Below are 57,671 nucleotides of genomic sequence, written 5' to 3'. Positions count from 1 at the left end.
TGGTCGCCGTACTCGACCACACCGGCCAGGACGACCCGTACGGCACCGCGCTGACCCTCATGCGCGCCGACATGGCGCGCCCCGTGGACCCGGTCCGGGACTCCCTGTACGTGTTCACGCTGCACAAGGTCGGCCCCGACCGCACCCTCTGGTACCAGCGCGCCCACCACATCGTGCTGGACGCCTTCGGGTTCTCCCTGCTCTCGCGCCGCACGGCCGAGGTCTACACGGCTCTCGCCGGGGGCGAGGAGCCGACGCCCACCCCCTTCGGCGGGCTGGAGGTGATCCTTGCCGAGGAGCACGCCTACCGCGCCTCCCCGCGGTTCGCCGAGGACCGCGCCTACTGGCTGGAGCGGCTCGCGGACCACCCCGAGCCGGAGCCTCTGAGCGGCGCCCGCTTCCCCGCGGCGCACGCGTTCCTGCGCGACGGCGCCACCCTGACCCAGGAGGAGACGGCGGGACTGCTCGCCATCGCCCGGGCAGCCAAGGCCAGTTGGGCCGATGTGCTGACCGCGGCGTTCGCCGCGTACCTGCACCGGGCCACCGGCAGCCGGGACGTGCTGCTGTCGCTGCCCGCCATGGCGCGGCTCGGCTCGGCGGCCCTCAAGGTGCCGTCCATGGTCGTCAACGTGCTGCCGCTGCGCGTGGCCGTGCGCCCGCAGACCCCCCTGGCGGAGCTGGTCGCCGCGGTCGCCGCCGACGTCCGCGACCTGCGCCGCCACCAGCGCTACCGCGCCGAGGACATCCGCCGCGACCTCGGGCTGTCCGGCCGCGAACAGGGCCTGCTGGGTCCCATGGTCAACATCAAGGCCTTCGACAACTCCCTCGACTTCGCCGGATCGGCCGGCTCCGTGCACAACGTGGCCGCCGGCCCGGTCGACGACCTCACCCTCGGCGTCTACCACGACGCCGCCGAGGGCCGGATCCGCTTCGAACTCGACGCCAACCCGCAGGCGTACGACGCCGCGACGCTGGCCGCGCGCCGCGCCGAGTTCGCGCACTTCCTCCGCGAGGCCGCCGCGGCCGGGCCCCAGGCACCCGTCGGGCGCCCGGACCTGCTCGCGCCGGCCGCCCGTGACGCCCTGCTGCTCGACCGGAACGACACCGGACACCCGGTACCGGCCGGCACCGTCGTCGACGCCTTCGAGGAGGCCGCCCGGCTGTACCCCGAGGTGCCCGCCGTGATCGCGGGCGCCGACACCCTGGACTACGCCGCCCTGGAGGAGCGCGCCAACCGGCTCGCCCGGCTGCTCATCGGCCGGGGCGCCGGCCCCGAGAGCGTCGTCGGCCTCGCGCTGCCCCGTACCGCCGATCTCGTGGTGGCCCTGCTCGCGGTGCTGAAGGCGGGCGGCGCCTACCTGCCGCTCGACCTCGACTACCCGGCCGACCGGCTGGAGTTCATGGTCGAGGACGCCCGTCCGCTGTGCGTCCTGACCACCCTGGACCGCGCGGCCGCCGCCCCGGTCGTGGACGGGGTCGAAACCGTGGTCCTCGACGCCCCCGACACCCTCACCGAGCTCGCCGACGGCGCCTGCGACGCGCCCGCGGACACCGACCGGACCGCGCCGCTGACCGGTGACCACCCCGCCTACGTGATCTACACCTCCGGGTCCACGGGCCGCCCGAAGGGGGTCGTCGTCCCGCACTCGGCCCTGGCGAACTTCCTGCGCATGCAGGCCGACGCGCTCGAACTGGCCCCCGGGCAGCGGCTCGTCGCGGTCACCACCATCTCCTTCGACATCGCCGCCCTGGAGATCCACACCCCGCTGATCAGCGGCGCCACGGTGGTCCTGGCCGACCGCGACACCGTACGGGACCCGGCCGCGCTCGCCACGCTCGTCGACGCCCACCGCCCCTCCGTCATGCAGGCCACGCCGTCGTTGTGGCACGCCCTGCTGGAGGACGGCCGCCCGGCCTCGCTCGGCGGCACCCGCGTGCTCGTCGGCGGGGAGGCGCTGCCCGCCGCGCTCGCCGAACGGCTCGCGCGCACCGCCCGCACGGTCACCAACGTGTACGGCCCCACCGAGGTCACCGTCTGGGCGACCTCCCGCCGGCTCGACCCCGGGCACACCGGGGTCCCGGACATCGGGGTGCCGTTCTGGAACACCCGCGCCCATGTCCTCGACGGGGCCCTGCGCCCGGTCGGCGCAGGCCGTCCCGGGGAGCTGTACCTCGCCGGGGACCAGCTGGCCCGCGGTTACCTCGGCCGCCCCGCGCTCTCGGCGGAACGTTTCGTCGCGGATCCGTACGGCCCGGCCGGCAGCCGGATGTACCGCACCGGCGACCTCGTACGCCGCCACGCGGACGGCCGGATCGCCTTCCTCGGCCGCGTCGACGACCAGGTCAAGCTGCGCGGCTTCCGCATCGAACTCGGCGAGATCGAGAGCGCGCTGACCGCCGGTGAGGGCGTGGACCGGGCCGTCGCCCTGGTCCGCGAGGACCTCCCCGGCTTCCCGCACCTCGTCGGCTACGTCACCCCCGCCGCCCAGGGGCCCGCCCCCGACGCGGCGGGTCTGCGCCGGGCGCTGGCCGAGCGGCTGCCCGAGTACATGGTCCCGTCCGCCGTGGTCGTCCTCGACGCCTTCCCGCTGACCGCCAACGGGAAGACCGACCGCCGTTCCCTGCCCGCGCCCGACCTGGCCGCGCTCACGGGCACCGGGGCGCGCGCCCCGCGCGGCGCCCGCGAGGAGATCCTCTGCGGGGTCTTCGCCGATGTGCTCGGCCTGGAAACCGTGGGCCCCGACGACGACTTCTTCACGCTCGGCGGCCACTCGCTGCTCGCCGCGCGGGTGATCGCCCGGGTGCGCACCGCCCTGGGCACCGAGTGCGGGATCCGGGACGTCTTCGAGGCGCGCGCGGTGGCCGCGCTCGCCGCGCTCCTGGCCGGACGCACGACAGCCGCCCGTCCGGCACCCGTCGCGGGTCCGCGCCCCGACCCGCTGCCGCTCTCGTACGCGCAGCAGCGCCTGTGGTTCGTGCACCAGGTGGAGGGCGCGAGCGCCACCTACAACATCCCGTTCGTGGTGCGGTTCGACGCGGCGCTCGACGCGGACGCCCTGGACGCGGCCCTGCGGGACGTGGCGGGCCGCCACGAGACCCTGCGCACCGTGTTCGGCGAGCGGGACGGGGAGCCGTACCAGCGGGTGCTGGACGTGGCGGAGGCCGGGGTGCGGCTGCGCGTCCACGACGTGACCGCGGACGGGTCCGAAGCCGCGGTGCGGGCCGCGCTCGGCCATCTCTTCGACCTGTCCGGGGAGGCCCCGCTGCGGGTGACCCTGGTGCGCGACGAGGCGCGGGGGGAGCACGCCCTGGTGGTCCTGCTGCACCACATCGCGAGCGACGAGTGGTCGATGGGGCCGTTCCTGCGCGACCTGGAGCGGGCGTACGCGGCCCGGTGCGCCGGCGAGGACCCGGAGCTCGGTGTTCCGGCCGTGCAGTACGCCGACTTCGCGCTGTGGCAGCGGGAGCTGCTGGGCGGGACACGGACCGACGGTTCGCTCGCCGCCACGCAGGCGGCGTACTGGCGCGGGGCCCTGGCGGAGCTGCCGCCGGAGGCCGGGCTGCCGGCCGACCGGCCGCGCCCGGCCGTGGCCGACCCGGCCGGCGCCATGGTCTTCAAGGCGGTGCCGCGCGAACTCGCGGCGGCCGTGCGCTCGCTGGCGCGCGAAACCGGCACCAGTGTGTTCATGGTGGTGCACGCGGCGGTGGCCGCGGTGCTGCACCGGCTCGGCGCGGGCGAGGACATCGTGCTCGGCAGCCCGGTCGCCGGGCGGAGCGACAGCGCGCTCGACGAGCTCGTCGGCTTCTTCGTCAACACGGTGGTGCTGCGTACCGACCTGTCCGGCGACCCGTCCTTCACGGACCTGCTGGGCCGCGTGCGCACGGCCGACCTGGCCGCGCTCGACCACGCCGACCTGCCCTTCGACACGGTCGTGGAGGAGGTCAACCCGCAGCGCTCGCCCGCCCGCCACCCGCTGTTCCAGACGATGGTCTCGCACAGCACGGTGACCCAGGACGTGGCGAACCTGTTCGGGCATCCCGCCCGGGTGGACCGGGTGGATCCCGGGGTCACCAAGTTCGACCTCGACATCACCTTCTCGGACGCGGCCCACAGCGAGGACCTCGAACTGGAGGTGTTCTACGCGACCGCGCTGTTCGACCGCGCGACCGTGGAGACCTTCGTACGGCGCCTGCTGCGCGCGCTCGCCGCGGCGGTGGCGGCCCCGGCGGACCCGGTGTCCTGGTGGGAGCTGCGGGACGAGGCCGAGCGGGCCCGGCTGGCCCGCTGGAACGACACGGCCCGGCCGGTGGAGCCGGGTGCGGTGACGGAGGTGTTCGCCGCCCGGGCGGCCGCGGCTCCCGACGCGGTGGCGGTGGTCGCCGGGGAGGAGCGGCTGACCTTCGCCGGACTGGAGGACCGCGCGGGCCGGCTGGCGGCCGTGCTGGCCGAGCGCGGGGTCGGCCCGGACGCGGTGGTGGCCCTGGCCGTCCCGCGCTCCGCCGACACCGTGGTGGCCACGCTCGCCGTCCTGAAGGCGGGCGGTGCCTACCTGCCGCTGGACCTGGACCACCCGGCCGAGCGCATCGCGTTCATGCTCGGCGACGCGGCGCCGGTGTGCGCGGTGACCACCCGGGCGGTCGCGGACCGGCTGCCCGGCGTGGACCTGGTGGTGCTGGACGACCCCGCCACCGTGGATCGGCTGGCGGCGGCCGTGCCCGGGGCCGATGTGGCCGTGGACCCCGAGCACGCCGCGTACGTCATCTACACCTCCGGTTCCACCGGCCGCCCCAAGGGCGTCGTGCTCCGGCACGCCGGTCTGACCCGGCTCTTCCGCGACCACGAGCGGGAGCTGTACCTGCCGGTCGCCGAGCGGCTCGGGCGCCGGGTGCGGGCGCTGCACACCGCCTCCTTCTCCTTCGACTCCTCGTGGGAGCAGCTGCTGTGGCTGGTGGCCGGGCACGAGCTGCACGTCCTGGACGAGTACGGGCGCCGGGACGCGGACGCGGTCGTGGCGTACGTGCGCGCGCAGCGGATCGACACGCTCGACGTCACCCCCTCGTACGGCCGGCAGCTGGTCGACGCCGGGCTGCTGGCGGGCGAGTGGCGGCCGCCGCTGTTCCTGCTGGGCGGCGAGGCGGTGCCGCCCGCGCTGTGGGAGGACCTGCGCGCCGTCCCGGGGGTGGAGGCCGTCAACTACTACGGGCCCACGGAGTTCACGGTGGACGCCCTGGTGGCGCGGGTGGGCGACTGCGTCTCGCCGGTGGTGGGCCGGCCGCTCGACAACAGCCGGGCGCACGTGCTGGACGGCCGGCTGCGGCCGGTGCCCGTGGGCGTGCCGGGCGAGCTGTACCTGGCGGGTGAGCAGAACGCGCGCGGCTACCTGCGCCGGTTCGCCCTCACGGCGGAACGTTTCGTCGCAGATCCGTTCGGTTCCCCGGGCTCCCGGATGTACCGCACGGGCGACCTCGTGCGGTGGCGGGCCGACGGCCTGCTGGAGTTCCTCGGCCGGGTCGACGACCAGGTCAAGATCCGCGGCTTCCGGGTGGAGCCGGCCGAGGTGGAGGCCGAACTCGCGGCCCTGGACGGGGTGGCCTCGGCCGCCGTCGTGGTCCGCGAGGACACCCCGGGCCTGCCGCGTCTCGTCGGCTACGTCACGGGCCCGGCCGATCCGGTCCGGCTGCGGGCCGAGCTGGCCGAGCGACTGCCCGAACACCTGGTCCCGGCCGCCGTGATGGTGCTGCCGGTACTGCCGACGAACGTGAACGGCAAGCTCGACAAGGCGGCCCTGCCGGTTCCGGTCGCGACGGCCGACACCTCCGGGCGGGCTCCGAGCGGGGCCGCGGAGGAGCGGATCGCCGAGGTCTTCGCCCGGGTCCTGGGCATCGGCTCGGTCGGCGCCGACGAGGACTTCTTCCGGCTCGGCGGGCATTCCCTGCTGGCCACCCGTGTGGTGGCCCGGATCCGGACGGCCCTGGGCACCGAGTGCTCGGTGCGGGACGTGTTCGAGCTGCGCACGGTCGCCGCGCTCGCGGAGCGGCTGGCCGGCCGCCGCGCGGCGGTCCGCCCGGCGGTCCGCCCGGCCCTGGTGGCGGGCCCGCGCCCGGAGCGGCTGCCGCTGTCGTACGCCCAGGCACGGCTGTGGTTCCTGCACCGGATGGAGGGGCCGAACGCCACGTACAACATCCCGCTGGCCCTGCGGCTGCGCGGGGAGCTGGACGCGGCCGCGCTGGAGGCGGCCGTGCGGGAGGTGACGGCCCGGCACGAGGCGCTGCGTACGCTGTTCACGGAGGATGCCGAGGGCCCGTACCAGCGGGTGCTGGAGCCTTCGGAGACGGTGGTGCCCTTCGCGGTGGCCGACGTCGAACCGGCCGGTCTGGGCCGGGGCCTCGACGCGGCGGCCGGTCACGCCTTCGACCTGGAGAGCGAGACGCCGCTGCGGGTGACCGTGCTGCGCACCGCCGCCGACGAGCAGGTGCTGCTCCTGCTGCTGCACCACATCGCCGGTGACGAGTGGTCGGCCGGCCCGCTGCTGGCCGACCTGGCCGCCGCCTACGCGGCCCGGTGCGCGGGCGGGGTCCTGGAGGCCGCGCCGCCCTCGGTCCAGTACGCGGACTACGCGCTCTGGCAGCGCGAGCTGCTGGGCGACCCTGCGTGTGCCGGGTCGGTGGCGCACGGTCAGGCGGGGTTCTGGCGGGAGGCCCTGGCAGGGCTGCCGCAGGAGCTGACGCTGCCGGTCGACCGCCCGCGTCCGGCCCGCCCCACGCACGAGGGCCGGACCGTGTCCGTGCCGGTGCCGCGGGAGCTCGTCGCACGGATGGAGGCACTGGCCGGGGAGCGGGGCACCACGATGTACACGGTGGTGACCGCGGCCGTGGCGGCGCTGTTGCACCGGCTGGGCGCCGGCACGGACATCCCGCTGGGCAGTCCGGTGGCGGGCCGCGGTGAGGAGGCCCTGGACGCACTGGTCGGGTTCTTCGTGAACACCCTGGTCATCCGGGCCGATCTGGCGGGCGAGCCGTCCTTCGCCGAACTGCTGCGCCGTACGGCCGCCTTCGGGGCCGCCGCCCTGGCCCACGCGGACCTGCCCTTCGACGCGGTCGTCGAGGCGGTCAACCCGGAGCGCTCGCTGTCACGCCACCCGCTGTTCCAGACGATGGTGGCCTACGAGGACGGCGGCGCCGAGCCGCTGCGCGCCCTCGGCCCCCTGACGGCCGAGGAGTTCCCGGTCATGGCGGGGGACGCCAAGTTCGACCTGGAGATCCTGTTCCGCCGCACGCCGGGCACCGCCGGCTCGCCCGCTTCGATGACCTGCGGGGTGCGGTACGCGACCGATCTGTTCGACGCGGAGACCGTACGGTCCCTGCTGGCCCGGCTGCTGCGGCTGCTCGGCGCGGCCCTCGCGGCCCCCGAGGTCCCGCTGGCCGAGCTGGAGCTGCTGGACCCCGCCGAGCGCGCCCAGGTGCTGGACGGGTGGAACGACACCGTCCGGCCGGTGGCGCCGCAGACCCTGGACTCGCTGGCCGCGGCCGGCTCCCGGCGCGATCCGCTGGCCACGGCCCTCGTCTTCGAGGGGCGCGAGCTGTCGCGGGCCGACTTCGAGGAGCGGGTGAACCGGCTGGCGCGGCTGCTGATCGGCCACGGGGTCGGCCCCGAGTCGGTGGTGGCCGTGGCCCTGCCGCGCTCCTTCGACCTGGTGATCGCCCTGCACGCGGTGGTCCGGGCGGGCGGCGCCTACCTGCCGCTCGACCTCGGCCTGCCCACCGAGCGCCTCGCGTACATGACCCGTACCGCCGAGCCGGTCTGCCTGCTCACGGACCTGCCCTCGCTGGGGCCGCTGCCGGAGCTGCCCGGCACCGAGATCCTCGTCCTGGACGCTCCGGAGCGGGCGGCCGAGCTCGCCGCGCTGCCGGGCGGTCCGGTCGCGGACGCGGAGCGGCGTGCGCCGCTGCTGCCCCGCCACCCCGCCTACGTGATCTTCACCTCCGGCTCCACCGGCAAGCCCAAAGGCGTACTGGTCGAGCACGAGGCGATCGTCAACCGGCTGCGCTGGATGCAGGACGCCTACGGGCTGGACTCCACCGACCGGGTGCTGCAGAAGACCCCGGCGAGCTTCGACGTGTCGGTGTGGGAGTTCTTCTGGCCGCTCGCCGAGGGCGTCCCGCTGGTCATCGCCCGCCCCGACGGACACAAGGACCCGCGCTACCTCGCCGAACTGATCCGCGAACAGCGCGTCTCCGTCCTGCACTTCGTCCCGTCCATGCTCGCCGCCTTCCTGGGTGAGGCCGAGATCGCCGACTGCCCGTCCCTGCGCCTGGTCGTGTGCAGCGGCGAGGCTCTGCCGGGCGAGCTCGTCACCCGTTTCCACGCCGCCGCTCCCGGTGGCCGGGCCCGTCTGGTGAACCTGTACGGCCCCACCGAGGCGGCCGTCGACGTCACCGCGGCGGACTGCCCGGCGGCCGGGGAGGGCTCCGCGGCCAACTCCGCCTCCATCGGCGGCCCCGTGTGGAACACCCGGGTGTACGTCCTGGACGCCCGGCTGCGGCCGGTGCCCGTCGGGGTCCCCGGCGAGCTGTACCTGGCCGGTGTCCAGCTGGCCCGCGGCTACCTCGGCCGCCCGGCCCTGACCGGCGAGCGCTTCGTGGCCGACCCGTACGGCGCCCCGGGCGCCCGGATGTACCGCACCGGCGACCTGGTGCGGTGGAGCCGGGACGGGCGGCTGGAGTACCTCGGCCGCACCGACGACCAGGTCAAGCTGCGCGGCTTCCGCATCGAACTCGGAGAGATCCAGGCAGTGCTCAGCGGCTCCCCGGGCATCGCCCAGGCCGCCGCCGTCGTCCGCGAGGACCAGCCCGGCGTGCAGCGCCTCGTGGCCTACGCCGTCCCCGCGCCCGGCGCCGCCGTCGACCCGGCCGCCCTGCGCGCCCTGGCCGCCGCCCGCCTGCCCGAGTACATGGTCCCGGCCGTGGTGGTGCCGCTCGCGGTGCTCCCGACGACGGCCAACGGCAAGCTGGACCGGCGTGCTCTGCCGGCGCCCGCCGCTCCGGTCGCCGGTGCCTGCCGGGCACCGCGCGACGCCCGCGAGGAGATCCTCGCGGGGATCCTGGCCGACGTCCTGGGCCTGGACTCGGTTTGTGTGGAGGACGACTTCTTCGCCCTCGGCGGCCACTCGCTGCTCGCCGCCCGCGCGGTGGGGCGCTTCCGGGCGGCCCTGGACGTGGACTGCGCCGTCCGCGACCTGTTCGAGACGCGGACGGTCGCCGCGCTGTCCGCCCTTCTCGCGGAGCGCACCGGCGCGGGTCGCCCGCGCCTCGCGGCCGCCCCGCGGCCCGAGCGGCTGCCGCTGTCCTTCGCGCAGCGCAGGCTGTGGCTGCTGGACAGCGTGCGCGGTCCGAGCACCACCTACAACGTGCCGCTCGCGGTGCGGCTGAGCGGGCCGGTGGACACCGGGGCGCTGGAGGCGGCGGTGCGCGATCTCGTCGCCCGCCACGAGAGCCTGCGGACCGTGTTCCGTGAGCACGAGGAGGAGCCGTACCAGGTGGTCCTGCCGACCGGGCGGGCCGGTGTGACGCTGACCGTCCGCGAGGTGGCGGCGGACCGGCTGGAGGAGGAGGCGGTCCGCGTCGGCGGGCACGTCTTCGACCTGGCGGCCGAACCGCCGGTGCGGGTCACGCTGCTGCGGGCCGCGCCCGACGACCACCTGCTGGTGGTGCTGGTGCACCACATCGCCACGGACGAGGGTTCGGCCGGCCCGCTGCTGGCGGACCTGGACCGGGCGTACGCCGCCCGGTCGGCGGGCGCGGCGCCCGGCTTCGCCCCGCTGCCGGTGCAGTACGCCGACTTCGCGCTGTGGCAGCGGGGGCTGCTCGGCGACGTCGGCGACCCGGATTCGGTGGCGGCCGGGCAGGCCGCGTACTGGCGGCAGGCGCTGGCCGGCGCCCCCGCGGAGGCGGCGCTGCCCACCGACCGGCCGCGGCCCGCGGTCCCCTCGTACGAGGGGGACGTGGTGACCTTCGAGGTCCCGGTGCGGACCGGCGCGGGGCTGGCGCGGATCGCCCGGGAGGGCGGGGCGACGCTGTTCATGGTGGCGCACGCGGCCGTCGCGGCGCTGCTGCACCGGCTGGGCGCGGGTGAGGACGTTCCGCTGGGCAGTCCGGTGTCGGCGCGGGAGGGCGAGGAGCTCGACGGGCTCGTCGGCTTCTTCCTCAACACGCTGGTGCTGCGCGCCGATCTGTCCGGGGACCCGAGCTTCGCCGAGCTGGTGGCGCGGGTGCGGGACACCGGGCTGGCGGCCTTCGCCCACGCCGATCTGCCGCTGGAGGCGGTGGTCGAGGCGGTGGATCCGGAGCGGTCCCGTGCGCGCAATCCGCTGTTCCAGACGATGGTGACCTACCACTCCACGGACAGCGCGGTTCCCGAGCTGTTCGGGCTGCCGGCCCGGGAGTTCACGGTGGAGACCGGTGGCGCCAAATTCGACCTGGAGATCGCCTTCGGGGCCTCCCAGGAGCACGGGGCGATCGCGGGCGGCATCCGCTTCGCGACGGATCTCTTCGACCGCGGGACGGTCGAACTGCTGGCCCGGCGGCTGCTGTTGCTGCTGGACGCGGTCGTGGAGGCGCCGGACCGGCCGGTCTCGGCGGTCGAGCTGCTGGATCCGGCGGAGCGGGAGCTCGCGCTGCACGGCTGGAACGACACCGCCCGCACCCTGGGCGGACCGCGGACGCTGGCCGCGCTGGTGTCGGCGGGCGCGAAGGAGGAGACCGGCCCCGCGCTGGTCTTCGAGGGCGATGAGCTGTCGCGGGCCGACTTCGAGGAGCGGGTGAACCGGCTGGCGCGGCTGCTGATCGGCCACGGGGTCGGCCCCGAGTCGGTGGTGGCCGTGGCCCTGCCGCGCTCCTTCGACCTGGTGGTCGCCCTGCACGCGGTGGTCCGGGCGGGCGGTGCCTACCTGCCGCTCGACCTCGGCCTGCCCACCGAGCGCCTCGCGTACATGACCCGTACCGCCGAGCCCGTCCTGATACTTACCGACAGCCTGTCGGGAACCTTGCTCGCGCCCGAAGCCGACGGGGAGCGGGTCCTGTTGGACTCCCCCGGCGTCCGGTCCCGGCTCGCCGATCTGGACGGCTCGGACCTGGCCGAGGCGGAGCGGCGCGCACCCCTGCTGCCCCGCCACCCGGCCTACGTGATCTTCACCTCCGGCTCCACCGGCAAGCCCAAGGGCGTACTGGTCGAGCACGAGGCGATCGTCAACCGGCTGAAGTGGATGCAGGACGCCTACACCCTGCGCCCGGAAGACCGGGTGCTGCAGAAGACCCCGGCGAGTTTCGACGTGTCGGTGTGGGAGTTCTTCTGGCCGCTCGCCGAGGGCGTCCCGCTGGTCATCGCCCGCCCCGACGGGCACAAGGACCCGCGCTACCTCGCCGAACTGATCCGCGAACAGCGCGTCTCCGTCCTGCACTTCGTCCCCTCCATGCTCGCCGCCTTCCTCGGCGAAACCGGGATCGCGCACTACCCCACCCTGCGCCTGGTCGTGTGCAGCGGCGAGGCTCTGCCGAGCGAACTCGTCACCCGCTTCCATGCCTCGGCCGGGGGCGCCCCGGTGGCACTGGAGAACCTCTACGGCCCCACGGAGGCGGCCGTCGACGTCACCTCCGGTGCCTGCACCGCGCGCACCGCCGCCGAGGGACGGGCCTCGGCCTCGATCGGTCTGCCGGTGTGGAACACCCGCGTGTACGTGCTCGACGAGCAGTTGCGGCCGGTGCCCGTGGGGGTTCCCGGCGAGCTGTACCTGGCCGGCGTCCAGCTGGCCCGCGGCTACCTCGGCCGCCCGGCCCTGACCGGCGAGCGCTTCGTGGCCGACCCGTACGGCGCCCCGGGCGCGCGGATGTACCGCACCGGGGACCTCGTCCGGCGCCTCGCCGACGGGCGGATCGACTACCTCGGCCGCGCCGACGACCAGGTCAAGCTGCGCGGCTTCCGCATCGAACTCGGGGAGATCCAGGCCGTACTGACGAGCGCGCCGGAAGTGGCGCAGGCCGCCGTCGTCGTCCGTGAGGACCAGCCCGGCGTACGCCGCCTGGTGGCCTACGCGGTCCCGGCGCCCGGCGCCACCCTCGACCCGGCCGCCCTGCGCACCCTGGCCGCCGCCCGCCTGCCCGAGTACATGGTCCCGGCCGTGTTCACGGTGCTGGAGCGGCTGCCGCTGTCCCCGAACGGCAAGCTGGACCGGCGGGCGCTGCCCGCGCCGGTGATCGCCGTACCGGCCGCACCGCTCCCGCAGGCCGCCCGGGCGCCCGCCGGGACCCCCGAGCAGATCCTGTGCGCCCTGATGGGTGAGGTGCTGGGGCTGCCCGGGGTCGGCCCCGACGCCAACTTCTTCGAGCTCGGCGGCGACAGCATCGTCTCCATCCGGCTCGTGGGGCTGGCCCGCAAGGCCGGGCTGACCGTCTCCGCCCGGCAGATCTTCACGCACCCGACCCCGGCCGCCCTCGCATCGGTCGCCACCGTGCCCGAGGGCCCGGCCGCAGCCGCCGCCCGTACGGCCGACGCGGGGCCCGGCCCGCTGCCGCTGCCCCCGGTGGCGTCCTGGCTGGCCGAACGGGGCGGCCCGTTCGCCTCGTTCGCACAGGCCCGGCTGGTCCGGCTGCCCGCCGGGGCCAGGCGCCCGCAGCTGACCGCCGCGCTGCAGGCCGTACTGGACCACCACGACGCGCTGCGCCAGTTGCTGACCGTGCCCCGTCCCGGGGTGTGGAGCGCGGAGATCCGGCCGGCGGGTGCGGTGGACGCCGCCGCCGTCCTGGAGGGCGTGGACGCGGCGGGCCTGTCGGAGGCCGCCCTGCGCGAGCTGGTCGCCGCCGAGTCGGAGCGGGTGTGGCGCCTGCTGGATCCCGAGTCGGGGGCGCTCGTACGCGCCGTGCACCTCGACCGGGGTCCGGACGAGCCGGGCCGGCTGCTGCTCGTCGTCCACCACCTCGCGGTGGACGAGGTGTCCTGGCAGATCCTGCTGCCCGACCTGCAGGCCGCCCACGAGGCCGCCGCAGCGGGCCGGACACCGGTCCTGGAGCCGGTCGGGACCCCGCTGCGGGCCTGGACCACGCACCTGCTGGCCGAGGCGCAGAGCCCACGCCGCACCGCAGAGCTCGACCGCTGGCTGGCCGCCGCCCCCGGCAGGCCGCTGCTCGCGGGACGTCCGCTGGACCCGGGCACCGACACGGCGGCCACCGCGCGCCGGCTGTCCGTACGCATCTCCGCGGAGCGCACGGCTCCGCTGCTCCAGGCCGTCCCGGCCGCCTTCCACGGCACGGTCGGGGACACCCTGCTGAGCGCGCTGGTCCTGGCGGTCGGCGACTGGGCGGCCCGTTCGGGCCGGCCCCGGCCGGACGGGTTCACGGTGGACCTGGAGGGGCACGGCCGGGAGCAGGAGCTGCTGCCGGGCGCCGACCTCACCCGCACGGTGGGCTGGCTGACCAGCATCCACCCGCTGCGGCTGCCGGTGGGCGCGTACGACCCGGCGGCGGTGGCCGCCGGGCGCACGGACGCCGGGGCGCTGCTCAAGGAGGTCAAGGAGCTGCTGCGGGCGGTGCCCGACGGCGGGCTCGGCGCCGGTCTGCTGCGCTACAACAACCCGGCCACGGCAAGGCTGTTCGACCCGGCGACCCGTGCCGAGATCCTGTGGAACTACCTGGGCCGGCAGACCGGCCGGGCCGGCTCCGCCTGGGGCCCGGCCCCGGAGGCGGACGCCCTGTCCGCCCGCCCCGACCCGGCGATGCCGCTCTCCCACGTACTGGAGATCACCGCGGAGATCACCGACGGGGACGGCGGGCCGGAACTCACCGCCCACTTCATCTGGGCGGGCGAGGCGCTCTCCCAGGACACCGTGGGGCAGCTCGCGGACGGCTGGACGGCCGCCGTGGACTCCCTCGCCGCCTGGGCCGACGGCAGCACGTCCGCGGGGTACACCCCCTCGGACCTCGACCTGGTCGATCTCGACCAGGACCAGATCACCATGCTCGAAGAAATGTGGAGGGCCCAGCAGTGACGCAGGCTCGAATAGAGGACATGCTTCCGCTGTCCCCCTTGCAGCAGGGCATGCTGTTCCACTCCGTCTACGACGCGGGCGCGCCGGACGTGTACACGGTGCAGGTCTCCGTGTCGCTGGCCGGCCCCGTCGACGCGGACCGGATGGAGCGGGCGGGCGCGGCGCTGCTGCGCCGCCACCCCAACCTGCGGGCCGGATTCTGGCACGAGGGGGTGCCGCAGCCGGTGCAGTTCGTGCCGGCCCAGGTGACCTTCGCGCTGGGCCGGGCGGACCTGTCGGCCGATCCCTCGCAGGCCGCGGTGCGCCGGGTGGAACGGGCCGAGCTGGAGCGCCGGTTCGAGCTGCACCGGCCGCCGCTGCTGCGCCTGCTGCTGGTGCGCCGCGGCCCGGACGACCACCTGCTGGTGGTCACCGTGCACCACATCCTGGTCGACGGCTGGTCGATGCCGCTGCTCGTCGGGGACCTCCTCGCGCTGTACGAGAGCGACGGCGGCTCCTCGGCCCAGCAGCCGGTGCGCCCCTACCGCGACTACCTCAAGTGGCTGAAGGCGCAGGACGTCCCGGCCGCCGAGGGCGCCTGGCGCTCGGCGCTGGCCGGGCTGGACGAGGCCGTGCTGGTGGCCCCGGCCGACCCGTCCCGTACCGCGGTGCGGCCCGGGGTGCACCGCGTGGAGCTGTCCGGGGCGGCCACAGCCCGGCTGACGGCCGCGGCGCGGTCGCTGGGCACCACGCCCAGTACGGTGATCCAGGCGGTCTGGGGGCTGCTGCTCGGCAGTCTGACGGGCCGCCGGGACGTGGCCTTCGGGCTGACGGTCGCGGGCCGGCCCGAGGAGATCCCCGGGGTCGAGTCGATGGTCGGTCTGTTCATCACGACGGTGCCGGTGCGGCTCACGGCGCGGCCGTGGGAGAGCGTCGCGGACCTGCTGAGACGGTTCCGGGACGAGCAGAACGCGCTGCTGGCCCACCACCACCTGGGCCTGCGCCTGATCCAGAAGCAGGCGGGCGGCGGCGAGCTGTTCGACACCCTCGTCGTCATCGAGAACTATCCGGTGGACCCGTCCGCCCGCCCGGCGCTGTCCGACGGGGTGCGGGTGACGGGCATCGAGGCCCGGGACGGCACGCACTACCCGCTCACCCTGTCCGTGTCCCTGGACGAGCGGGCCGAACTGGCCCTGGAGTACCGGCCGGACCTGTTCGACGCCCGGACCGCCGCCCGCGTGGCCGAGCGGTTCGCCTCCCTGCTGGACCAGGTCGCGGGCGACCCCGGCCGCCCGGTGGGGACGCTGGAACCGCTGACCGCCGCCGACCGCGCGGAGCTGCGTACCGCGGAAGCGGGCGCCTCGCGGGACGTGGCGGACGGTACGGTCGCCGACCGGTTCGCCGCGCAGGCCGCCGCGACGCCGGACGCCGTCGCCGTGGTCTCGGGCCCCGACCGGCTGACCTTCGCGGAACTCGACGACCGGGCGGAGCGGCTGGCGGCGCTGCTGGCCGCGCGCGGCGCCGGGCCCGAGTCGGTCGTGGCGCTGGCCGTGCCGCGCTCGGCCGCGTCGGTGGTGGCCATCCTGGCCGTCCTGAAGTCGGGGGCCGCCTACCTGCCGCTGGACCTGGACTACCCGGCCGACCGGATCGCCCTGATGCTGGACGACGCGGCGCCGGCGTGTGTGCTGACGACGGAGGCGGCGCTCGCGCTGCTACCCGCCGAGGCCGTGGGCGGACCTGCGCGGATCGCCTTGGACTCGGCGGAGGCGACCGCCGAACTCGTCGCGTACGGCGGTGGTTTCCGGCCGCCGCGCGCGGAGTCCGGGCACCCGGCCTACGTGATCTACACCTCCGGTTCCACGGGCCGCCCCAAGGGCGTGGTCCTGACCCATGGCGGCCTGTCGAACCTGTACGCCAACCACATCGCGGACGTCTTCGCCCCCGCCGTCGCGGCGGCGGGCGGACGATCGCTGCGCGCCCTGCACACCGCCTCTTTCAGCTTCGACACCTCCTGGGAGCAGCTGTTCTGGCTGGTCTCGGGCCACGAGCTGCACGTCCTGGACGAGATCGCCCGCCGCGACGCCGAGTTCACCGTCGCATACGTCCGTGAGCACCGGATCGACGCCATGGACGTGACACCGACCTACGCCGGCGCCCTGCTGGAGTGGGGGCTGCTGAGCGGCTCGCACCACCGGCCGGGGCTGCTGCTGCTCGGCGGCGAGGCCGTCCCGGAGGCGCTGTGGACCGAGGTCCGTGCGGCTCCCGGAGTCATGTCGGTGAACCTGTACGGGCCCACCGAGTACACGGTGGACGCCCTCGGCGCCGACCTGGCCGACTCGGCCACCCCGATCGTGGGCCGGCCCATCGGCAACACCTGCGCCCGCGTCCTGGACTGCGCCCTGCGGCCCGCGCCGGCCGGCACCCCCGGCGAGCTGTACCTGGCCGGCCACGGCCTGGCCCGCGGCTACCTGGGCCGGTTCGCGCTGACCGCCGAGCGGTTCGTGGCCGACCCGTACGGTCCGGCCGGCTCGCGGATGTACCGTACGGGCGACCTCGTACGGCTGCGCGCCGACGGGCAGCTGCAGTTCCTCGGGCGGGCCGACGACCAGGTCAAGATCCGCGGCTACCGGATCGAGCTCGGCGAGGTGGAGTCCGCGCTGTCCGCGCTGCCCGCTGTCGGGTCCGCCGCCGTGGTGGTCCGCGAGGACACCCCCGGGGTCAAGCGGCTCGTCGGCTACGTGACCGGCCCGGTCGAACCGGCGTCGCTCCGGGAGGCGCTGGCGGCCGTACTGCCCGACTACATGGTCCCGGCGGCCGTGGTGGTCCTGGACTCGCTGCCGACGAACGTCAGCGGCAAGCTGGACCGGGGCGCGCTGCCCGCGCCCGAGCTGGGCGCTGCCGAGCTGTCGCGGCCGCCGCGCGACGCCCGCGAGGAGGCGCTGTGCGCCGTGTTCGCGCAGGTGCTGGGGCTGGCCTCGGCCGGGATCGACGACGACTTCTTCGCGAGGGGCGGGGACAGCATCGTCTCCATCCAGCTGGTGACCCGGGCCCGCAAGGCGGGCCTGGTCCTCACTCCGCGCGACGTCTTCGAGCAGCGGACCGTGGAGCGGATGGCGGCCGCGGCCCGCAACGCCTCGGACCAGGACGGCGGTTATCTGGCGTCGGCCGGCCCGCTCGTCACCCTCGACGCCGGGCAGGAGGCCGCGCTGGCCGCGGTGTTCCCGCACGTGGCGGAGGTCCTGCCGCTCGCGCCGCTGCAGGAGGGCCTGTACTTCCACTCCGTCTACGACGACCGGGCCCTCGACGTCTACCTGATGCAGAACTTCGTCGAGCTGCTGCACGCCGTCGACGGGCCCGCCCTGCGCGCCGCCTTCGACGCGCTGCTGCGCCGCCACCCCAACCTGCGGTCCGGTTTCTGGCACGAGGGCCTGGACGGCCCGGTGCAGGTGGTGCCGGGCGAGTGGGAGCTGCCCTGGCGGGAGATCGACCTGAGCCATCTCGGCCGGGCGGCGCAGGACGAGGCGCTGCGGGAGTTCTCGCTCGCCGACGCGGCGGCCCGGTTCGACCTGGCGGCCCCGCCGCTGCTGCGCGTGGCCCTGATCCGCTTCTCGGCGGAGCGCTGGATGCTGTGCGTGACGCAGCACCACATCCTGACCGACGGCTGGTCGGAGTCGCTGTTCTTCGAGGAGCTGTTCGCCCTGTACGGGCACGGCGGCTCGGCGGACGTGCTGCCGCCCGTCACCCCGTACCGGGACTACCTGCGCTGGCTGTCGGCCGTGGACCGGGAGGCCGCCGGGCAGGCGTGGCGCAGCCACCTGTCCGGGCTGGACCAGGCCACGCTCGTGGCCCGGGCCGATCCGAACCGGCAGCCGGTGACCGCCGAGGTGGTGGACCTGTCCCTGGACGAGGCGACCAGCGACCGGCTGCGGTCCTTCGCGCGCGGCTGCGGGGTCACCCTGAACACGGTGCTCAGCACGGCCTGGGCGATGGCGCTGGCCGGGATGACGGGCCGGGACGACGTGGTGTTCGGTGCCACCGTCTCCGGCCGTCCCGCGGATCTCGCCGGGGTCGACCAGATGATCGGCATGTTCATGAACACGCTGCCGTTCCGGGTCGCCCTGCGCCCCGACGAGCCGCTGCGCGAGCTGCTGGTGCGGGTGCAGGGCGAGCACGCGGCGCTGCTGCCCCACCACTACGTGGGACTCGGCCCGATCCAGCAGCTGACCGGTCTCGGGCAGCTCTTCGACACCCTGTACGTGTTCCGCAACACGCCGCTGAACGACGCCGCCCGCGAGGAGGCGGTGACGGCCCACGCGATCGGCTGGACGCACAGCGTCGACGGCACGCACTACCCGCTGACCCTCGCCGTCACCCCCGGTCCGGCACTTGAGCTGAGCCTCGGCTACCGGCCCGACCTGTACGACGAGGCCACCGCCCGGAACCTGGCGGGCCGGCTCGCCCTGCTGGTGGAGCAGCTCGCCGACGGCGGGGCGGTCCCGGTGGGCCGGCTGGTCACCCTGGACGCGGTGGAGCGGGCCGAACTGCTGGCGACCGGCGACGACATGGGCCACGCCGTCCCGGACACGACGGTGATCGACCTGTTCGCCGAGCAGGCCGCGCGGACGCCCGGGGAGACGGCGCTGGTCTTCGAGGACCAGCGGCTCAGTTACGCGGAGCTCGACTCCCGGGCCGACCGGCTGGCCCGGGCCCTGGTGGCGCGTGGTGCGGGACCGGAGGCCGTGGTGGCCCTCGGTCTGCCCCGGTCGGCCGACTTCGTGGTCGCGCTGTTCGCCGTACTGAAGACCGGCGCGGCCTATCTGCCGCTGGACCTGGACCACCCCGTGGACCGGCTCGGTGCGATGGTGGCGGACGCCGCTGCGCTGTGCCTGGTCACGACGGCCCCGGTGACGGACCGGCTGCCGGTGGTGGAGGGCGTACCTGCGCTGCTGCTGGACGACCCGGCGGTCCTCGCCGAACTGGCGGCGCTGCCGGACGGGCCCCTGGCGGAATCGGAGCTGACGGGCGTCCGGGACGGCCGGCACCCGGCGTACATCATCTACACCTCCGGCTCCACCGGCCGGCCCAAGGGGGTCGTGGTCCCCTACTCGGGCCTGACCAACATGCTCCTCAACCACCGCGAACGCATCTTCGCTCCGGCGGTGGCCCTGGCGGGCGGGCGCCGGATGAAGGTGGCGCACACCGTGTCCTTCGCCTTCGACATGTCGTGGGAGGAGTTCTTCTGGCTGGTCGACGGGCACGAGGTGCACGTCATCGGCGAGGAACTGCGGCTGGACCCGGCGGCCCTGACCGCGCACTACGACCGCGTGGGCATCGACGTGGTCAACGTGACGCCCTCCTACGGCCTGCAGCTGGTCGAGGCGGGTCTGCTGGACGCGGACCGGCACCGGCCCACGCTGTTCCTGCTGGGCGGTGAGGCGGTACCGGACGGCCTCTGGGAGCTGCTCAAGGGCACCGAGGGCACGATGGGCTACAACCTGTACGGCCCGACCGAGTACACGATCAACGCGCTGGGCGCCGACGTGGACGACAGCGTCAGCTCCTGCGTCGGCCGGCCGATCCACAACACCCGGGCCTACGTGCTCGACAGCGCGCTGCGGCCGGTTCCGGCGGGCGTGGCCGGTGAGCTGTACCTCGCGGGGGCGGGCCTGGCCCGCGGCTACTTCGGCCGCCCGTCGCTGACGGCGGAGCGGTTCGTGGCCGATCCGTTCGGCGAGCCGGGGACGCTGATGTACCGGACGGGCGACCTGGTGCGCTGGCGCGGGGACGCGCAGATCGACTACCTCGGGCGCGCGGACGACCAGGTCAAGATCCGCGGGTTCCGCATCGAGCTCGGCGAGGTCGAGTCGGCGGTCGCGGCCGAGCCGGGCGTCGCGGCGGCGGCCGTGGTCGTCCACACCGGACCGTCCGGAGTCAAGCGGCTGGTCGCCTACACGGTGGCGTCGGCCGCGCAGGCGCCCGAACCGGCCGCCCTGCGGGCCCGGCTGTCGGCCGCGCTGCCCGAGTACATGGTTCCGTCGGCCTTCGTGGAGCTGTCGGCCCTGCCGCTGACGGTGAACGGCAAGGTGGACCGGGCGGCGCTGCCCGCCCCCGGCTTCGGGGACGCGGGCGGCGGCCGGGCGCCGAAGGACGCCCGCGAGGAACTGCTCTGCGCGATCTTCGCGGACGTGCTGGGGCTGGAGCGGGTGGGGGCCGAGGACAACTTCTTCGAGCTCGGCGGCCATTCGCTGCTGGCGATGCGGCTGGTCGGCCGGATCCGCGCGGAACTCGGCACGCCGGTCCAGGTCGGGGCCGTGATGGCCGCGCCGACGGTGGCCGACCTGGCCGCCCGGATCGGCTCGGACGCCCGCCGGGACGCACTGCGGGTGCTGATGCCGCTGCGCGAACGGGGTACGGCGGCGCCGCTGTTCTGCTTCCACCCGGCGTCCGGCTTCGCCTGGCAGTACACGGGTCTGCTGCGGCACCTGGACGCGGACCGGCCGGTTTACGGGCTCCAGTCGCCGGGGCTCGCGGGAGTACAGCCCGAGGTGGCAGATGTCGCAGCCTTGGCGGAGCTGTACCTGGAGGAGATCCGCACGGTGCAGCCCGAGGGCCCGTACCACTTCCTCGGCTACTCCTTCGGCGGGACCGTGGCGCAGACGCTGGCCGCGCTGCTCCAGGAGCGCGGGGAGGAGGTCGCCTTCCTGGGGCTGCTGGACGCGTACCCGCCGGAGATCGAGGACTGGTCGTACATCGACGCCCCGGACTGGCGCGAGCGGCTGGAGCGCGAGGAGAGCGGCTTCCTGCTCTCGGTGGCCGGGCTCGACCAGCCGCGGGGAGACGCTCCGGTGGACCGGGCGGAGGCGGTCGGTGCGATCCGCGACAGCCAGGGCCTGCTGGCCGGCTTCGACGAGGCGCTGCTGGGGGCGATCGTCGACACGAACGTGCACTGCGTGCGGCTGCTGTCGCGCAGCCGGACCCGCCGCTACCGGGGTGACGTGCTGTTCTTCACCGCGTCCCGGTCCACCCCGGCGGAGGAGGCACCGGGGCTGGTCTGGCCCGCGTACCTGGACGACGGCCGGATCGAGGAGCACGTCCTGGACTGCTCGCACGACGACCTGATGTCCCCCGGAGTCCTGGCGGAGATCGGCCCGGTTCTGGCCCGCGCACTGGCGTCGGCCCGATCGGCCGGCCGGGGCTGACCCCCCCCTGGCTGTGGGTGGGGCGCTGCGGCGCCCCACCCACAACGCACCTGTTCGCGTAGTGCCGTTCAGTATTTCATTAGGTTAGGCTTACCTAAGCATTGAGGAGGGGCGACATGTCCGACCACCGTGAGCCCGGCATTCCCGGGACCAGCGGATTCACCGGCAAGGTCGCGCTCGTCACCGGCGCGGGCCAGGGCATCGGCGAGGCCGTCGTCCGTGCGCTGTTCCGCCTCGGTGCCACCATCGCGGCGACGGACGTCTCGGCGAAGGCCGTCATCGCGCTGGCGGCGGAACTGGACCCGGAGGCCGGGCGAGCACCGGCGGCCGGCGACGGGACCGTCCGCGCCTACGAACTCGACGTCACCGACCCGGCGGCCGTCGACCGCACCGTCGGGCGGATCGGGCGGGAACTCGGCCCGGTCGACATCCTGGTGAACGTGGCCGGGATCCTGCGCGCGGCGCCGGTCGCGGAACTGACCGACGAGGACTGGGCGGCCACCTTCGCCGTCAACGTCCAGGGCGTCTTCTTCACCTCCCGCGCCGTCGTCCCCGGCATGGCCGCCCGCGGCTCCGGGAGCGTGATCACCATCGCCTCGAACGCCGCCGGGATCCCTCGCACCGGCATGGCCGCGTACGCCGCCTCGAAGGCCGCGGCCGTCATGTTCACCAAGTGTCTGGGGCTGGAGTACGCGCGCAGCGGGGTGCGCTGCAACATCGTGGCCCCCGGCTCCACCGACACCCCCATGCAGTGGGGGCTCTGGAACGACCCGCAGGCGCCCTCACGGGTGCTGGACGGGGACCTCGCCAGCTACCGGACAGGGATTCCGCTGGGCCGGATCGCCGACCCGCAGGACATCGCGGACGCCGTCGTGTTCCTCGCCTCGGACCAGGCGCGCCACATCACCATGCAGGACCTCTACGTGGACGGCGGAGCCACGCTGCGCTGACCCGGCGGCAGCCCCCGTCCACCCTCGCGCACCACGCGCGATCCCCGCGTCACGCGTGCCACCCGCGCCACGCGCACCACCCCGCACCGCCCCGCACCGCCCGCAGCCGGCGACCGCCCGGCCGCACCCACCTGCCCGCACCTGCCCGCACCTGCCCCCACCTGCCCCCACCCTGAAGAGGAGTCACCGTGCCGACGGTCCACCAAGTCGCCACGCCCCCCGCACCGGCCGATCCGGTGCACCCCTCCGTCGGCGCCGCCACCACGCTGCTCGACGCCTACCGCAGCGGAGCCCGGTTCCTCGCGACACCCACCCGGACACTGCTGGCGCAGGGCATCCGCCAGGAGGTCGCGCACTGCGCCGAACCCCTGCCGCACCGCGTCGCCCAGGCCCTGGCCGAGGCCCGGCGGGCCGGGCACCCCTACCCCGTGGTGATCGGCGCGATCCCCTTCGCCCCCGGCGCCCGCGCAGCCCTCGTCGTCCCGGAGTCCCTGCGCAGCGGCCCGCCGCTCGCCTCGGACCCGCTGATCGCCCTGCCCGCCGCCGGTCCGGCGACCGCCGACTGGGCCATCGCCTCCGTCCCCGAGCCCGATGTCTACGCCAAGGGCGTGGCCTCGGCCGTGGACCGGATGTGGCAGGGCGAGTTCAGCAAGGTCGTGCTGGCCCGGACCCTGGAACTCGCCTCCGACAGACCGCTGGACATACCCGCCATGGTCCAGCGGCTCGCCCGCCGTGACCCCTCCGGCTACACCTTCGCGCTCCCCACCGGCCCCGGCCGCAACCTGCTCGGCGCCAGCCCCGAGCTGCTGCTGTCCCGCCGGGGCGACCGGCTCATCTCCAACCCGCTGGCCGGGTCGACCCCGCGCAGCGCGGACCTCGCCGAGGACGTCCGCCGGGCCGCCGCCCTGCTCCAGTCGGCCAAGGACCTGCACGAGCACGCCGTCGTCGTCGACGCCGTGCACCAGGCCATGGCCCCGTACTGCACCTCCCTCGACGTCCCGGAGCGCCCCACCCTGCTCCGTACGGCCACCATGTGGCACCTGTCCACCACCGTGACCGGGGTGCTCGCACAGCCCGACGTCTCCGCGCTGGAGATCGCCTCCAGCCTGCACCCGACCCCGGCCGTCTGCGGCAGTCCGACCGACGTGGCCCGCAGGGTGATCGAGGAGACCGAGCCCTTCGACCGCGGCTTCTTCACCGGCATGATCGGCTGGGAGGACGGCACCGGTGACGGCGAGTGGGTCGTCACGATCCGCTGCGCGGAGGCCGAGGACAACCGGCTGCGCCTGTACGCCGGGGCGGGGGTCGTCTCCGCGTCCGAGCCCGGGGCCGAGACCGCGGAGACCGCCGCGAAGTTCCGTACCTTCCTGCAGGCCGTCGGGGCCGAGCTGTGAGCGACTCCCCCGACGACCACGGCCACGGCCACGGCCACGGCCACGACTCCGCGGCAGCGGCCTGGTGGCCCTGGCCCGCCGAGTTCGCCGAGCGCTACCGGGCGGCCGGCTGGTGGCGGGGCGAGACCTTCGGATCCGTGCTGCGGGAGCGGGCCGCGGCCCACCCCGACCGGATCGCCGTCGTGGACCCGGCCGGCGGCCCGGACGGCGGCCGGCGCACCTGGAGCTACGGCGAACTCGACGCGCGGGCCGACCGGATGGCCGCGGGTCTCATGGCGCGCGGCATCGCCCCCGGCGACAAGGTGGTCGTGCAGCTGCCGAACACGGCCGAGTTCTTCGAGGTCGTCTTCGCGCTCTTCCGGATCGGCGCCCTGCCCGTCTTCGCGCTCCCGGCCCACCGCCGTACGGAGATCTCCTACTTCTGCTCCTTCACCGGCGCGGCCGCGTACGTGATCCCCTCGGTGCACGGCGGCCACGACTACCGCGAGCTCGCCGCCGCCGTCCGCGCCGAAGTCCCCGGGCTGCGCGAGGTGTTCGTCGCGGACGGCGACCCGGGCGCCTTCACCGCGCTGGCCGACGTCCCCCTGGACGTGCCCGCCGGAGGGCTCGGCGACGGGCCCGCCCCGCACGACCTCGCCTTCCTCCAGCTCTCCGGCGGCAGCACGGGCGTGCCCAAGCTGATCCCGCGCACCCACGACGACTACATCTACTCGCTGTGGGGCTCGAACGAGATCTGCGCGGTGGACGCGGACTCGGTGTACCTCGTGGCCCTGCCCGCCGCCCACAACTTCCCGCTGTCCTCACCCGGTTCGCTCGGCACCCTGTACGCCGGCGGCCGCGTGGTGCTGTGCCCGCAGCCGGTGCCCGACGTCGCCTTCCCGCTGATCGAGTCCGAGGGCGTGACGATCACCGGCCTGGTGCCTCCGCTGGCCCTGCTCTGGACGGAGGCCGCCGCGCGCACCGACCGGGACCTCGCCAGCCTCGACGTCCTGCTGGTGGGCGGCGCCAAGTTCAGCGAGGAGGCCGCCCGCCGGGTCCGCCCCGGCCTGGGCTGCACGCTCCAGCAGGTGTTCGGGATGGCGGAGGGGCTGGTGAACTACACCCGCCTCGACGACCCCGAGGAGACCGTCGTCACCACCCAGGGCCGGCCGGTCTCCCCGGACGACGAGATCCGGATCGTCGACGACGAGGACCGCGAGGTGCTCCCCGGCGAGTCCGGCCACCTGCTGACCCGCGGCCCCTACACCATCCGCGGGTACTGGAACGCCCCGGAGCACAACGCCCGGTCGTTCACCGCGGACGGTTTCTACCGCACCGGGGACATCGTCCGGATGACGCCCACCGGGCACCTGGTCGTCGAGGGACGCGCCAAGGACCAGATCAACCGGGGCGGGGAGAAGATCGCGGCGGAGGAGGTGGAGAACCACATCCTGGCGCATCCGGCCGTCCACGACGCCAATGTGGTCGGCGAACCGGACCCCTATCTCGGCGAACGCACCTGTGCCTACGTGATCCTGCGCGAGGGCGCCGGAGAGCTGCGGCCCGCCGCCGTGAAGAAGTTCGTGCGGGAGCGCGGCCTCGCGGCGTACAAGGTGCCGGACCGGGTGGAGTTCGTCGTCGCCTTCCCCAAGACCGGAGTGGGCAAGGTCTCCAAACGGGACCTGCGCACCGCCGCTCCCGCCGACCCGGCTGCCCCGGCCGCCGTCCCCGTACCGCCCCATCAGCACTGAACGGACGAACCCATGGCCCTGCCCGCCATCGCCCCCTACCCGCTGCCGACCGCCGGGGAGCTGCCGGCCAACCGCGTCGACTGGACGGTGGATCCGGACCGCGCGGTCCTGCTCGTCCACGACCTGCAGAACTACTTCCTGTCGGCCTTCGACACGGACGCGCAGCCCGTCACCGGCATGCTCCAGCAGGTCGCTCGGCTGAAGAAGGAGGCGGGCCGGGCCGGGGTGCCCGTGTTCTACACCGCGCAGCCCGGCGGCCAGAGTCCGGCCGAGCGCGGACTCCAGCAGGACTTCTGGGGGGCCGGTCTGCCCGCCGACCCGACGGCCGCCGCGATCCCCGCCGCCCTGGCGCCGGGCCCGGACGACACCGTGCTCACGAAGTGGAAGTACAGCGCCTTCGTCCGGACCGACCTGCTGGAGCGGCTGCGCGCGATGGGCCGGGACCAGCTGGTGATCACCGGCGTGTACGCGCACATCGGCGTGCTGATGACGGCCTGCGACGCCTGGATGCAGGACGTCCGGGCCTTCGTGGTCGCGGACGCCGTCGCCGACTTCTCCGAGCGGGAGCACCGGATGGCCCTGGAGTGGGCGGCGGGCCGCTGCGCCGTGGTCACCACGGCCGACCGGGTCTGCGCGCAGCTGTGAGACCGGCCTCGCTCCGGGCCCGGCCGCGGCCGGCGGCCGCGCACGTACCGCCTGTGCATCCCGTGCCGCTGCCGGTGGCGCTGCCCGGGCAGACCCGCGTGTGGGCGGCTTCGGTGGCGGAGAACGCCGCGGCCGCCACGGCCCGGCGGGGCGAGCCCGGCCGTACCGAGTCCCTGCGGGCGGACCGTTTTTGGCGGTTCGCGGACGTGGACCGCTTCCTGGTCGCGCACGTCTGTCCGCGGGACATCCTGGGCACGGTGCCCGGAACGCCGCCGGCCCGCCTGATCATCGACCGGGAGCCGTGCGCCGCGTGCGGCGGTCCGCACGGACGCCCCTGCCTGCCGGGCCGCCCGGTCCCCTTCTCCCTCGCGCACGCGGGCGATCTGGTCCTGGTCGCGGTCGCACCCGTACCGGTGGGCGTCGACGTGGCGGACCTGCCGTCGGACGCCCTGGGGCCCGCGGTCATGTCCGGCCTGCACGAGGACGAACGCGCCGAACTGCCGGCCCTGCCCCGGCCCGCCCGGGCGGCCGCCTTCGCCCGCTGCCGGACGCGCAAGGAGGCCGTGCTGAAGTCCACCGGGCAGGGCCTGGCGCACGGCACGCGGCAGCCCTACGTGGGCACGGCCGTGGAGCCGGCGCGTACCGCCGGACACCCGGTGTACGACCTGCCGGTGCCCTCCGGCGGGGTCGCCGCCCCGGCCCTCCGGACCGGTTGACGGTCCTCCCCCGCTCACCCCACCCCCACGTCCCCGTATCCGAACGAAGGATCTCCCCATGACGGACCGTCTGAACACCGCCCGGCCCTACGCCCTGGGCCTCTTCCGCATCGTCACCGGTCTCTTGTTCGCCTGCCACGGAGCCGCCTCCCTCTTCGGCGTCCTCGGCGGCGCCCACGGCGGAGGCACGGTCCCCGCCGGGGCCTGGCCGGGCTGGTACGCGGCGGTGATCCAGCTCGTCGCCGGCGCGCTGGTGCTGCTCGGCGCCGGGACCCGCAGCGCGGCCTTCGCCGCCTCCGGCTCGATGGCGTACGCCTACTTCACGGCCCACCAGCCGGACGCCCTCTTCCCGATCCAGAACAGCGGCGAGTCCTCCGCCATGTACTGCTGGGCCTTCCTGCTGCTCGTCTTCACCGGCCCGGGTGCCTTCGCCCTGGACCGCCTTCTGCCCGCCCGCGGGAACCGGGCCGCGGACAGCGAGCAGCGGCCCCGGGCGGCGATCGCCTGAGGCCGTACCCCCGCTCCCCCTGAGCCCCGCCCCGCTTCCCCGGGGGCGGGGCTCAGGGCTGCTCAGGGCTGCTCCGGGCTGCTCCGGGCTGCTCCGGCCCGCTCAGGGCTGTTCCAGGTAGCAGGCCAGGGTGGCGCGGCTGTGCCGCAGGCCCTCGATGCGCGCGTCCATGGCGGCCAGTTCCGCGTCGAGGACGGACCGGATCTCCTCGCACCAGGCGAAGCGCACCCCCTCGCCCCGCACGCACGGCAGCACCGAGCGGATCACCTCGGTGGACAGGCCGGCCGCGAGCAGGGCGCGTACCTTGCGTACGGCGGCCACGGAGTCCGCCGTGTAGTCGCGGTATCCGTTCGGGCCGCGCTCCGCGTCGAGCAGCCCCTGAGCCTCGTAGTAGCGCAGCAGCCGGGAGCTGACGCCGGTGCGCCGGGACAGTTCGCCGATCAGCATGTGCCGTACCTCTGCATCCGGTTGACCTTCACATTGATGTCAACGTCTAACGTCGCCCCTGGCGGCGGGCATTCCGCCGGCCCGACCGCGCACCGATGGAGTGATGTTCATGACCGACCGCTCGTTCCTCTTCGTCCTCGGCAGCTCCCGCTCCGACGGGAACACCGAGATACTCGCGAGGGCGGCCGCCGAACAGTTGCCCGCCGGTGTCCGGCAGCGGTGGTTCGACCTGGCCGGGTCGGCGTTGCCCGACTTCCGGGACGGGCGGCACGAGGCCGAGGGCTGGACGCCCTCGGAGAGCGAGGAGGCCCTGCGGCTGGCCACGCTGGAGGCGACCGACATCGTCATCGCCTCGCCCCTGTACTGGTACGCGCTCTCCGCGCAGACCAAGCGCTACCTCGACTACTGGTCGGGCTGGCTCACGGTCCCCGGCTCGGACTTCAAGGAGCGGATGGCGGGCCGGACCCTGTGGGGTGTGACGGCCATGGCGGACCACGACGAGGTGCGCGCCGAGGGGCTGGTGACGAGTCTTCACCACACCGCGGCCTACATGCGGATGCGGTTCGGCGGGGTGCTGCTCGGCAACGGCTCGCGGCCGGGCCAGGTGCGGGACGACGAGCGGGCGACGATCCGCGCCAAGACGTTCTTCGCACAGGACGCCCCTCTCGCCGTGTTCCCCCAGGCGGAAGCGGCCCAGGGCGTCTCTCCCTGACGGGACGGCGGTTTCAGGGACTCGCCGGGGTCACTCCCGTCATGTATGCCGGCAGCGGCCGCCGGGCGAGTCGGCGGGCGGGGTGCACTGGTACGCGTAGTCGCCCTGGTCGTCACTGAGGTAGCGGCCGATGCACTCGTTGGCGGTGGTCCGGCCCTTCTGCGCGCAGAAGGTGACGGCCGCCCGGCCGTCGGCGAACGGGCCGGGGGCGTAGACCACCCAGTAGCCGGGATTGAGGGAGGCGTAGTCCCGGCTGCGCAGCACCCGGGCCTCCGGGACGGCGGCCCGGACCGCCGCCAGCCGCCGGTCGCGGGCGGCGATGCCGGTGCTCTCCGGCTCGGAGTAGAGCTGGGCGATCCAGCGGCCGACGCCGGGTGCCGGATCGTCACCGCCGGGCACGATGGCCGCCGTGGTGCTCGGCTGAGCACCGGCCGGGGTGTCCGTCGCGCCGGGTGCGCCGGTGGTACCCGCGCCGGTGCCGGGAGTGTGGGCGGGGCCCGTCGACGCAGTGCCGGTGGGGCCCGGCGTGGGAGTCGCCGGGGGCGAACCCGGTCCCGTGGAGAGCGCGGAGACCGTGGGCGAGACCGTGCCCCTGCCGTCGTCGCGTCCGTCCGAGGCCGGCTTGAACAGGGCATACCTGCCGACGCCGAGCAGCGCCAGGGCCGTCACGGCGGCCGCCGCCGCGAGCGCGGTGGCCTTCCGTCGGCGGTCCGGTCCGATCCCGCTCGGGACGGCGGCGTTCAGGGGGCCGATGGTGGGCAGTGCGTCCCGGGGCGTGGCCCCGTGCGCCTGGAAGGGCACGGGAGCGGGCAGTGGTGTGGCCGCCGGCGCAGGCTCGGGCCGGGCCGGCCGAGGGGCCGGGCCGGGCGGCGGCGGGGGCGGCGGCGGGCCGCTCCGGCCGGCGAACGGCGGTCGGTCGAGCACGGAGGAGAGATCGGGGGAGGGATCGGGAGGGGAGGCGGGCGCCCGGTCGAGGCGGGTGGGCTCCTGTGGTACTGCGCTGCCGGTGCCCCGGGCAACGGCGGCCAGCAGCCGGTCCAGCCGCTCCGCGGAGGGCCGCGCGGCCGGGTCGCGGACCAGCAGTTCGGCCAGTACGGCGGCCAGCGGTCCGGCCCGGCGCGGTACCGGCACCGGCTCGTCGAGGACCGCGGCCAGCGTGGCCAGGGTGGTGGAGCGGCGCATCGGGCTGATGCCTTCCACGCACACGTACAACGTCATGCCGAGCGACCACAGGTCCGAGGCGGGCAGGTCGGCGCCGCGGATCCGCTCGGGCGCCAGGTATTCGGGGGTCCCGATGACCTCCCCGGTCATGGTGAGGGAGGCGGCGTCCTGGAGGGCGGCGATGCCGAAGTCGGTGAGCACGGCCGAACCGTCGGCCCGCATCAGCACGTTGGCGGGTTTCACGTCCCGGTGGCGGATGCCGGCCGCGTGCGCGGCCCGCAGTCCGGCGAGCACCTCGCGGCCGGTCCGGGCCGCCTCGGTGGGTGACAGCGGTCCCTCCTCCAGCCGCCGGCCGAGGGAGTGGCCGGGCAGCAGCTCCATCACCAGCCAGGGGTGCTCGCCCTCGTCGACGATGTGGTGGATGGTGACCACGTTCGGATGACTGATCCGGGCCTGGGCGCGGGCCTCGCGCAACACCCGCTCGCGCAACACCCGCCGGAATTCCGGGTCGTCCCGCCCGGCCTCCGATCGTACTTCCTTGACGGCCACTTCACGGTGAAGGACGAGGTCCAGCGCTCGCCAGACCGTGCCCATCCCCCCACTGCCGAGCCGGTCGATCAGCTCGAACCGTCCGTCGATCACGTCCCCTGGCGCACTCATGGCGCAAGGCTAGGGCAGCGGTGGACGCGCTGCCCCGGGCTCCGCGGTATGCCACCCGGGAGCGCGCCCCGGTCAGGCGGACCGGTCAGGCGGACCGGTCCAGCGAACTCCGCACGTATGCGCCCGGGGTCTGCCCGAAGTGGCGGCGGAAGGCCAGGATGTAGCCGTTGGTGCTGACGAAGCCCACCCGGGCGGCCACGGAGCTCACCAACTGGCCCTGTTCCAGCAGGCCCAGCGAGTGGTTGAGCCGGAGCCGGGTGCGCCACTCCGAGAAGGCCATGCCGGTCTCCGCGCGGAAGGCCCGGCGCAGGCTGGTCGAGCTCGTGTAGAGGTTCTCCGCCCACTCCGTCGCGGTGCGCGGGTCGCTCGGCGTCCGGGCCAGCTCCCGTGCCACGGCGCCGGCGGTGTGGCTGGTGGGCTGGGGCAGCGGCAGGCAGTTGCGGTGCCCGGCGGACAGTGCGGCGAAGACCTCCGGGTCCTCGTCCTGGGTACAGGTGCTGCGCATCCGCCCGAGGACCAGTCTGCGCTGGGCGTCGTTGATGTTGATGGTGGTGACGTCCTGGTACGGCAGCTCGAACCGGTCCGCGTCGAAGGACTCGACCGCGATGACGGAGTCGGCTCCGAACCGTGCGCTGTGCGCGATGCCCGCCGGGATCCACAGGGCCACCGAGGCGGACAGTTCGTAGTCCCGGCCCAGGGCGGTGACCACGATCCGGCCGACCGGAACGTGCAGGAACTGGTGGAACTCGTGGACGTGCAGCGGGTGTCCGCCCTCGGCGATGAAATCGTCATCGGCCATGATCACGTCCTCCGCGCGGGTCTCCCCGTTTCGCACGCTGCGCAGTCCCGTCTCGGCCACAACATCCTCCCCTACGGCAGGGGCCGTGTTCTTGACCCCTGATTGTGAGCGGTTCGCCTCCGGCATTGGACCGGACCCCGCTTTGGTAAGGCTAGCCTAACTTCCAGCTTGAGCAGGTGAGGAGTACCCGAAGACCCATGAAGCAATCGGCTTCGCCGGCCGCACCACCGACCCCGACGCCCGCGCGGCCCCGTGCCCCGCGCGCAGCGGTGGTCGTGGTGCTCGCCGGCCTGATGCTGGCCGCCGTGACCATCGCGAGCATCGGCCTCGGTGCGCGCGACATATCCCCGCTGGAGATCGTGCGGATCCTGCTGCACCCGGGCGCGGAGGGCTACAACGGCGACGTCCTGTGGACGGAGCGGATACCCCGCACGCTGCTCGGCCTGACCGTCGGGGCCGCCCTCGGCGCCTCCGGGCTCATCATGCAGGCACTGACGATGAACCCGCTGGCTGAGCCGGGCATCCTCGGCGTGGAGCAGGGTGCGGCGGTGTTCGTCGTACTCGGCATCCTCTTCCTCGACACGTCCGGCGTGCAGGGCTACTTCTGGATGGCGCTGACCGGCTCGGCGGTGACCGCGGTCCTCGTCTTCCTGATCGGGACCCGCACCAACGCGGGCAGCAGCACGATCGGCCTCGTCCTCGCGGGCGTCGCCGTCGCCGCGGTGATGTCCTCGCTCATCACCCTCCTCGTGGTGCGCGACGAGGCCGTCTACGCCCACCTGCGCTTCTGGTCGGTCGGCCAGCTCACCGGGCGGGGCCAGTTCCTGGGCCAGGTACTCCCGTTCGCGCTCACCGGCCTGCTGCTGGCACTCCCCCTGGGGCGCACCCTGAACCTGCTGAGCCTCGGTGACGAGACCGCCCGCGGGCTCGGTATCCGGGTGGAGCGGGCCCGGCTGGCGAGTGCGGCCGTGGCGGTGCTGCTGTGCGCCGCCGCCGTCGCGGCCGTGGGGCCGGTGGCCTTCGTCGGACTGGTCGCCGCGCACACCGCACGGATGCTGGTGGGTGCGGACCACCGCTGGTCGCTACCGCTGTCCATGGTCTGCGGAGCCGTCCTGCTCGTCGGCGCCGACACCGCGGGGCGGCTGGTGATCGACCACGGTGAGATCCAGGTGTCGGTGATGACCGCCCTCGTCGGCACTCCCTTCTTCGTGTGGCTCGCGCGCCGCCGCGACCTGGTCCGGATGTGAGTGACATGCCACAGACACACACACGACAGACACACGCGCCGAGCACGGACGCGGCACGGGGCCTCGGGCAGGCCTCCCGCGACACCGCGGCCGACCTCAGGGCCGCCACCGTGGCCCGGCTGCGCGGTGCCCGCCGGGCGGGGCTGCGCCGGGCCCGCCTCGTGGCCTGCGTCCTCGTCCTGATGCTGCTCGCGCTGCTCACCGCCTCGCTGCTGCTGGGCGGGGTCAAGCGGATCCCGGCGGGCGACATCCTGCCCGCCGCCTTCGGGCTGCGCACCGGACTGGCCGACTACGTGATCTTCCGCATCCGGATGCCGCGCGCGCTGGCGGCGCTGCTCGCCGGAGCCCTCTTCGGCCTGTCCGGAGCCCTGTACCAGCGGCTCATCCGCAACCCGCTGGCCACCCCGGACATCGTCGGCATCTCGGCGGGCGCCGGAGCCGGAGCCACCACGATGCTGCTGTTCGCCCCGGCGGTTCCCTTCGGGACCTCCCTGGCAGGCCTCGGCGGAGCCTTCGCCCTCGTGGCGACGGTGCTCGCGCTGAGCCGGCGCGGCGGGGGTGTGGACACGTACCGCCTGGTCCTCGTGGGCATCGGCCTGAGCGCCGTGTGCACCGCGTACGTGAACTACCTGTTCACGGTGGCCGGTCAGCACGGGATCGCGCAGGTGATGCGCTGGCTGGTCGGCAGCGTCAACGACGCCACCTGGGAGGGGGTGTCGACGCTGGCGGGCGCGCTCGCCGTGTGCGGGCTCTGCACCGCACTGCTCGGCCGCTCCCTGGGCAGCATGGCCCTCGGCGACCAGCTCGCGCTCGGGCTCGGCACCCGGGTGGGCGCCGCCCGGATCGCGACCCTGCTGGTCGGGGCCGCGGCCGCCGCGCTCGCCACCAGTGTCACCGGCCCGATCGGATTCGTCTCGCTGATCAGCGGTCCCATCGCGATCCGGCTGGTCGGCGCCGACCGGTCCGTCGCGCTGGCCGTCCCGATCGGCGCCGTCATCGTCCTCGGCGCCGATGTCCTCGCCCAGCACGGCCCTGTCATCAGCCCGGTACCGACGGGCGTCCTCACGGCACTGCTCGGCGCCCCCTACTTCGTCTGGCTGATCCTCCGGCGCAGGCAAGGAGCCCCCGCATGAGCGCACGACCCGTACCCCCCTCCCCCGACGCCGGCTTCCGGCTCGAAGCCCGCGGCATCAGCGCCGGGTACGAGCGCAGGCCGATCATCGAGGAGCTGTCCCTCGGGATCGAGCCCGGCAAGATCACCGCGCTGGTCGGCCCGAACGCCTGTGGGAAGTCGACCCTGCTCAAGTCGGTCGCCCGGCTGCTGCCCGTCGCGGCCGGCTCGGTCCTCCTCGAAGGCCAGGACATCCACGCCCTGTCCACCCGCGAGGTGGCCCGGCGCCTGGGCATCCTGCCGCAGTCGCCGATCGCCCCGGAGTCCCTCACCGTCGGCGACCTCGTCTGGCGCGGCCGCCACCCGCACCGCCGGTTCGGACAGCGGCGCACCGCCGCCGACGACGAGGTCATCGCGGACGCCCTGCTGGCGACCGGTACCGCCGAGCTGATCGACCGCCCGGTCGACCAGCTCTCCGGCGGCCAGCGCCAGCGCGTGTGGATCGCCCTCGCGCTCGCCCAGGACACGCCCACGCTGCTCCTGGACGAGCCCACCACCTACCTGGACATCGCCCACCAGATCGAGGTCATGGACCTCCTCGCCGACCTCAACGAGCAGGCCGGCAAGACGATCGTGCTGGTGTCCCACGACCTCAACCAGGCAGCCCTGTACGCCTCGACGATCGTCGCCATGCGCGACGGCCGGATCGTGCGCCGGGGCACTCCCGAAGAGGTGCTCACCGAGGAGACCGTGGCCGAAGTGTTCGGCCTGGACTGTCTCGTCGTCCCCCATCCCCGCTCAGAGCGGCCCCAGATCTTCCCCCTGGGCCGTCGTACCCCCGCATAGGAGACGCCACCGCCATGTCCGTTCAGCACAGAACGCGCCGTCGCCCGGCCCGCACCCTCGCCGCCCTCACCGCGGCCGCCGCCTGCCTCGGCCTGCTCACCGCGTGCGGCGGCGAGGACTCGACCGCCGCCAAGGACAGGCCGGCCGCCGCCGGAGACGCGTCCGCCGCCTTCCCCGTCTCCCTCACCAACGCGTGGGGCAAGACCGAGGTCAGGAAGAAGCCGGTGAAGGTCGCGACGGTCTCCGACGGCGACACCGCCATCGCGCTGGCGCTGGGCATCGTCCCCGTCATCACCCCTGACGTCGAGGACGGCGCCAAGGTGCCCGAGTACAAGCAGCGCGCCATCGACAAGCTCGGCGCCGGCAAGCTGAAGACCTACGACGACAGTGACGGCACCGCCTACGAGGCCATCGCGGCCGAGGCCCCCGACGTCATCCTCGGCATGAACACCTGGGAGATGGACGCGGACTACGCCAAGCTGCAGCCGATCGCCCCGGTGGTCACCTTCACCGACAAGGCGCACGCCGACACCCTCACCTGGCAGGACCGGCTGAAGACGGCCGCGAAGGCCCTCGGCCTGAGCGCCAAGGCGGACGAGGTGATCGCGGCGAACGAGAAGGCCACGACGGAAGCCGCCACCGCGCACCCCGAGTTCAAGGGCAAGACGTACACCTACACGGTCGTCCACCCCGAGCAGGTCAGCTTCATGTCCTACGCCGACCAGGACCCGGGCGTCTTCGAGAAGCTCGGCTTCACCAAGACCGACAAGGCGAAGAACTACGCGCCGAACAAGAACGCCGTGAGCCTGGAGAACCTCGACCAGCTCGACGCCGACGTCCTCCTCGTCACCTACCCCTTCGGTGACCGCGGCGTGATCAGCGCGACCGAGCTGGAGTCCAACAAGCTGTTCCAGTCCCTGAACGCGGTGAAGACCAAGCACTTCACGGTCATCCCCTCGGACAACTCGCTGTCCTCGGCCATCGCCTACCCGGACGCGCTGAGCGCCCCGTGGGTGGTCGAGCAGCTCACCCCGCTCCTCGCGAAGGCCGTCGCCGGTCAGTGACCCCTGCTGTCACGCGGCCCACGGGCGGGCCGGTCTCCCTCGGGAGGCGGGCCCGCCGGGTTCGGTCCCGGCGGCCTTCAGTGCTCCGTCCCCAGAGCTTCGCGCGCGGCCTGCTGAAAGGCCGCGAGCGGAGCCTGCTTGGCGTCGGCAGCGGACGCGAACCGCGGCCGGTAGTCGTCGACGTGGGCCACCCCGTCCCTGATCGCCGCACGCGCCCAGTCCACGACGATCATTTCGCACCTCCGCATCGCCCGGTGCAGGTCCGCCGCAGTGTTCGCCGCAGACCCCGGTCCGGCGACAGCCACGGCTGATGAGCCCGTGCTGAACCTGGCCCAGGCATCGTGCGTTTCGGCAAGGGCCGTCTGCCAGTCGGCCGGCGTGCTTGCCTGCGATGACAGTTGGTCGGCCACCTTCCAGCACGCCGCGTTCAACTCACGCGTGGCGGCCAGGTACGAGGTGTAGGCATCGCGTCTCATCTCGTCACGCCATCGCTGGTGATCGGCGCGCTGCTGCTCACGGCGCTGCCTCGACTGGCCGACCACGGAGAGCCAACCACCGGTGAGCCCCCCGACAGCCCCTATGGCCGCACCGACGACAGCTGCCAGGCTCCCCTCCACAGTCGTCGATTACACAGCACGGGCGACCCGGGCGCCAGGGCGCACGCCCGGACCCGGCCCGGACGTGACGGTCCCGCCGGCGGATCCGGGATCCTAGTGGTGCCAGGCGTGGCCTCCGGTGTTGTGGATGAACCGCTGCAGGACCTTGAGCGTGATCACGTACTCCTCGTCCGGGATGTCCCGGTGCCGCTCCTGCCACAGCTCCGCCTGCGTAGCGGCCACCCGGGCGCGAAAGTCCTTTCCCCCGGCGGTGAGTTCGAGGTGTCCGTCCGCGTCCTGCGTGACCCAGCCGCGGCCGACGGTGGCGTCGATCTCCTCGTCGAGGTCGTCGATGCCCGCGGCCGCGTAGCCGCTCAGCACCCCGGTCACCCCGTCGCGGGTCGGCGGCACCTCGGCCTGCGCGATCCGGTCCAGGATCCATGCCTGCGGCTGGGTGGTGCCGATTCCGGCGAGGACGGCCCTGATCCGGGTGACCACCGCGTCGGAGGCGGCCCAGCTCCAGTAGCCGATGGGCTGGCGGGCCAATGCGGCGTCGTTGTGCGAGTACTCCATGGCGGATCCGCTCCGTTCGCTCACTTCGAGATCGCCTACGCACAACACCGTAGATTCTCAAGCGCACTTGAGGTCCAGTCCGCAGGGACGGCGCTGTCCGGGGAGCCGGCCGGCCGGGGTCGGTGGCCGCCGCACCGGATGGTGGGACCGGGCGTCCGGATTGCGCGCGGGGTGGCAGTGCCGTGGTCCGCGGGTTGGATGCGGGGCGCGCGGAGCGCCGTAGCGTGGCCGCATGCCGGATCTGCCGGACGGATGTGAAGGAGCAAGTCGGATGTCCACCCGTAGTCCCCGCTCGGTCGTCACCTTCCCCATCGTGCTCAGGGAGCTGACGGTGCTGCGCGTCTCGGACGTCACGCCCGGGATGCGGCGGGTGACCCTGGGCGGGCCTCAGCTGCACGCCTTCGAGCACGCGGGCCTGTCTCTCCCGCCGCTGCGCACGGAGGGCTTCGACGACCACGTGAAGTTCTTCTTCGCGCAGGAGGGCCGGGAGCCGGTGCTGCCCCGGCAGAACGTGAGCAGCCTGGACTGGCCCTCCGACGGCCGGCCGATCTCCAAGGACTACACGCCGGTGCGGTTCGACCCGGTGGCCGGGGAGATCGACTTCGACTTCGTCCGGCACGACGGCGGGATCGCCTCGTCGTGGGCGCAGCAGGCCGCTCCGGGCCAGGTGACCTGGATCGCCGGGCCGAAGATGTCGCACGGCCACCCCGAGGGCGCGGACTGGCTGCTGGTGATCGGCGACGAGACGGCGCTGCCCGCGATCGGCCGCTGGCTCGACGAGATGCCCGAAGGGACCCGGGCCCGGGTGTTCGTCGAGGTCGGCGAGGAGAGCCACCGCCAGGAACTGCCGACGCGCGCGGAGGCCGAGGTCACCTGGCTGGTACGCGCGGGCACGCCGGCGGGGCGCAGCGATCTGCTGGAGCGCGCGGTGCGGGACATGGAGTGGCTGCCGGGCACGGTGTTCGTGTGGGCGGCCGGGGAGGCCGTCACCCTCAAGGGCATCCGGCGGCACCTGTCGGTGGACCGGGGCGTGCCGCGCGAGCAGACGCACATCACCGGCTACTGGCGGCGGGCCGAGGTCGCGCCCGGCCTCGCCGAGCCCGCCGACCCCGACGTCCTGGAGGGCGAGGACGCGCACGGCCGGCTCCACGAACTGACCGACCTGGCGCCGGGGCTGGCGATCCGCGTGGCCGTCACCCTGGGCCTGGTCGACCTCGTCTACCAGGGTGTACGGGAGCCCGCGGAGCTGGCGCGGCGCAGCGGGACCGAGCCGCGCTCGCTCGGCGCGCTGCTGAAGTACCTCGTGGAGATCGAGGTGTTCGCGGTGGCGGAGGACGGGTACCGGCTGACTCCGGTGGGCGAGGAACTGGTCGAGGACGACCACTCGTTGGAGGAGTACGACCTGCGCGGCGCGCAGGCCGCCTTCGACCTGTCGCTGGCGGGGCTCGCCGAACGGCTGCGCTCGGGTGCGGACGGCTGCCGGACGGCGTCCGGTGAGACGCTGGCGCAGGCGCTGCGCACCGATGTGCGCCTCGGCGGTTCGGCCCGTACCGCGATCGAGGACGAGGCCCGCTGGGTCTCGACCGGGGTGGCCGGCGCCTACGACTGGTCGGCGGTGGACGTCCTCGGCGCGTCGGGCAACGGCGCCGGCACGGTCGTCAATGCGCTCGTCAAGGAGTTCCCCGGGCTGCGGGTACGCCTCGCCGCCCTGCCGTCGGTGCTGGGTGTCCTGGGCGGGCAGATCCTCGATCCGGAGGTGCTGCCCCGGGTGGAACTCGTACCGCAGACCCACCCGGTGCCGTCGGGAGCGGGGACGCTGCTGCTGTGCCGGCTGCTGGAGTGGCTGCCGGACGAGGACGCGGTGCTGACCCTGGCCGAGGCGGCGGCCGCGCTGCCGGCCGACGGCGCCCTGGTGCTGGTCGAGCAGGTCGAGGCGGCCGACCCGGACGACATCGACGCCGTCCTGCACCACCTGCGGCTCACGGCGGCGTTCGGCTCCGGGCTGCGCTCGGTGAAGGAGGTGACCGCGCTGGCGGAGCGGGCCGGGCTCGCGGTCCGCGCCAGCCGTGACGTCGGCTGGGACCACCGCCTGTGGGTGCTCGCCCCGACCGCCTGACCCTGACCCGGCCCCTGGCCCTGGCCCCTGGCCCTGAGCCGGACGCGGCGTGCCGCCCGGCCGGGCACGGCATCGACGTGAGCGGTTTGTGCGACGCTGTGGTCATGATGTCCGAGATCACGGCCGCGGCCTGGGCCGGGCAGCAGGTCGCCGCGGTCCGCGACGACCCCGCCGGGCGGATGGCCTTGATGGAGCGTTGCTACTACGGTCCGTTCGGCAAGGCGCCCCGGCACCTGCCGTTCCGCCGGGCGGCGATGTCGTTCATGCGCTGGCAGGTGCGGCGGGGCGTGCTGCAGCCTGCGTTCGCCGACCGGCCCGGCAGTCCGTGGTGGCGGGCGGTGAACGAACGCATCCTTCGTGACGGCTGCGAGGCGGTGGGCCTGAGCGGCGGGCTTCCCGGGCCCGCCTCCTCGCGCACGGCCGACCGCTGGCTGTCCTTCGCCGACCACCCCACGGCCCGGGCCTGGTACCGGGCGCACAACGGGAGCGTGGTCGCCGCCTACCTCAAGCACCGCGACCTCGCGGAGGCGGAGAACGAGACCGAGCGGTTCTTCATGAACGTCGTCCTCTGCCGCGTCCTCTACGCGCACGCCCTCGTCGCGGCGCCGCGTATCGCCCTCGGCCGGCTGCGTCCGCTCGCGCCGTTCCTCGGCGATCCGAGGGTGGAGATGACCGGGATCTTCCTGCAGCTGTCCCGGGTGCTCCCCGACGAGTACCCGCTCCACGACACGGTGCGGTCCCACCTCGACAGGGAGATCGGATTCGGCCGCCTGCTCGACTTCGGGGTGATCGCGCCGAGACTGCAGCAGCTCTACGCGTGGTCGGCCCACGAGCTCGAAGCGCCCGGCCTGCTCGACTGCGTCCGCGACGGATCCCCGGTCTACGCCTGGCCGTTCGCCGACCGGGACGTGTGGCGGCCCCCGGATTCCTTCGTCCTGCGCGTGATCCACCGGGCGCTCCCGCCGGACCGGCGCACCCCGTACCGCTGACGGACGTCCGGCCGGAGCTCCTGCCGGTGATCCTTCGCACCTCGTCCCGGGCGGGCTGCCTGCTCCCGCCCTGGGGAGGTGCCGCCGGTTCAGCTCTGTCGGGCGGCGGGGTCCGGTGCGCCCGCCCGGCGGGCGTGCAGCACATGCGCGTCCAGCGGCAGGGGCCTGTGGCCGACGAGTTGGAGTCCCGCCTCGGCGAACAGGCGCGCGTAGTGGTCGGCGCGGCGTTCGCGGCCTCCGACGTTGCACAGCATGTGCAGGTCCCAGGCGGTGGCCAGGGAGGGGGAACCGTCTGCGGGCAGAAGACGTTCCACGACGAGCAGGTCCGCGTGGGCGGGCATCGCGCGGACGCAGTGGCGCAGGATCTCGCGGCAGCGGTCGTCGTCCCAGTCGTGCAGGACGCGGGACAGGACATAGACGTCGCCGCCGGGCGGCACGTCGGCGAAGTCGCCCGTGCGGTAGTCGCAGCGCGCGCCGCAGCCCGCGGCGTCGAGCAGCCGGCGGGCGGCTTCGACGGCGTGCGGGCGTTCGAGCAGGACACCGCGCAGGCGCGGGTGTGCGGTGAGGATGCGGCCGAGGAGCTCCCCGTTCCCTCCGGCGACGTCCACGACGGTCGCGGCCGTGGGTGCCTGGGCCGCGGCGGTGATGACCGGGTGGGCGGGGAGCGGCCGGAACATCCGTGAACTCGCGGCCATGGAACGGTCGAAGAGGGCGGCGAGTTCGCCATCGCGGGCGAAGTGGTCGAAGTGGTTCTCGCCGAAGAGGTGGTCGAACGCCGGCTGCCCGGTCCGCACGGCATGGTCGAGGCCGCCGAAGGAGCGGTAGAACGGGCCTCCGTACATCAGGGCCAGCGGTCGCATGGACCCGTGCGTGTCGGCGCGCAGCAGGGCGCCGAGTTCGGTCAGTCGGAATCCGTCCTCCTCGTTCTCCAGGCCGGGGTCCTGGGTGACGGCGCCGAGCATGGCGAGGTAGCGCAGGAGTACGGCCAGACTCCGTGGGTGGCTGCCGGTCAGCCGGGCGAGGTCCTCGGTGCGGCAGGCGGTACGGGGGTCCATGACGTCGGGCAGGCCCAGCCGGGCGAACGTGGCGAGTGCCTGTGTCGTCCACGCGCCGGTGAGGAGGTGGAGAAGCGTTTCGGCGGGCTGCCGCACGTCATGGCGGGGCCGGTCCAGGTGGGCGGCGAGGGTGTCCCGGTGGTCGCCCCGTACGTACAGTTCCAGGCGCTCGTAGTCGCAGGCGGCGTCGGGGAGGGTGAAGTAAAGGACCGTGCCGTCCTCGTGCGGGTTGTAGCCGCCGCCGTCGGGCCGCGCGCCGTGACGGGCGAGGATGGCGCAGAGGCCGCGCAGGGCCAGCGGCTCGGGGTGCTCGACCTCGAAGGCGAGGTGCGCCTCGTGCCGGCGGGTGCGTTCGTAGGCCGCGATCGGTTCCAGGTCGCAGTGCGGGGGCACGGTCAGGGCGAACACCTCGACCGCGCGCCGTTCACCGGCGGAGCCGAGCACGCGCGGGCGCAGGATCTGGACGTCGAGCTCGGCCGGGTCGCGCCGGTGGCGCCGGGCGAGGCGTTCGCGGACCACCACGCTGGGGTGGGAGGGAGTGTCCACGGCCAGTCCGCAGTCGGCGAGTCGGGTCCGCAGGCCGTCCGCGTCCGGTGGGAAGAGCAGCAGCCCGGCGTGGGCGAACCGGCAGTGCCCGGCCAGCGCCTGCAGGTCCGGGCCGCCGAGGCCGGGCAGCAGGAGGGGGAGCAGGGCGGCACTGTCGTGCTCACGGACGAACCGGGCCGCCGCGCGCAGGCAGGCGGTGTCGTCCAGGAGCAACGTTTCGTCGGGGAGGGTCGTCGTCATCGTGGGGGTGTCCTCGGGCCGGTACGTGGCAGGGCAGGGCCAAGCGGTGGGAGCGGTGGGAGCGGTGGGGCGGGGTGAGCGGTACGGGGGCGGGCCGCCGCGGCGGTCACACGCCGACGTAGTTCTCGGCGAACCAGTCCTGGTGGATGCGCGAGGTGCGCAGCGATGCCAGCCGGGACCGCTGCAGGGCGGCGTGGAAGAACGATCCGGCGTCCTGGTCCCGGTCGGGGGGCGCGTGCAGGAGCCGGGTCATCCACCCGGTGAACTCCTGCGCCCGCCAGATGTGCGCCAGGCACCGGTCCGAGTAGCTGTCGAGTCCTGCGGTGTCGCCGCGGGTGAGGGCGTCGGCGAGGCCTTCGGCCAGGATCTCGGCCTCCAGCACCGCGAGGTTGGCGCCCTTCGCAGCGGCCGGGGCGAGCAGGCTCGCCGCGTCGCCCGCCAGGAAGAGCGGGCCGTGGCGCAGGGGTTCGACGACGTCGCAGGTGAGGTCGAAGACCCCGCGTTCCAGGAGTCCGCCCCGGCTCAGCGGGCCGTGGTCCGCGGCGCGCATCCGGACGTCGAGCTCGTCCCAGATCCGCTGCTCGGACCAGGCGTCGGCGGGCGTGCCGCGCTGCCACTGGAGGTAGTAGCGGGTGACGTCCGAGGTGCGGGCCATGTGTCCGGCGAAGCCGTGGTCGTGAATGGCGTAGCCGACGGCGTCGAGACTCGCGGGAGTCTCGGCGAGCAGGCGAGCCAGGTCACTCCGTGGTCGTACCGGTGGTGGCGGACGGCGCCCGGTGGCAGCGAGCGGCGGGCCGCCCCGTACCGGCCGTCGCAGCCGGCGACGTACCGGGCGGTCCACCGGGCGGGCCGGCCGTCGGGCTCGCGCGCCGTGACGGACGGCCGCGTGCCGTCGGTGTCGTGCACGGCGAGCGCCTCGGTGCGCAAGCGGATGCGTCCGCCGAGGCCGAGGTAGTGGTTCAGGAGGTCCGTGACCAGGTTCTGCTGCGGGTAGACGTGATGCTGCCCGCCCCGGCCGAGAGCTCCGTAGTCGAGGCGGAACCGGCCGTCCTCCGTGCGGAACTCGCACGTGCCGTGGCGGTGACCGTGCCGGCGCAGGCCGTCGGCGAGGCCGTGGCGGTCCAGGATCCGCACGGTGTTGGGGGCGAGGAACCCCGCGCGGGCCCGGGTCTGCACATGGGTGCGGGAGGCACGCTCCAAGATGACGCAGTCGATCCCGGCGGTGTGCAGCAGGATTCCGAGAACGAGCCCGGCGGGGCCGGCACCGAGGACGACCACATCGGCTGATTCCGCTGATGTGCGAGAGGTCTGACTTTCCGTCATAGCGGGTGAAGCATAAGCATGCGAAGATCCACACACCTACGCGAATCATCCCTAGGCGGGAATAGAGTGACAATCGCCCTGGGTATTCCTGCCGGGTCACAGCGGGGCCGGGACCCGTTCCCGCAGCAGGTCGGTGGTGCGCTCCAGGCGCGCGAAGGCGGGCGCACTCTCCCGCACGCTCCGGCGCGTACCCGGGGGGACCGCCGTCGGCGGGCGCTCGCCGAAAGGCCTTACGCGCGGCTGTACGAGCCGGACCTCACGGTCGCGGTGATCCGCCTGATCGCGGTCCGGAGCGGTACCCGCCGAGGGTGGAACGCCCCCGCGTGACCACGCTCCACGCCGGCCCCTGGTCCGGCCCCTGGTCCGGCCCCCGCTCCGGCCCCCGCTCCGGCAGCCCGTCCAGTACCGCCCGCGCGGCGAGCTCGCCCTCCTCGTAGGCGTTGGCCCGGGCCTCCCGGATGGCCTCGTGGAGCTGTCGTGCGGCCTCGCCGGTCCGTCCGACGGCGGCCAGCGCCTCACCGTGCAGGGTGCGCAGGACCACCCGGCGCGGGGCCGCCAGCGGAGGCGCGGCGAGAGCCAGCCCGCGGGCCGCGTGCGCGGCGGCTTCGGCCGCGGCGCCGACCGACAGCAGGTGCTGGGCGAGGTGTTGGTGCGCCAGGGTGACGGTCTCGGTGAGACCCTCCCGCTCGGCGAGGGCGAGGGCGTCGGCCAGCAGGCCGCCGGGCCGTTCGCGGTCTCCGTACCGCATGAGCGCGACGGCCAGGTTGATCCGGGCGACCGCCTCCCCGGCGAAGTCACCCGCCCGGACGGCGAGATCAGGGGCCCGCTCCAGCCGCGTCAGGGCCTCCTCGGGCCTGCCCTCCTCGGACAGGACCCAGCCGAGCAGCGCCGACGCCCGGGACTGGGCCGCCGGATCACCGTCGAGTTCCGCGGACGCCAGCCCCTGTTCGAGGAGCGGCACCCAGCCGTCGCGGACCTGCCACACGATGAGCGGCCACTGGAGCAGGACGAGCCGCCAGGCCCGGTCGTGGTGGCCCGCCTCGACGGCGGCCTCGACCGTTGCCCGCAGGGTGCCGCGTTCGGCGGAGTACCAGGCGAGCGCGCTCGTCCGGTCGGCGAACCGGCGGATCTCGGCCGAGCGCCGGGCCCCGGGCGGGAGGGCGCAGCACGGCTCGCCGCCGGGCTCCGCGGCCGCGCACGCCCCGAGCAGGGTCTGCACCCAGTGGTCGAGCAGCCGGAGCAGCCCGGCGGGTTCGTGATCGGGTGCCAGGCTGCGGGCGAAGAGGCGCACCAGATCGTGCAGCACGTAGGACTGCGGGCCCGTCTCGACGACCAGCTGGGCCGCGGCCAACTGGTCCAGTGCCAGCGCGGCCTGGGGTGGCGGGCAGTCGGCGAGCGCGGCCGCCGTGCAGGTGTCGAGCGTGGCACCGGTGTGCGGGCCGAGGTGGTGGAACAACCGCCGCGCCGGTTCGGGCAGATGCCGCAGGCTGAGGCCGAGCGCCGCGGCGACGCCGGTGTCCTCCGCCTTGAGCAGGTCCAGCCGGTGCTGCTCGTCGGCGAGTTCACCGGCGAAGGAGGCCAGGCCCCGGTGCGGACGCGTGGCGAGCCGGGCGGCGGCGACGCGCAGCGCGAGGGGCAGTCCGTCGCACAGACCGGCCAGTCGCGCGGCGGCTTCCGGTTCGGCCGCCACCGATTCCGGGCCCAGTACGGCGGCCAGCAGCGCCGTCGAGTCGGCGGCGGGCAACGCGCCGACCGTCATCGGGCGGGCGGCGTCGGTGGCCACCAGGCCGTCGAGCCGGTCACGGCTGGTGACGAGGGTGACGCACTCGTCCCCGCCGGGCAGCAGCGGGCGGATCTGCTCGGAGTCGACGGCGTTGTCCAGTACGACCAGCAGTCGGCGTCCGGCGGTCAGTTCGCGGTAGCGGGCCCCGAGGGCGACGGGCGAGCCCGGCATCCGCTCGACCGGGACGCCGAGCGCGAGCAGGAACTCGCGGAGCACGGCGCGGGTGTCACGGGCCGGGGTGGGGCTGAAGCCGCACAGGTCGGCGAAGAGCGTGCCGTCGGGGAAATCGGCGCGGCGGCGGTGCGACCAGTGCACGGCGAGCGCGGTCTTGCCGACGCCGGCGCTGCCCGTGAGGGTGACGACGGGGCCCGGCGTCGCGGTCGTGATGCGGTCGAGGGTCGCGAGCTCGTCCTGCCGCGCGATGAAGCCCCGTGGCCGGCGGGGCAGCAGTTGGGGTGTGCCGACGGGCCCCGCGGCGGCCTCGTGCGGCGCGGCGGCGGGCGGCCGGACCGTCTCGTGGTCGGCGTCCGCGTGAGCGTGGGCGCGGCCGTGGGCGTGGGCGCGGGCCTGGGTATCGGCGTGGGCGTCGGCACGGGCGTGGGCACGGGTATCGGCGTCGGCACGGGCGTGGGCGTCCGTGCGCAGGAGGGTGTGGTACGCGTCGGTGAGCACGGGTGCGGGGTCGACGCCGATCTCGTCGGCGAGCAGCTTGCGCGTGCGGTGGAACCAGTCCAGCGCGTCCGCCTGTCGGCCCGCCCGGGCCAGGGCCAGCATCAGGTGCGCCACGAGCGGCTCGCGCAAGGGGTGTGCGGCGGCCTCGGCGCGCAGTACGGACGCGGCCGCTCCGTGGTCGCCCAGTTGTCCGTACGCGCGTGCCAGCGCCTCCACCGCCGTCAGACGCAGTTCCTCCAGCGCCTGCGCGGGGGCCTCCAGCGGTGCGCTGTGCACGGTCCCGGCGAACGCCGGCCCCTGCCACAGTCCCAGCGCCTCACGGAGGACCGCCACGGCCCGACCCGGATCCGCGCTCCGCCGGACGAGCCGGAGCGACTCCTCGAAACGGTGGGCGTCCACGAGTACCTCGGGCAGGCGCAGCCGGTACGCCGCTCCCTGGGTGAGGAGTTCCACGCCGTGTGCGGCCGCGTCGTGCTGTGCGAAGACCGCCCGGAGCCGGGAGACGTGTCCCTGCAGCACGGTGCGCGCGTGCTTCGGCGGCTCCTCGTCCCACAACGCCTCGGTGAGCCGCTCGACACCGACGGACGTGTTCGGATGGGCCAGCAGCATGGCCAGCAGGCTCCGGCGTTTGGCAGGGCCGAGCGGCAGCGGACCTCCGTTCGCCGTCGTCACGGAGACCGGCCCCAACACGCGGAACTGCACAGACCCCACCCTTGTCGATCCGTACCGCTTCGTACCGTTCTGTTCAGGTAGTGACGGCCCCTGATCGAGGATAAGTCGGATTGTTCCGGCGGCATGAGTACGGCCTCGGCCAATCATGGAACGCATATTCCACTCCCGAACGCACGGCAGGCCGGTGCGGCGCCGGAGGAGCGTTAGCAGGCCGTTAGAGCATCGTTGGCGGCCGGTGGAAGTGTTCGGAGCGTCAAGTCGTTCCGTCATCCCGATTGGGGAGTACCCACATGACCTTGGCCATCCTCCGCCGCTCCGCCCTCGCGGTCACCACCCTCGCGCTCTCCGGGGCCGCCCTCGCCGGTGTGACCGCCGCCCCGGCACAGGCGGCGGCGCCCGCCGCCGCTGCCGGCTTCTGTCACGTGTCCGGCCTCGGCGGTGACTACATCTGTGAGTACGGCGAGGCCTGGATGACGTACCCGGCCGGAAACCGTCAGGTCTTCATCGTCGGCACCGACTTCGCGGTGTGGACCCGCTGGCAGTACGCCGGGGGCTCGTGGAGCGAGTGGACCTCCATGGGCGGCACCGTGCGCAGCGGGGTCCGCATCGAAGGCAACAACACCTGGAACCCGACCATCTCGATCGTCGGCATGGACGGCGAGCGCTGGTCCCGGCACCGCCTGAACAGCGGCAGCTGGACCCCCTGGCAGAACTGACCCGCGCCCCCGGCGGGCCGCCACCCGCCGATCCCAGGGAGAGAACGGTACGCCCGTGACGGGGGTGTCCCTGGTACGGCAGCCCCCACCCCCCATGCCCGACCTCCGGCCCGCCGGGGCCGGCCGCCACCCGACGTGGCCGCCGGCCCCGTGCCACGCCCGCCGGCTCCGATCGGCGCCGCCCGCCTCGGTCTTCGGCCCGGGTCCGGACCGTGCTGACGGACTCGCCCTGGCCGCCATGGGCGTCACGGCGGCTGCCTTCCGGCACCTCGACGCGCAGGCGGGAGCGTCAGAACGCGTAGAGCGCGTTGCCGTTCAGGGTCGCGGACATCACGCACGCGTTGCGGAAGGTGTGCTTCCAGGCGACGCGGTCACCGTTCCACACACCGTCCGCGGTGACGGTGACGGGGTCGGAGCGCCTCGGGCACACGCGGCCCGTGTCCGGAGCGGCCAGCAGGCGGTCGAAGTCGCCACCGGTGGCGTTGAGGGCGTCGCACGCGGCCCGGGGGGCGGGATGCGTGCCCTCGGCGGTGTAGGCACAGCTGAGGACGGCCGCCCGCAGGACCGTGCCCGTGGCGGCGTCGTCCCCCTGGGTGACGGTGAGAACCATCGCGGAGGGTGCGTACAGGCTCGCAGGGCTCGCTTCCGCCAGACCCGCGGTGCCGGCGAGGCAGAGGAGAGTGGCGGCGGAGACGGTGGCTAAGCGGTGACGCATGACGAGGCCCACTTTCGATTCGAAGGTTGTTTGGCGCGCCGGAACTTTCATGCAGCGCTCAACTGGGGCTGAGCCTGCCAGGTGTGAAGGTGCATCGCACACGGGCGGTCGATTTACGGACAGTCCGTTCGAATGCCGGTGATCCGGGGGGTGTTCGCGCAGCTCCCGCCGGGTGCCCGCGGGCCCGCACCACGCAGAAGCGCGGCGCGGCGACCGGCGTGACGCGATCTCCCGCACCTGCTGCCCAGGTGGCGGCCACGCACGGTTTGCCGAACGTCCCACCAGGGTGACCGGATCGATGCGGTGACGAGCCCGCACAACCGCTCCGACTGCCCTCGGACCATGTCGCTCACACGCGGAGGCCGCCTCGCCGGACGGTGAGGCGGCCTCCGCGTGATCGGTCCGGTCGTCCCGTCACCCGCTCATCCGGCCTTCAGGCGGCGGCCGATCTCCTCGGTCATCCGTCGCTGGAGTTCGGCCAGCTGCTCGTTCGTGTAGCCCGTCAGGTCACCTGGGTCCCCCGGGTTCTTCGCACCCTCCTGCTGCTGCTGTTTCTGCTGCTCCCGGCGTTTGAGCTCCTGCTCCTCGGGTGATCCGGGCACCACGTACGCGCACCGGATGAGCGCTCCGTCGGCGGCCTTCAGGCAGGTCGCCTCACGGCCGCCCACCTGGCCCTTCCCCTCCACCCGGTAGCGGACGTTCTGTTCGCTGCCGACGGTGGCCGTCCACGTTCCGCCCCCGGTGGGTACGACCTCGAACACCTGGTCGTCGTTGTAGCAGCAGACGTCCCGGTACTCCGCCTTGATCAGGGCGACGAGCGCCTTCGGGGACGACCACGCCGGATCGAGGCGATGGACGGTCATCGGCGCGAGCCCGCCGCCCTGGTGACGGGTGGGCAGCGTCGACACGGCCACGACCGAACTGGCCTCTCCCTGCGGGGTGAGCGGGGTGACGTACGCACTGCGCCCGGCCTCTTCGGCGTACCGCATGGTGAACTCGGACTCGTTGCCCTCGTTGGCCCCGTCCTCGGAGGCATCCCATCCGCTGCGCTCGAACCACCAGTCGCTGAAGCCGCCCACCGCGGCCGTTCCTTCCCGCTGACGGGCCGCCAGGCTGATCGGGTAGGACGGACCGGGAACGGCGGAGGTGTCGGTGGTGACGGTGAGCTTCCCGGTCCGCCCGTCGTAGAGCGCGACACCGGCGGGGCGCTCGGTCACGACGAGGATCCCGGTCTGCCGCTTGAGCGGGACGACCACGACCGGGGTGCCGCCCGAGCAGGTCACGTACGCGTCGTCGGCCTCGAACCGGACCCAGCGCTTCTCGGCCGAGATCTTCCTGCCGAGGTTGTGGGTGAACCAGCCGCTGATCCTCGCGTCCGCCCGGGACACGTCGAACGGGCAGCGCTCCTGGCTGCGGCTCTCGCCGCCGAGGGGGACGTCCTGCACGAGGCCGACCTCGTACCCGGCCAGCCAGCCGCGCCGCTCGACGAGGGTGGCGAACCGGTCCGAGTCCGGCAGGTAGGTGATGTCGGAGATCTCGCCGGTGACATCGCCCAGGTGCGGGGCGGCCTGCGCCTTGCCGGCCACGTACGGCACCCGGGCCGCCAGAGCGGGTACGGGCTCGGTCACGACCTGCGAGGTGGCCATGTACGCACGGTCCTGCAGGTACGAGCCGTACACCAGCCAGCCGATGGTGAGGCCCAGCCCGACGACGGCGCCCAGGCACCCGAGGGCGACGGCCGCGTTCCCGGTGCCCGCACCGCGCCCCGCACGCCGCCGCAGCCATCCCACCAGCAGCACGACCGCCGCGGTGGCCGCCGCGGCCAGCAGGGGCAGGGCGAACCAGGCGAAGAGCTTGCGCAACTCCCAGACCACGATCGTCGTGTAGTACGAGGCGTACCAGAGTACGAACCCCACCGGCAGAACCACGATCCCCACGCGCAGTGCCCGACCCATCAGCGCCCCCGCCCCTCGGCCCCACGTCACTGCGTCCGATTCTCCACCCCGGACCGGACCGTGTCACCGGCTTGCGCGGACGCACGGGATTCCGCTGACCGCCCTCCCGTCGGGGGGCTACTGTACGAGCACGCCGAGTTGCGCACGGTCACCCGAGGAGGAATCCTGTGCCATCGCCCTGTGACTCCCAGCACGCCGCCGTCGGTGATGTGGGTGCGGCGCTCATGATGATCGACTCACGGCTCAAGTCCGTCTACTCCGGCAAGGCCGGGACCGACCCCGAACAGCAGCAGCTGATCGACCAGTTCACCGCGTCACTGGGCCCGGAAGAGGCCGAGGACCTGGTGGACGGCGCGTGCACGCTCATCTACATGTTCGTGCAGTGGCTGCGGATGGCCCACGAGGACCAGGGCAGCGACGTCATCGAGTACGTGGTGCCCAGCTTCGTGGCCTCGCTGCGCATGATGCCCAAGAGCATCCGCCCCGAGGTCATCCCCACCATGGTCGGCCTGGTCGTCGCGGCCGCCACCGGCCTGAGCCCCAACCTGTGGCGCAAGCAGTACGGAGACTGGACCGGGGACGAGATGAACTCCCTGGAAGCCACGGCCTTGCTGCTCGCGGAGCACATCAACCGGCTCACCGGAGACCACGACTTCGCCACCCGCATGGTCACCGAAGCCCTGTCCCGCTCGGACCAGGACTGACCCACGGCGTCCTCGCCCGTGCCGGTGCCCTCCCCTCACCGCAGCCCGCCGCCGGCGGGGTGCAGCACGGCTGCGGCGATCTCACGCACCCGGTCCGGGGTGATGCCCGTCCGCTGCTCGACGGCGAGGGGATGGTCGGTGGGTTCGAGCTCGACGAAGGGACGCTCGCCGAGCGGGCGGGTGTGGACGTTGGTCTTCAGGTTGAGCGTCGTGGCCGGGTAGACCGGCAGCTCGGTGGTGAGCCAGCCGAAGTACGCGGGCTCGGACTCCCGGCCCGGTGTCTCCCACAGGTCCGTGGCACGGGAGAAGTTCTCGCGGCTGAGCGAGACCCAGACAGCCCAGGAGAACGTCTCGTCGCTGCCGATGACCGGTATCTCGATCAGACCCTTGACGAAGTAGTGCTGGGCCTTGATCACGCACTGGTCGGACGAGAGCAGACAGTCGTCGGCCTCGGCGTACGCCGGATCCCACACGGCCGGGGCCTCGGCCGTGTAGTGCATGGGCAGCTCGCAGTGGCGGGCGCCGCAGCACGAGCAGGTGTATCCGCGATCACTGGTCATGACGGAAAGGCTGCCGATCAGCTAGGACGACGCCGCGCGCACCGAGGTGCGCGACCGGCGGACGGGGTGGCCGTCGGGGCCTTCGGTGAGCCAGGAGCCGTCGCCCAGGGGCACCCCCTCGTACGGGTGGGTCACGCCGAGGGCGATCTCGCCGCCGACCGTGCCCGTGCGCAGGTCGACGAGGTGGTGGCGGAACCATTCCTCCTCGTCCGGGCGTTCACCGCCCAGGGTGACCACGGCCGTGTCCCGGGTCAGGTAGCCGCCGCTCCATTCCACGCAGGTGTCCTCGGGGTCGTACCCGAAGGCTTCGACGGACAGCGTGAACAGCACCTCCCCGCCGGGGTGGTGGTGGAAGGCGACGTCCTCCTGCCCGTGGTCGACGGTCATGAACTGCTGCCCGCCCGGCGCCAGGTCGATCATGCAGCGGTCCGGCCACGGGTACGTCTCGAACTGCGGTGCGCCGTCGGCTCCGGTCACACCCCTGAGGATGACGGACCCGTCCTGGCCCTCACCGATGTCGAGGTACACGCTGCCGTCCACCGGGTGCACGCAGTGGTGCGCGCCGTGCCCGGCGGTCGTCAGCTCCCGGTCGGCGAGGACCTCGCCGGTGTCGGCGTCGTACACGACCCATCGGTCCACACGACCGCGTTGCGCCATCACGTCCGGGCGGTAGACCCACACGGTGCGGCCGTCCAGGGACAGCGAACAGCCGGGCCGGTGGCCGTGGCGCACCTCCGAGTGCGGCTCGAAGGCCGAGGCCCACAGCAGGTCACCGGCGCGCGTGAGGCAGACGACTCCGTTCAGCGTCACGTACACGACCCGCTCCAGATCGGGCCGGACCACGGACTCCTCGACCTCGTCGCCGGCGCGCGGCCGGAACACCGCGGCCGGCTCCAGCGTCCCGAAGGCGCCGGGGTCCACCACGTAGGCGTGGATCCGCCCGTCGCGGTGGCGCGTGATGACCTTCGGAGGCTGCTCAGGAGTCATCCGCCGAGGTTAACGCCCGGCGCAGGTCACCCGACAGCCGGGGCCGGTGCCCTCCGGGGGTCGGCGGGACGGGGTACGAAGACCGGGGAGTCCGACTGGTAGAAGAGGTCGATGTCGGCCTCCTCGCCGCCGACGATCAGGGTGTCCCAGGCGCCGCTCTCCCGCAGGGTGCGCAGGGTGGCGGGGGCGATCGAGGCGAGGTGGGACCGGAGTTCCCCGTCCGTGGGCAGGCCGGGCAGCCGGGATCCCAGGCGGTCGCGGATACCGGCCATCCGGTCGAGCAGCGCGTCCAGATCGCTTCCGTCCGCGGCCCCGGAACCGGTACCGGCAGGGGTACCGGCAGGGATGCCGGCAGCGCCGCCGGCCTCCGCGCTGCGCGCGATGATGTCCCTGATGGCGCGGGTGACGCCCTGGTCGTCGGTGGTCACCATGGCGTTCCAGGCCCGGCTCTTGTGCCGGTACTGGAGCATGGACATGGCGGCCTCGTGCCGGATGAAGTCGGCATCCCGCAGGGGCTTGCCCTGCCAGGCGCGGCTGAGCGAACGGGCCAGCGAAGTGGCCGAGGCCAGACCGCTGTTGAGGCCGCGGCCCGGCCAGAAGTGGATGGCGTTGGCCGCGTCGCCCAGCAGGAAGCCGAAGGTGCCGGGGCTGGTCGCCGTCGGCCGGTGCAGCTGCGCCGTGAACCGCGGGCGCTGCACCATGTCCAGCCGGAACGAGGTGATCGCCGACAGGTCTTCCTCGGCCACGCCGAAGAGGCCGAGGCCCTGCCGGATCTCCTTCCACAGCGGGGAACCGCGCAGCAGGGCGGGCAGGAAGAGGGTGCCGTGGGTGGGGCAGCGGAACTCGTTGTCCTCCTCCTGCCGGCTCATCAGGCAGGGGCGGGCGGCGATGCACTCCTCGAAGACGTGGCGGACCGGGTCGATGCCGATGACGTTCTTGGCCTCCTCCCGGGTGAGCCGCATGTTCAGGAAGCCCTCACCGCGCAGTGAGTTGAGCAGGAAGCGGTTCTGCGACACCGTGAGCAGCACGCTCATCGGATCCGGCAGCTTCGACTTGACCCGCAGGCCGAGCACGACGTCCTGAAGGTGTTCGCCGTCGAGGGAGTAGATCGAGGCGTCGGCCGCGCCGAAGCGGTCGGCGTAGTGCTCGCGGGTGCGGGAGCGGCCGCCCTCGCAGACCACGAGGACGTGTTCCTGGGTCAGCCGGTTCTGCTGCTCCGTCACGTCGAAGCGTCTGGGGACGAGACGGATGGCCGGCCGCCGGTTGGCCAGGTCCAGCAGCCGGTCCTCGATGTGGGCGATCCGGATGTTGCGGGGCGGGTGGCCGTCGACCGAGTCCGGGCCGACGGGCCACATCTCGGAGTAGGCGGCGCCGTCGTCGAACAGGGCGCCGAGGACCTCCTCGGACAGGGCGAGGTACTGCCGGCTCTGGACGGTCACCACCTGCTGGCGGCGGAAGTTGCCCTGGGTCTCGTCCTTCCAGACGACCGCGGAGCCCTTCCTGGTCCAGCGCCCGTCGTAGAGGGTGATGACGGTCCGGCCGGGCAGCATCTCGTCGAGCGCCAGAGCGAAGGCGAGGCCGACCGGGCCGCCGCCGGTGATGGTGACCCGCAGCATGCCGGGGTCCGCGGTGCCGACCCGGGGGACGTCCAGGAGGGAGAGGTCCATGACCGTCTCCATGGCGTCCTGCCCCTCATAGAGGAACGTTTCGTCACCGATCCGGATGCAGTCGTTCGGGCGCAGCACATGCCGGGTGACGCGCTGGTCGTTGACGAACGTGCCGTTCCGGCTGTCCCGGTCGTAGAGGACGAACCCGGGGTCCTCCGTGAGGATCTCGGCGTGCAGCCGGGAGGCACTGGGACTGACGATCACGACGCCGTTGTCGCTCTTGCGCCCGAAGCTGAGGGGCTCGCTGCCCAGAACCACGCTCTGTCCCGTGAACGGACCCGTGCGCCCGACGATGACCGATGGCACTCCACACCCCTTGGAAAACGATGCTGCTGATGACTCGTACGACAGGAACACGTCATCGAGAACGTGTTCGGTTCAACCATTTCTTGGAATCTTTTGAGTCCCCCTGAACCGGGGGCCCGGTCCGTACGTGATGCTCGCGTCGGCCGCCGATAGAGGAGAACCACCCCATGTACAACGACGAATCCGAGACCGTGACGGAGACCGCGCTCGCTGCCACCCCCGCACCGGGTCCGGCGGGTGGGGAACCGTTGATCGCGGGCCGCTACCGGCTGTTGTCCCGGCTCGGCCAAGGCGGTATGGGCACCGTGTGGCGGGCCCGCGACGAGACCCTGCACCGGGAGGTCGCCGTCAAGGAGGTGCGGGTCCCGGCCGGCCTGTGGGGCGATGACCTCGCCCGGCTGTACAGCCGGCTGGAGCGGGAGGCCTGGGCGGCGGCCCGGATACCCGACCGCAATGTGGTCACGGTCCACGACGTGGTGATGGCGGACGACCGGCCCTGGATCGTGATGGAGCTGATCCGGGGGCAGTCGCTGGCCGAGCTGCTGCGCACCGAGGGACCGCTCGACCCTCGGTACGCCGCGTACATCGGCGCGGAGGTACTGAACGCGCTCCGTGCCGCCCATGCCGTCGGCGTGGAGCACCGGGACGTCAAGCCGGCGAACGTGCTGCTCGCGGACGACGGGCGGGTGGTGCTCAGCGACTTCGGCATCGCGATGGTCGAGGGCAGCACCGCCCTGACCATGACCGGCGAGGTGGTCGGCTCCCCCGAGTACCTGCCGCCGGAGCGCGCGCTGGGCCGCCCCTCGGGCCCCGAGTCGGACCTGTGGTCCCTCGGCGTGATGCTGTACGCGGCCGTGGAGGGTATCTCCCCGTTCCGGCAGGACACCGCGCTCAGCACCCTGCGGGCCGTCGTGGACGAGGAACCGCCGGTACCGACATGCGCGGGCCCGCTCGCCCCGGTGATCGCGGGGCTGCTCCGCAAGGAGCCTGCGGAGCGGACGCCCGCCGCCGAAGTCGCCGAAGCCCTGAGGGACATCGCGCAAGAACCCGGCGCCACCACAGGGGCGGCCCGCATCCTGGCGACCCCGGCGGAAGGCGCCGCCACCGCCATGGGCCCGGGCCCCACGGCGGAAGCCGCCACCGGTACGGCCGCCGCGGTCGCCGCCCCGCCCCGCAAACGCCGTACGATGACCTTCGTCACGGTCGGCACGGCCGCCTGCGTACTGATCGGCGGCGGGATCGCCTACGCACTGACGGGCAACGGCGGGGGCACCGCGCCCGATTCGGGCGTACGGGTGTCGGTGACGGGCGCGAACACGGCCTACACCGGCAGCTGCCCGATCCCCGAGGGCCGGGCCCCGGCGTTCACCGCGACCTTCACCGCGTCCGAGCCGACGCTGATCTCCTACCGCTGGGTGTCCGGCGACGGCTCGGTGGTGGATCCGCACTGGCGCACCCTGTCGATCGGGGACAAGGCCAACCCGACGGGACGCGACACCGTGCGCGTGTCGGCCGACGCGAAGACGGGCACCCTGACGACCGGGATGGCCGTGGAACTCCAGAGCCCCACCCGCACCACCTCCAACCCGGTCCCCTTCTCGATCACCTGCACCCGCTGAACCCCGCACGGGCCCGGCCGGCGGCGGGCGGGGCCGTCAAGGGGCCCTTCAAGGGGCCCCTCAGGGAGCTTGGCGCTCCGCCGCCTCGACGTTGGCGACCATCCTGCGCAGCACCTTGAGGGCGGCCACGTACTCCTCGTCGCCGATGCCCTGGTGGACCACGGCACGCTGCTCGGTCACCAGCTGCCGCAGCCGCGCCCTGGCGGCTTCCCCGGCCTCGGTGAGGTGCAGCCGCTGTGTGCCGTCGGTCGAGAGCCAGCCGCGGTGGAGCAACTGGTCCACGACCCGGGCGATCTCGTGCGGTCCTTCCGCGAGCGGGGTCAGCTGGGCGACCACTTCCTCCCGGCCGGGCGCGGGAAGCCCGCTGTTCACCCGGTTGAGGACCCAGTACTGCGGCTGTGTCACGTCGATCTTGGCCATGGCGTCCCGCAACTGCCGGGTGACCGCCGCGTGGGCCAGGCCGCTCCAGTAGCCGATGGGCTGGGTCGCCAGCATGTCGTCGGTGGCGGCCGGATCGGCCGGCGCCTGCTCGGTGGTGGTGGCACCCGTCAACGGTTTCATGATCACGACGCTACACACCACCCCCGGCGCAGGCTCCTTCGGCGGTCAGGGGGTCAGGCGGTCAGGGGGAAAGGGTGGCCGGGCAGGTCGGCTCCCAGGTGTACGAGGTGCTCTACGCCCCGCTCCGGGAGCAGGTGAACGGGTACCGGAGGGTCGCGCACGCCCGGGCCGACAACGTCGACCTGGTCGTCGAGTTCCCGCCGTCACCGCGCCCGGCCCGCGTCTGGTGGGCGACCCGGGACCACCACCGCGGCGGCACGCTCCTGAGCGAGACCCCGGTGGCCCTCGCCACGGACGGCTCGGTCCACCGGTTCGTACCGGCACCGGAGCACGCGGCCGCCGACTTCCGCTGGACCTGGCAGCCCGGCGCCGGGGTGGGCCGTTCCGGTGGTCCCGTACGCGGGTTCACGGCCGGAGCGCGAGGGGTACGGCGGCCTGACCGGGTGCGGAGACCATCCTGAGGGTGCCGTGCGGCCGCCGCCGCTGCCACCGCCCCTCGATCCCGGCCCGCCGGGAAGCTACGGAGACCGATGTCCCCGACCGTCGCCCCCGAAGCCACCGCCGCGGCCCTGGTGCGCCGCCCCCAGCTGTGGCTGGTCCCCACGATCCTGACGGGACTGCTGGCCCTGCTGCTGTCGCTGCTCTACATGGGCGGCATCGTCAACCCCAACGCGGAACTGCGCGACCTGCCCATCGCCCTGGTCAACCAGGACACGGGCGAGCCGCCGCCGGGGCAGCGGCAGAACCTGGGTACGCAGATCACCGCAGCCATCGCCGCCGACCCCGCGGGCAGCAAGGCGGACTGGCGCGAACTGAGTCTCGCCCAGGCCCAGGACCAGCTCGACTCCGGCGAGGTCTACGGGGCGCTGGTGGTCCCGGCCGGCTTCACGGAGTCCGTCACGGCGCTCCCCACGTCCGGCGCCACGAAGCGGCCGACCATCACGGTGCTCACCAACCCCGGCAAGGGCAGCCTCGGATCCTCGCTGGCGAGTCAGATCACGACGCGGGCCGCCCACGGCGCGTCCCGCTCCGTCGGCGAACAGCTCACGGCCGCCGCCGGAGGCCAGGCGAGCGCCACCGCGAAGCTGCTGCTGGCCGACCCGGTCGAGGTGGTCACACGGGTCGGTCACCCGGTCGGCGCGCACAGCGGCCTCGGACTGACGGCCTTCTACTACACCCTGCTGCTGGTGCTGGCCGGGTTCATGGGCGGCAACGTCATCAGCAACGGCGTCGACACCGCCCTCGGCTACGCCGACAACGAGATCGGCCCGTGGCACACCCGCCACCCGACGGTGCCGATCGACCGTACCCAGACGCTGCTCCTCAAGATGCTGATGACCGCGGGCATCACGCTCGTCAGCGTTTCCCTGGTGATGGTGGCCTGCATCGGCATCCTGGGGATGGACGCGTCCCACCTGCCGCTCCTGTGGATCTACTCCTACTGCGCGGCCCTCGCCGTCGGCCTGGGCGTGCAGGCCATCAACGCCGCCTTCGGCGGGATCGGCCAGCTCGTGTCGATGTTCGTGTTCATCGTGCTGGGTCTGCCGTCGTCGGGTGCGACCGTCCCGCTGCAGGCGGTCCCCGGCTTCTACCGCTTCCTCTCCCACTTCGAACCGATGCGTCAGCTCAGCGACGGCGTCCGCGCGATCCTCTACTTCGACGCCCGCGGCGACGCGGGGCTCACCCGCTCCTGGATCATGATCGCGATCGGCACGGTGCTGGCCCTGCTGTTCGGCTTCGCCATGACCGCCTACTACGACCGCAAGGGCCTCAAGCGCCTCACGCCGCAGCCCGCCTGACACCTCGGGCGGGCCTGCCGTCCACGTACGTGGCGACGACCTCGATGGCTCCGATCCGCCCGGGGTCGACCCGCCTCGGGTCGTCGCCCAGTACGGCCAGGTCCGCGCGCCGGCCCGGGGCCAGGGTGCCGGCGGTGTCGTCCCAGTGGGAGGCGTAGGCGCCCGCCACGGTGTAGGCGTGCAGGGCCTCGTCCACGGTGATGCCCTCGTCGGGACCGATGAGGGCGCCGGAGTCGGAGGCCCGTTCCACCATGAACTGGACGGCCTTCAGCGGTGATCCGTCGGTGACGGGGCGGTCGGAGCTGCCCACCAG

General features: G+C 73.9%; 33 protein-coding genes and 1 pseudogene (2 of these 34 cut by a window edge). 19 read left to right on the top strand and 15 right to left on the bottom strand.

Translation table 11 applies throughout. The annotated features are described in order from the left end of the window. The 8 genes from ACFY0D_RS05570 to ACFY0D_RS05535 all read left to right on the top strand — a co-directional run. Positions 1–14,036, top strand: partial view of an amino acid adenylation domain-containing protein gene (locus tag ACFY0D_RS05570; RefSeq protein ID WP_390797111.1) — the 3' portion only. It extends 259 nt beyond the left edge of the window; only the last 14,036 of its 14,295 coding nucleotides appear in the window; its start codon lies beyond the left edge, outside the window; its stop codon occupies positions 14,034–14,036. 20 nt (positions 14,037–14,056) lie between these two features. Beyond that, positions 14,057–21,214 carry an amino acid adenylation domain-containing protein gene (locus ACFY0D_RS05565; RefSeq protein WP_390797110.1) on the top strand — a complete coding sequence of 2,386 codons (7,158 nt, stop codon included), beginning with the start codon at positions 14,057–14,059 and terminating at the stop codon, positions 21,212–21,214. Between the two features lie 116 nt (positions 21,215–21,330). Then, positions 21,331–22,164: a 2,3-dihydro-2,3-dihydroxybenzoate dehydrogenase gene (locus ACFY0D_RS05560; RefSeq protein ID WP_390797109.1), complete on the top strand. Its 834-nt coding sequence runs from the start codon at positions 21,331–21,333 to the stop codon at positions 22,162–22,164. A gap of 188 nt (positions 22,165–22,352) precedes the next feature. Further along, the gene (gene dhbC, locus ACFY0D_RS05555; protein WP_390797108.1) at positions 22,353–23,558 is read left to right on the top strand and encodes an isochorismate synthase DhbC; all 1,206 of its coding nucleotides are present in this window, start codon (positions 22,353–22,355) and stop codon (positions 23,556–23,558) included. Continuing rightward, on the top strand, positions 23,555–25,288 hold the full coding sequence (locus tag ACFY0D_RS05550; protein WP_390797107.1) for a (2,3-dihydroxybenzoyl)adenylate synthase: 1,734 nt from the start codon (positions 23,555–23,557) through the stop codon (positions 25,286–25,288). The genes dhbC and ACFY0D_RS05550 overlap by 4 nt, the downstream gene beginning before the upstream one ends. A 12-nt stretch (positions 25,289–25,300) precedes the next feature. Then, positions 25,301–25,933, top strand: coding sequence for an isochorismatase family protein (locus tag ACFY0D_RS05545; RefSeq protein ID WP_390797106.1), 633 nt, complete (start codon positions 25,301–25,303; stop codon positions 25,931–25,933). A gap of 53 nt (positions 25,934–25,986) precedes the next feature. After that, the gene (locus tag ACFY0D_RS05540; protein ID WP_390797105.1) at positions 25,987–26,649 is read left to right on the top strand and encodes a 4'-phosphopantetheinyl transferase superfamily protein; all 663 of its coding nucleotides are present in this window, start codon (positions 25,987–25,989) and stop codon (positions 26,647–26,649) included. A gap of 58 nt (positions 26,650–26,707) precedes the next feature. Continuing rightward, a complete protein-coding gene (locus ACFY0D_RS05535; protein ID WP_390797104.1) occupies positions 26,708–27,157 on the top strand; it encodes a DoxX family protein in 450 nt (149 codons plus the stop codon). A gap of 102 nt (positions 27,158–27,259) precedes the next feature. On the opposite strand, the gene ACFY0D_RS05530 is transcribed toward ACFY0D_RS05535, so the two are convergent. Then, a complete protein-coding gene (locus ACFY0D_RS05530; protein WP_301373924.1) occupies positions 27,260–27,604 on the bottom strand; it encodes a MerR family transcriptional regulator in 345 nt (114 codons plus the stop codon). Positions 27,605–27,713: 109 nt separating this feature from the next. Here ACFY0D_RS05530 and ACFY0D_RS05525 point away from each other — a divergent pair, with 109 nt between their 5' ends. Beyond that, positions 27,714–28,316, top strand: a complete 603-nt coding sequence (locus tag ACFY0D_RS05525) for a flavodoxin family protein (RefSeq protein ID WP_390797103.1) — start codon at positions 27,714–27,716, stop codon at positions 28,314–28,316. Positions 28,317–28,355: 39 nt separating this feature from the next. Here the strand turns inward: ACFY0D_RS05525 and ACFY0D_RS05520 are convergent, their stop codons facing one another. Beyond that, positions 28,356–30,137 carry a protein kinase gene (locus tag ACFY0D_RS05520; protein ID WP_390797102.1) on the bottom strand — a complete coding sequence of 594 codons (1,782 nt, stop codon included), beginning with the start codon at positions 30,135–30,137 and terminating at the stop codon, positions 28,356–28,358. Between the two features lie 85 nt (positions 30,138–30,222). Continuing rightward, positions 30,223–30,936: a helix-turn-helix domain-containing protein gene (locus tag ACFY0D_RS05515; protein ID WP_390797101.1), complete on the bottom strand. Its 714-nt coding sequence runs from the start codon at positions 30,934–30,936 to the stop codon at positions 30,223–30,225. Positions 30,937–31,133: 197 nt separating this feature from the next. On the opposite strand from ACFY0D_RS05515, the gene ACFY0D_RS05510 reads away from it, so the two are divergent. The 4 genes from ACFY0D_RS05510 to ACFY0D_RS05495 are packed head-to-tail and all read left to right on the top strand — an operon-like array spanning position 31,134 to position 35,204. After that, on the top strand, positions 31,134–32,183 hold the full coding sequence (locus ACFY0D_RS05510; RefSeq protein ID WP_390797100.1) for a FecCD family ABC transporter permease: 1,050 nt from the start codon (positions 31,134–31,136) through the stop codon (positions 32,181–32,183). Between the two features lie 5 nt (positions 32,184–32,188). Beyond that, positions 32,189–33,316 carry a FecCD family ABC transporter permease gene (locus tag ACFY0D_RS05505; RefSeq protein WP_390797099.1) on the top strand — a complete coding sequence of 376 codons (1,128 nt, stop codon included), beginning with the start codon at positions 32,189–32,191 and terminating at the stop codon, positions 33,314–33,316. Further along, complete coding sequence (locus ACFY0D_RS05500; protein ID WP_390797098.1) at positions 33,313–34,140, top strand: ABC transporter ATP-binding protein; 828 nt, start codon at positions 33,313–33,315, stop codon at positions 34,138–34,140. The genes ACFY0D_RS05505 and ACFY0D_RS05500 overlap by 4 nt, the downstream gene beginning before the upstream one ends. A 14-nt stretch (positions 34,141–34,154) precedes the next feature. Continuing rightward, a complete protein-coding gene (locus ACFY0D_RS05495; RefSeq protein WP_390797097.1) occupies positions 34,155–35,204 on the top strand; it encodes an ABC transporter substrate-binding protein in 1,050 nt (349 codons plus the stop codon). Positions 35,205–35,281: 77 nt separating this feature from the next. Here the strand turns inward: ACFY0D_RS05495 and ACFY0D_RS05490 are convergent, their stop codons facing one another. Both ACFY0D_RS05490 and ACFY0D_RS05485 read right to left on the bottom strand, forming a co-directional pair. Further along, positions 35,282–35,746, bottom strand: coding sequence for a hypothetical protein (locus ACFY0D_RS05490; protein ID WP_390797096.1), 465 nt, complete (start codon positions 35,744–35,746; stop codon positions 35,282–35,284). A gap of 168 nt (positions 35,747–35,914) precedes the next feature. After that, a complete protein-coding gene (locus ACFY0D_RS05485; RefSeq protein WP_390797095.1) occupies positions 35,915–36,373 on the bottom strand; it encodes a MarR family transcriptional regulator in 459 nt (152 codons plus the stop codon). 271 nt (positions 36,374–36,644) lie between these two features. Between ACFY0D_RS05485 and ACFY0D_RS05480 the strand changes: the two genes are divergently transcribed. Together ACFY0D_RS05480 and ACFY0D_RS05475 are read left to right on the top strand one after the other, a co-directional pair. Further along, positions 36,645–38,489: an SIP domain-containing protein gene (locus tag ACFY0D_RS05480; RefSeq protein ID WP_390797094.1), complete on the top strand. Its 1,845-nt coding sequence runs from the start codon at positions 36,645–36,647 to the stop codon at positions 38,487–38,489. A 104-nt stretch (positions 38,490–38,593) separates the two neighbouring features. Beyond that, entirely contained in the window at positions 38,594–39,478 is an 885-nt protein-coding gene (locus tag ACFY0D_RS05475; protein ID WP_390797093.1) for a hypothetical protein, read from the top strand. An 89-nt stretch (positions 39,479–39,567) separates the two neighbouring features. On the opposite strand, the gene ACFY0D_RS05470 is transcribed toward ACFY0D_RS05475, so the two are convergent. From ACFY0D_RS05470 to ACFY0D_RS05460, 3 genes and pseudogenes are all read right to left on the bottom strand, one after another. Next, the gene (locus ACFY0D_RS05470) at positions 39,568–41,319 is read right to left on the bottom strand and encodes a methyltransferase (protein WP_390797092.1); all 1,752 of its coding nucleotides are present in this window, start codon (positions 41,317–41,319) and stop codon (positions 39,568–39,570) included. Positions 41,320–41,425: 106 nt separating this feature from the next. After that, positions 41,426–42,597, bottom strand: a pseudogene (locus ACFY0D_RS05465) (4-hydroxybenzoate 3-monooxygenase). A gap of 301 nt (positions 42,598–42,898) precedes the next feature. Next, positions 42,899–45,799 (bottom strand): BTAD domain-containing putative transcriptional regulator, encoded by a 2,901-nt coding sequence (locus ACFY0D_RS05460; protein WP_390797091.1) that lies wholly within the window; start codon positions 45,797–45,799, stop codon positions 42,899–42,901. Positions 45,800–46,059: 260 nt separating this feature from the next. Between ACFY0D_RS05460 and ACFY0D_RS05455 the strand changes: the two genes are divergently transcribed. Beyond that, positions 46,060–46,485 carry a hypothetical protein gene (locus ACFY0D_RS05455; RefSeq protein ID WP_301373908.1) on the top strand — a complete coding sequence of 142 codons (426 nt, stop codon included), beginning with the start codon at positions 46,060–46,062 and terminating at the stop codon, positions 46,483–46,485. A gap of 289 nt (positions 46,486–46,774) precedes the next feature. Here the strand turns inward: ACFY0D_RS05455 and ACFY0D_RS05450 are convergent, their stop codons facing one another. Continuing rightward, positions 46,775–47,200 (bottom strand): subtilase-type protease inhibitor, encoded by a 426-nt coding sequence (locus tag ACFY0D_RS05450; protein WP_390797090.1) that lies wholly within the window; start codon positions 47,198–47,200, stop codon positions 46,775–46,777. A 422-nt stretch (positions 47,201–47,622) separates the two neighbouring features. Beyond that, a complete protein-coding gene (locus ACFY0D_RS05445; RefSeq protein ID WP_390797089.1) occupies positions 47,623–49,116 on the bottom strand; it encodes a hypothetical protein in 1,494 nt (497 codons plus the stop codon). A 206-nt stretch (positions 49,117–49,322) separates the two neighbouring features. Here ACFY0D_RS05445 and ACFY0D_RS05440 point away from each other — a divergent pair, with 206 nt between their 5' ends. Then, entirely contained in the window at positions 49,323–49,859 is a 537-nt protein-coding gene (locus tag ACFY0D_RS05440; RefSeq protein WP_390797088.1) for a hypothetical protein, read from the top strand. Positions 49,860–49,894: 35 nt separating this feature from the next. On the opposite strand, the gene ACFY0D_RS05435 is transcribed toward ACFY0D_RS05440, so the two are convergent. The 3 genes from ACFY0D_RS05435 to ACFY0D_RS05425 all read right to left on the bottom strand — a co-directional run bounded on the left by ACFY0D_RS05435 (position 49,895) and on the right by ACFY0D_RS05425 (position 53,379). Then, a complete protein-coding gene (locus tag ACFY0D_RS05435) occupies positions 49,895–50,359 on the bottom strand; it encodes a DUF2199 domain-containing protein (protein ID WP_390797409.1) in 465 nt (154 codons plus the stop codon). 81 nt (positions 50,360–50,440) lie between these two features. Continuing rightward, a complete protein-coding gene (locus tag ACFY0D_RS05430; protein ID WP_390797087.1) occupies positions 50,441–51,406 on the bottom strand; it encodes a hypothetical protein in 966 nt (321 codons plus the stop codon). Between the two features lie 26 nt (positions 51,407–51,432). Further along, positions 51,433–53,379 carry an FHA domain-containing protein gene (locus ACFY0D_RS05425; RefSeq protein ID WP_390797086.1) on the bottom strand — a complete coding sequence of 649 codons (1,947 nt, stop codon included), beginning with the start codon at positions 53,377–53,379 and terminating at the stop codon, positions 51,433–51,435. Positions 53,380–53,627: 248 nt separating this feature from the next. Between ACFY0D_RS05425 and ACFY0D_RS05420 the strand changes: the two genes are divergently transcribed. Continuing rightward, positions 53,628–54,998 carry a serine/threonine-protein kinase gene (locus tag ACFY0D_RS05420; protein WP_390797408.1) on the top strand — a complete coding sequence of 457 codons (1,371 nt, stop codon included), beginning with the start codon at positions 53,628–53,630 and terminating at the stop codon, positions 54,996–54,998. Positions 54,999–55,058: 60 nt separating this feature from the next. Here the strand turns inward: ACFY0D_RS05420 and ACFY0D_RS05415 are convergent, their stop codons facing one another. Further along, the gene (locus ACFY0D_RS05415) at positions 55,059–55,559 is read right to left on the bottom strand and encodes a MarR family winged helix-turn-helix transcriptional regulator (protein WP_390797085.1); all 501 of its coding nucleotides are present in this window, start codon (positions 55,557–55,559) and stop codon (positions 55,059–55,061) included. Positions 55,560–56,089: 530 nt separating this feature from the next. On the opposite strand from ACFY0D_RS05415, the gene ACFY0D_RS05410 reads away from it, so the two are divergent. Then, entirely contained in the window at positions 56,090–57,358 is a 1,269-nt protein-coding gene (locus ACFY0D_RS05410) for a YhgE/Pip domain-containing protein (protein WP_390797084.1), read from the top strand. On the opposite strand, the gene ACFY0D_RS05405 is transcribed toward ACFY0D_RS05410, so the two are convergent. Further along, positions 57,339–57,671, bottom strand: the end of a protein-coding gene (locus tag ACFY0D_RS05405; RefSeq protein WP_390797083.1) for an amidohydrolase. The gene runs 1,251 nt beyond the window's last position; 333 of the gene's 1,584 nt are visible here — the last part of the coding sequence; its start codon lies off the right edge, out of view — the gene reads right to left on this strand; the stop codon is at positions 57,339–57,341. The two genes, ACFY0D_RS05410 and ACFY0D_RS05405, sit on opposite strands and share 20 nt — an antisense overlap.

The sequence above is a fragment of the Streptomyces sp. NPDC001502 genome (assembly GCF_042894785.1).
Classification (GTDB): Bacteria; Actinomycetota; Actinomycetes; order Streptomycetales; family Streptomycetaceae; genus Streptomyces; species Streptomyces kutzneri.
Note: the sequence above shows the minus strand (reverse complement) of the source record. Positions and strands in the feature narration are given on the sequence as shown.

Bases quoted from the DNA above. Each gene is read 5' to 3' on its own strand.
- ACFY0D_RS05495 (WP_390797097.1), top strand. From the start codon at position 34,155: ATGTCCGTTCAGCACAGAACGCGCCGTCGCCCGGCCCGCACCCTCGCC.
- ACFY0D_RS05485 (WP_390797095.1), bottom strand. From the start codon at position 36,373: ATGGAGTACTCGCACAACGACGCCGCATTGGCCCGCCAGCCCATCGGC.
- ACFY0D_RS05415 (WP_390797085.1), bottom strand. From the start codon at position 55,559: ATGAAACCGTTGACGGGTGCCACCACCACCGAGCAGGCGCCGGCCGAT.
- ACFY0D_RS05525 (WP_390797103.1), top strand. From the start codon at position 27,714: ATGACCGACCGCTCGTTCCTCTTCGTCCTCGGCAGCTCCCGCTCCGAC.
- ACFY0D_RS05535 (WP_390797104.1), top strand. From the start codon at position 26,708: ATGACGGACCGTCTGAACACCGCCCGGCCCTACGCCCTGGGCCTCTTC.
- ACFY0D_RS05565 (WP_390797110.1), top strand. From the start codon at position 14,057: ATGCTTCCGCTGTCCCCCTTGCAGCAGGGCATGCTGTTCCACTCCGTC.
- ACFY0D_RS05530 (WP_301373924.1), bottom strand. From the start codon at position 27,604: ATGCTGATCGGCGAACTGTCCCGGCGCACCGGCGTCAGCTCCCGGCTG.
- ACFY0D_RS05545 (WP_390797106.1), top strand. From the start codon at position 25,301: ATGGCCCTGCCCGCCATCGCCCCCTACCCGCTGCCGACCGCCGGGGAG.
- ACFY0D_RS05515 (WP_390797101.1), bottom strand. From the start codon at position 30,936: ATGGCCGATGACGATTTCATCGCCGAGGGCGGACACCCGCTGCACGTC.
- ACFY0D_RS05450 (WP_390797090.1), bottom strand. From the start codon at position 47,200: ATGCGTCACCGCTTAGCCACCGTCTCCGCCGCCACTCTCCTCTGCCTC.
- ACFY0D_RS05560 (WP_390797109.1), top strand. From the start codon at position 21,331: ATGTCCGACCACCGTGAGCCCGGCATTCCCGGGACCAGCGGATTCACC.
- ACFY0D_RS05520 (WP_390797102.1), bottom strand. From the start codon at position 30,137: ATGAGTGCGCCAGGGGACGTGATCGACGGACGGTTCGAGCTGATCGAC.
- ACFY0D_RS05435 (WP_390797409.1), bottom strand. From the start codon at position 50,359: ATGCACTACACGGCCGAGGCCCCGGCCGTGTGGGATCCGGCGTACGCC.
- ACFY0D_RS05475 (WP_390797093.1), top strand. From the start codon at position 38,594: ATGATGTCCGAGATCACGGCCGCGGCCTGGGCCGGGCAGCAGGTCGCC.
- ACFY0D_RS05505 (WP_390797099.1), top strand. From the start codon at position 32,189: ATGCCACAGACACACACACGACAGACACACGCGCCGAGCACGGACGCG.
- ACFY0D_RS05480 (WP_390797094.1), top strand. From the start codon at position 36,645: ATGTCCACCCGTAGTCCCCGCTCGGTCGTCACCTTCCCCATCGTGCTC.
- ACFY0D_RS05430 (WP_390797087.1), bottom strand. From the start codon at position 51,406: ATGACTCCTGAGCAGCCTCCGAAGGTCATCACGCGCCACCGCGACGGG.
- ACFY0D_RS05500 (WP_390797098.1), top strand. From the start codon at position 33,313: ATGAGCGCACGACCCGTACCCCCCTCCCCCGACGCCGGCTTCCGGCTC.
- ACFY0D_RS05470 (WP_390797092.1), bottom strand. From the start codon at position 41,319: ATGACGACGACCCTCCCCGACGAAACGTTGCTCCTGGACGACACCGCC.
- ACFY0D_RS05510 (WP_390797100.1), top strand. From the start codon at position 31,134: ATGAAGCAATCGGCTTCGCCGGCCGCACCACCGACCCCGACGCCCGCG.
- ACFY0D_RS05455 (WP_301373908.1), top strand. From the start codon at position 46,060: ATGACCTTGGCCATCCTCCGCCGCTCCGCCCTCGCGGTCACCACCCTC.
- ACFY0D_RS05410 (WP_390797084.1), top strand. From the start codon at position 56,090: ATGTCCCCGACCGTCGCCCCCGAAGCCACCGCCGCGGCCCTGGTGCGC.